Raw genomic sequence first — 56,316 nt, 5'->3', positions numbered from 1 at the left:
GAATCAGCTTGGCGAGCGTGGCGATGCCGGTCTGGTTCGACACGTAGCCGGAGGTGAACAGCAGCGCCGCTTCCTTGCCGTGGAGGTCGGCGAGCTCGGCCTCGAGCTGCACCAGGGGATGATGGGTTCCGGCGATGTTGCGGGTGCCGCCGGCGCCGGTGCCGACGCGGGTTGCGGTCTCGACCATCGCGCCGACCACCTTCGGGTGCTGGCCCATGCCGAGATAGTCGTTGGAGCACCAGATCACGACATTGCGCGGTCCACTCGGCGAGTGCCAGGTCGCGTGCGGGAACCGGCCGGCGATGCGTTCGAGATCGGCGAAGACTCGGTAGCGACGCTCATCATGCAGGCGACCGAGGGCGGCACTGAAGTACTGGCTGTAGTCCATCACGAAACCCGAACTGGCGCGCTGCAGTGCAGCACCTGAAGCGAAAACCTCGCGGCATGCGTGGCGTGAGGTCTTCTTAGAGCGTTTCCAGAGCGGCTGTCGAGCCGGAATCCCAAGGCAGGAATTGGGCGATTTGTCCAAGGGGGGAGTGATCTCGGCCGAACGGCGCCGGGATTGCGGCGACGCGGCGGCGTCGCGGCCCCGCAGCCTCAGGTGGTGCGATAATGCAGCACGCCGTCGATGGTCTGGCTGGTCAGGCGGCCCTCGACCAGCATGTAGTTGACATGGGCGATCAGCTCGCCGGCGGCGAAGCCCATCTGGTGCGGGTCGAGCACGTGCTTGTGGAACACGACCGGCACGAGCTGCGCCGAGGTCTTCGGCTCGTCGCGGCAGGCGTCGGCGATCATCCGGCAGCGCTCCTCGTGGTGGTCGGCGAGCTGCTTGATGCGCGTCTTCAGCCCGTAGAACGGCACGCCATGGCCTGGCAGCACCAGCACGTCATAAGGCAGGGTGGTGGTGAGGCTCGCCAGCGACGCCAGATATTCGCCGAGCGAGTTCTGGTCGGGCTCGACCGCCCAGACGCTGACATTGGGCGAGATCTTGCTCAGCACCTGGTCGGCGGACAGGAACAGCTTGTCGGCGGCGCAGTACAGCATGACCTGGTCGAGTGCGTGCCCGCCGCCGGTGATGACCTTGAAACGTCGGCTGCCAATCTGGATTTCGTCGCCATGGGAGATGCGGCGGTAGGAGGCCGGCAACACCGAGACGCGCTGCAGATATTCCTGGCCGCGGCCGAGCAGCTTGTCGGTCAGGGTCTCGTCCATGCCGTGGCGGCGGAAGAACAGCCGCTGGGCATTGCGGCGCTCCTCGGTGCCGCGGTTCTGGTGATAGACCGACTGCAGGTACTCGACCTGCGACATCACCAGCGGGCAGTTGAAGCGCTCGACGATCCAGCCGGCGAGCCCGACATGGTCGGGATGCGAATGCGTCACGATCAGCCGGCTGATCTTGACGTGTTTGAGCGGGCCATCGAGCAGCCGCGTCCAGGCGGCGATCGACTCCTCGTTGCCGAAGCCGGAGTCCACCGCGACCCAGCCATCGCCATCGGCGAGCAGATAGATGTTCACATGGTTGAGGCGGAACGGCAGCTTCAGGCGCAGCCACAGCACGCCGGGCGCGACCTCGACGACCTGATCCTCACCGGGATGCTGCTCCCAGGGATAGCGCAGGGCTTCGGCGGAGGAGGTGGCGGTGTCGGTCTTGGTCATGCCTCATCGATTAACGGCCGCCGCGGACGAGCGCCAGCCGAAAAACACATGGCTGCTTGGCATTCCGGGGTACGGAAGGTGCTTCGGGTCGCGCCAGCATGACCTGCCTCGACGCCTTCTGCTTCGCCACGCCCCCGTCATTCCGGGGCGAGGCCGCAGGCCTCGAACCCGGAATGACCGGCGAGTAGCAACTACGCCGCTCGGATGTTGGTCAGGAACGCATCGACCTCGGCGCGCAGGGTGTCGGCCTCGCGCCGCAGCGCTTCGGAGGCACTGAGCACCTCGTTGGCGGAGGTGCCGGCCTGGGCCGAGGCGCTGGAGACGCCTGTGATGTTGTTGGAGACCTCGGTGGTGCCGGAGGCCGCCTGCTGGATGTTGCGGGCGATCTCGTGCGTCGCGGTGCCCTGCTGCTCCACGGCGGCGGCAATCGCGGTGGTGACGTTGTCGATCTCGGCGATGGTCTCGCCGATGTTGCGGATCGCCGACACCGCCGACGAGGCGACCTGCTGCATGCCTGCGATCTGGGTGCGGATCTCGTCGGTGGCCTTGGCGGTCTGGCTCGCCAGGCTCTTCACCTCCTGCGCGACCACCGCGAAGCCGCGGCCGGCCTCGCCGGCGCGCGCCGCCTCGATGGTGGCGTTGAGCGCGAGCAGGTTGGTCTGCGAGGCGATCGCCTGGATCAGGTCGACGACGACGCTGACGCGGCTCGCGTTGTCGGCGAGTCCCTGCATCGTCGAGTCGGTGGCGCCGGCTTCCTCGACCGCCTTCTTGGCGATCTGGGCCGAGGTCACGACCTGGCGGCTGATCTCCGCGATCGACGACGACAATTGCTCGGTGCCGGCCGACACGGTCTGGACGTTGACCGAGGTCTCCTCGGCAGCCGCCGCGACCGCATTGACCAGCGAGTTGGACTGGTCGGCGGTCTGTGACATGCTCTGCGCGGTCGCCTGCATGGCCGTGGCGGAGTTCTGCAGCGTGCCGAGGGCGCTGCGCACCGTCGCCTCGAACGTGGCGATCTGGGCCTCCATGCGCGCGGCGCGCTCGGCCTTGGCGGCATTCTCGCGGTCCTGCTCGGCGGCCAGGGTGCGGGCACGGACCATGTTCTCGCGGAACACCTGCAGGGTGTCGACCATCGCGCCGATCTCGTCGCGCTGCTTCGAGGCCGCAATCTCGGTGTCGAGATCGCCGCTCGACAGCGTCTGCATCGCCTGCTGCAGCCGCTTGATCCGGCGCAGGATGTTGCCGCCGACATAGAGCCAGACGAACAGCACCGAGCCGAGCAGCGTGGCTGCGCCGGCACCGGCCATGCCGAGCGTTGCCAACTCGATGTCACGGCCCGCCGTGCCGGTGGTGCTTTCGGTCGACTTGCGCACGCCTTCGACGAGCTGCTGCACGCTGATGTCGAGACCGACATTGAGCTTGCGCGTCTCCTCCAGCACGGTCTGCCCGTAATCGTTGGCGTCGAGCTCCTTCTCGCGCGTCTTGAACACGCGGGCCTTGCCCTCGCCGAGTGCGGCGAGCTTCAGCGCGGCATCGTGGATTGCCTTGGTGCTGCGGCCGGTCGGCAGCAATTCGAGATTGGATTTGAGCTGCGCCAGCGCCTCCTTGAACTGCCGCTCGATCGTCTCCAGCGTGTCGCTGTCGTTGGCCGATAGCGCGGCGGCCATCTGCGCCACCAGCAGGTTGCCGGACGCGATCACGTTGCCGAGCTGCTCGACGAACCGTGCGGCCGCCGTCGCGTCGTCCGCCGACACCTCGGCCGCGCCGAGCACGGCGTTGAGCTGCGTCTGGGCATCCAGCATCGGCTCGTTGGCGGCGGCAGTGAAGTCCGCCTGCGCCTTGCGCAACGCGTCATACTGCTTGTTGTGCAGGGCCGCGACTTCGAGACGCTCGCGTGCGGCGGACACCAGGCTCTGATTGGCCTCGTTGATGTTCTTGATGGTCTCGGCGAGCGGAGCCACCACGCTCTTCGCGGCGCCGAGCGTGCTGATCTCGCTCAGGCGCTCCTGCGTGGTCTTCTGGATCTCCTGCATCTTCTTCAGGCGCTCGTTGAGCGCGTCCTCGCTCTGGGACTGCAGCAGCGCCGGGCCGAGGCTGGCCAGGCCGGAGCTCTGCGCCAGCAGCTGCAGGCTCGAGGTCAGGCGCGGAATCTCGCGGCCCGAGAGTTCGACCATGGTGCCGCCGACGTGTCGCAGCATCAGTCCCGCAGCGACGCTGATCGCGATCGCCATGCCCGCGATCACTGCGAAGGCTGCGAACAGGCTGCCGCGGACGCCCCATCTGGGTCGCAGGACTCCGAGCACCCTGCTGAAGCTGAACCGAATCGCCATCTCTGGTGTCCCCCGATATGCACTACTTGGAGCTGTTGCTTGCAGGCAGTATCGCGGCGGGCGGTTAACAAATCCGGGAAACTACTCGGGCAGTGCTGAGTTTTCTCGCATTTTCGCATTTCACCGTGCGGCATTTAACGGGACGGAAGGGATTGTTGGGCCGCGCTTTCGATAAGCTATGACAGAAAAGGCCGGCATCGCTGCCGGCCTTCCCGTCGTTTGTTGTTATTTGACGCCTGCGGATCAGTAGCGGGCCGCGAGCGGAGCGCCCCAGTTGAAGCGGTAGTTCACGCCAGCCTTGAAGGTGTGGTCGTCGGTGGTGAAGCTGCCGGTCGGCACCAGCGCGGCGGGCGCCGTGAAGGTAGCGCTGCCGAAATTGTAGTACTGATACTCGGCCTTGGCCGACCAGTTCGGCGCGAACATGTATTCGAGTCCGCCGCCGACGGTCCAGCCGTTGCGATGGTCGCCATTGGTCGCGAAGCCGACCGGCGTGCCGGCGAACGTCACCTTCTCGTTGTTGTCGGAATAGGCGTAGCCGCCCTTCACGTAGAGCAGGCCCGGACCCCAGGTATAGCCGAAGCGGCCGGTGATCGAGCCGAGGCCGCGCTGGCTGTTGGTGTAGACGAGGCCGCCGGGGAAGGCGGCGCCGACGCTGCCGCTCAGCCAGCTGTACTGGCCCTCGGCGCCGATCACCCAGGTCGGTGCGAACTGCCAGTCGGCGCCGACCTGCAAGCCGCCCAGGAAGCGGCCGTTGGAGTTGTTGCCGGTGGCGAGGCCGGAGAAGTTGTTGTCGCTGGAGAACGCGCCGCCGAGATGGGCGCCGAGATAGAAGCCGGTCCAGTTGTAGATCGGGGCGGCGTAAGCCGGCGGCGCCTTGGTGGCGTAGGGATAGGTCCGGGCGCCGAGATCGGCGGCGACAGCGGACTGGGCCGAAGCCAGCGCGGCGACGGCAACGGTTGCGAACAGGATCTTCTTCATGGCGGGTCTCCGATACTCAACTAACAAGGCTCGCGCATCGCGCGCCGTCGATGGATCGGAGATAGATCGCTTTTGAATAAAATGCTGTCACTCCCGCAGCACACCGGCCTCCAACCCGACCTTCTCCGGGCAAAGGTTCTAGCGTAGTTAGCAATGCACTAACGAAGGCTGAACCGGGAGTTAACGCCGGACTCCTTTGTGCCGCCGCGGCACAACCGGTTAAGGCGCGTTAAGAGCTCGATGCAGAGCCGCGACTGCGTCGCGCAGCTGCTCGCGATGAACGATGTCGTCCTTGGGCATCGAAGCGATGCCGGCGGCGAGCTCGTGCAGAATCGCGGCGAGCAGTCCGAAGTTCAGATGCATATGGATCGACTTGCGGACGTCCTCTGGGCCGGGCCGCTCCAGGGTCAATGCCAGGCCGGATGATTCGAGATGGGCTTCGAACCGCGAGGAATGCTCGAACGTGCCGGCATAGAACTTGTCGGGATATTCGAGCGCGATCTCGGCCTTGTCCGGGATGGGTTTCGACATGGTGGCTCCTGAAGCGACGATCCGTAAATGTTCGCAGATCCGCCTCCCGCCGCCTTGCGCCAGGTCATAGTGGGAGGAGCGCCTGCATCCTCTGCCGAAGCGGGTTGGACCGCATTTCTACGGGGGCGGAAATTTACCTTCCCTGAGAAAAGGTTGTGCACGCTGATCAAATTAACGACTCGATGCCGGTCGTTCCGGACGGACCAGCTCCATGCAAGCGAGCGGAGAGGGCTCCGGCGGGGCGACGGCGGGTGCAGTCCACCCTCCAGCGAATGTGCCGCCGACATGAAGATGCGTCTCTCCATTTCCACGTTCATTGCGGCTTTTGGCCTTGTGCTCGCACTCGGCTTCGGTGCGGTCGTGCTGACCAGCGCCTATGCGCTGCGCGAGCTCAAGGTCGGCGGGCCCCTCTACGACAAGATCAAGCTCGGCAATGATCTGGTGGCCGACATCCTGCCGCCGCCTGAATATGTGCTCGAGGCCTATCTCGAGGCGACCCTCGCACTCCGGACGCCGAACGATCTCGACACGCACGCCAATAAGCTGGCGCAACTGAAGAAGGACTATGAGGATCGCAAGACGTTCTGGACCGGCTCGGCGCTGCAGTCCGATCTGAAATCGCTGCTGGTCGAACGATCGGACGGCGAGGTCCGGAAATTCTGGCAGGCCCTGGAGGCCGAGTTGATCCCGGCGCTGCGCTCCGGCGACATGGCGAAGGCCGATGCCGCCTATGCCCGGCTGGCCGAAGCCTACGCCGCCCACCGCGCGGTGATCGATACGCTGGTCGACAAGGCGAACAAGCTGAATTCGGACATGGAGGCGACGGCGGCGACCCAGGATCGCAGCATCTCCATCATTGTGTGGACCGTGTCCGGCATCGTTCTGGCTCTGGTCGTCGCCGGCATGTCGGGGCTGGTGATCGGCGTCGTCCGTCCGCTGTCGCGCATGACCGGGCTGATGCGGCGGATCGCCGAGGGCGATCTGTCGGCCGACATTTCCTATTCGGAACGCGGCGATGAGATCGGCGCGATGGCGGGCGCGCTGAGCATCTTCAAGACCAACGCGCTCGAGAACGCGAGCTTGCGCGACAGGCAGGAGCGCGATCGTGCGGCCGCCGAGGAGCATAAGAAGCGCGCCATGCTCGACATGGCCGACGTGATCGAGCGCGAGACCGAGACGTCCGTCGAAGCTGCGGCCGGCGCATCGCGCCAGGTCGAGGCCGTCGCCGCAGGCCTCTCGAAACTGGCCGAGGAACTGTCGACCGATGCGCAATCGGTGGCCGCAGCCTCGGAGAAGTCGCTCTCCAATGCCCAGACGGTCTCGTCGGCAGCCGAGCAACTGAGCTCGGCGATCCGCGAGATCTCGAGCCAGGTGGCGCGCGCCAGCACGATCACCAAATCGGCGGTGACCGAGCGCGAGAAGGCGAAGAACACGATGCTCTCCTTGTCCACGGCCGTGGACAAGATCGCCGAGGTCTCCAACCTGATCGGCGGCATTGCCGAGCAGACCAACCTCTTGGCGCTCAATGCCACCATCGAGGCCGCGCGCGCCGGCGATGCCGGCCGCGGCTTTGCCGTGGTTGCGGCCGAGGTCAAGTCGCTGTCGGATCAGACCGCCAAATCGACCGAGGAGATCTCACGCCTGATCGGCGAGGTGCAGACCACCACGCAGGCGACCGTCGACGTCGTCGAAGGCATCGGCAGCCAGATTTCCGAGATCGACGAGGTCGCAGCCTCGATCGCCGCGGCGATGGAGGAGCAGCACGCGGCGACCCAGGAGATCAGCCGCTCGGTCCAGTCATCGGCCAGCGCGGCGCGCGACGTGTCGTCCAAGATCGGCAATGTCGGCAGGGACGCCGGCATAGTCAATGATCGGGCCGCCGAGGTGCGCAACGCCATCGGCTCCGTGGCAACGGGCCTGACCTCGCTCCGTGCCACGCTGGTGAAGGCCGTCCGGACGGCGACCGCCGAAGCCGATCGCCGTCAGTCGCCGCGGTTGAAGTCGAGCCTGTCGATCAAGGTCGTCGACGATCGCAGGGGCACGGTGAAGGCCGATCTGGTGGACATTTCCGAAGGCGGCGCCTGGTTCCGGTTCGACCCCGAGCCGGGCATCGGCGATCGCGGCGTCATGGAATTCAGCGGCTTCGACGGAAGCGTGCCGTATCGGGTTCGCGCCCGTGAAAAGGACGCGCTGCATGTCGAGTTCGACCCCGGCCAAAATCGCGAGGCGTTCCTGGCATGGTTCAGGCGGACCTTCGCACGGCAGGCGGCCTAGACGGAGCGAGGTAGCTTGCCTCCGCTCTCGGTCAGGAGAACGGAGGCATTGCTTCGAACGGGCTTCGTCAACGCGCCAATGTCATTGGCGCGAGACCAGATCGCTGATCCGCACCGGAAAGCGCCTGATCCGAATGCCGGTCGCGTGCGCCACCGCGTTGGCGACCGCCCCGGCAGAGCCGGTGATGCCGATCTCGCCGACGCCCTTGACGCCGAGCGGGTTGACGAACGGATCGTGCTCCTCGACCGTGAAGGCCTCGATCGCCGGAACGTCGGCATTCACCGGCACATGATACTCGCCGAGATTGGCATTCATGATCCGCCCGGTGCGGCGATCGGTGACCGCCTCCTCGTGCAGCGCCAGCGAGATGCCCCAGATCATGCCGCCGACGAGCTGGCTCTTTACCAGCTTCGGATTGATGATCCGCCCCGCCGCGAATGCGCCGACCATGCGGGTCACCCTGACCTGGCCGAGATCGGGATCGACCTTCACCTCCGCAAAGACAGCGCCATGTGAATGCATCGCATATTGCTCGTTGGCCGCAGGGTCCGGCATGCCGCTGCCGGAGCCCTCGACCTGGTCGAGGCCGGCGCGGGCGAGGATGTCGGCGTAGCTCTCGCCGCGGCCCTCGTCGTCGCGCCGAAGCAGCCGACCGTTGCGCGCGATCACGCCGGCGTTGCCGGCGCCGAACAGCGGCGAGCGCTGGTCTGATGTCGCGAGCTCGGCGAGCCTGGCGATGACGGCGGCGCCCGCATTGTGGATCGCAGTGCCGACCGTCGCCGTATGTGCCGAGCCGCCGGCGATGCCGGCATCCGGCAGGTCGGAGGTGCCGGCCTTGAACGTCACCCGGTCGAGTTCGAGCGCGAGCGAGTCTGCCGCAATCTGTGCGAAGGCGGTCCAGGCGCCCTGGCCCATGTCGTGCGCGCCGCTCTCGACGACGCCGGTGCCGTCGCGCCGGATCACCGCGCGGGCCTGGCCCGCGAACATCAGCGCATGGAACGTCGCCGTGCCCATGCCCCAGCCGACCAGGAAGCCGTCCTTGTCGCGCATCATCCGCGGCTTCAGCGGCCGCTCCCACCAGCCGAACCGCTCGGCGCCTTGCGTGTAGCACTCGCGCAGCGCCTTGGATGAGAACGGTTTGCCCGTGGCCGGCTCGACCTCGGCGTAGTTCTTGACCCGGAAGGCGAGCGGATCGAGGCCGCAGGCTTCCGCCATTTCGTCGACGGCGCTCTCCAGCGCGATCGATCCCGGCGCGATTCCGGGGGCGCGCACGAACAGCGGCGTGCCCGTGTCCATGCGTACCGCGTCATAGGTCGTCGCGATGGCCGGCGCGGCATAGAGCGTGTGCGTCACATGCGCCGCCGCTTCGTAGAAGTCCTCGAAGCTGGAGGTTGCGATCCTCGCGTGGTGACGGATCGCCGACAATTGTCCGGTGCTGCTGGCGCCGAGCTGCAGCGTCTGCCGGGTCGGCGAGCGATGGCCGAACGGGCCGTAGAGCTGCTCGCGCCGCGCCACCAGCTTCACCGGGCGGCCGACCATCCTGGCGGCGAGAATGCCGAGGACCTGCGGCCCGGCCATCAGGCCCTTGCCGCCGAAGCCGCCGCCGAGATAGGGGCTGCGGATCAGGATGTTCTCAGGCGCGATGCCGAACAGCTCGGCAAGGCGGCCGCGCATCATCACCAGGCCCTGGGTCGGCGTGTCGATGATGAGCCTGTCGCCCTGCCACTCGGCGACGATCGCGTGCGGCTCCATTGCGTTGTGATAATGCGGCGGGGTCTCGTAGATCGCGGTGATCTGCTTGTCGCTGCCCGCCAGCGCGGCCTCGACATCGCCGTGATGGCTCTCGGCGGGAAAACCCATGCCGACGACAGGCGGCACATAGGCGTCGGCGGCATCGAGACCGATGCGGGCCGGCTCGGCCTCGTAGCGCGGCGACAGCAGCGCGGCGCCCTCGGTCGCGGCTTCCAGGCTTTCGGCAATGACCAGCGCGATCGGCTGGTTGGCGTAGCGCACACGGTCGTTCTGCAGCGCCTCGAAGCGGAATGCGAACGGGTTCGGCTTGCCGTCGGGATCGGCGTGCAGCGGCGGCCGGTTGGCGGAGGTCATCACCTCGACCACGCCGGGATGCGCCTTGGCGGCTTCGACGTCGAGCGCGACGACGCGGCCGCGCGCGATGCTGGAGACGGCGAGCACGGCATAGAGCAGGCCGGGCGGATTGTTGTCGGCGGCATAGCGCGCCGTGCCGGTGACCTTGGCACGGCCATCGACGCGCGACAGCGGCTGGCCGATGTTGGAGCCGTGTCTGACATGGGCGGGATCGCGGGAGAGATTGAGCTCAGGCGTCATGAAGTGCTCCTGGAACGGCGGAGAAGGGAGAGGCCGGCAGCGCCGGCACGCGCGACGGCGTGCCTTGCGCAGCGGCGGCAAGCGCGCGCATGATCAGGCTGCGCGCGAGAGGGATCTTGTGGGCGTTGTCGCCGGATGGCTTTGCATCGCGCAGCGCGATGTCGGCAGCCTGCTGGAATGTGTGCGGCGTAGCCGGCTGGCCTGCGAGCAGTGCTTCGGCCTGGTGGGCGCGCCACGGCTTGGCAGCGACGCCGCCGAGCGCCAGACGTGCGTGCTTGATTGCGCCGTTCTCGATCACGAGACCGGCCGCGGCGGAGACGACGGCGAACGCATAGGAATTGCGCTCGCGCACCTTCAGATAGCGCGCGTGCCTTGCGAACGCCCGCGCCGCCGCGGGCAGCCGGACCGCGACGATCATCTCGCCCGGCGCGAGCACGGTCTCGCGCTCCGGCGTGGTGCCGGGGAGCAGATGCAGCGCCTCCAGCGCGACCTCGCGCCGGCCGGAGCCGCCTTCGATCTCGACGATCGCATCGAGCGCGGCGAGCGGCACGCAGAAGTCTGAGGGGTTGGTGGCGATGCAGGCCTCGCTCCAGCCGAGCACGGCGTGCTGATGGGTGTCGCCCCCGCGCGCGTCGCAGCCCGCGCCGGGCGTGCGTTTGTTGCAGGCCGAGGCCGGATCATAGAAATACGCGCAGCGTGTCCGCTGCAGCAGATTGCCGCCGACGGTGGCCGCATTGCGCAACTGTGCCGAGGCGCCCGACAGCAGCGCTTCGGCGACCGCCGGGAAATCGCGCGCGAAGGCCGCGTCATGCGCGAGGTCCGCATTGCGCACCAGCGCGCCGATCCGGACGTCGCCATTGCCTGAAGTCTCGATCCGCGTCAGCTCCTTGATCTGCGAGATGTCGACGAGCCGCGCCGGCCTGATGACATTGCCCTTCATCAGATCGAGCAGGTTGGTGCCCGAAGCGAGATAGGCCGCACCGGGCGCGCTGGCCGCTGCGACCGCCTCCGCGACCGTCGACGGCTTCACATAGTCGAACCGGTTCATGCCGCGCGCTCCTTGTCCTCGGCGAGCGTCGCCTGGGCGTCGAGCACCGCCTCGACGATGCCGACATAGGCGCTGCAGCGGCACAGATTGCCGCTCATGCCTTCGCGCACGCGCTCCGGATCGCCGCCGGCGTGACCTTCGTTGATGAGCCCGACCGCGCTCATGATCTGGCCGGGCGTGCAGAAGCCGCATTGCAGGGCATCGTGGGCGATGAAAGCTACCTGCACCGGATGGAACTGGTCGCCTTGAGCGAGTCCTTCGATGGTGGTGATCGCCGCGCCGTCGAGGCTGACGGCCAGCGTCAGGCAGGAGTTGATGCGGCGGCCGTCGACCAGGACGGTGCAGGCGCCGCACTGGCCGCGGTCGCAGCCCTTCTTGGCGCCGGTGAGGTGGAGGCGCTCGCGCAGCAGGTCGAGCAGGGTGACCCTGGGGTCGTCGAGCGCAAGCGTTCGCGGCTCACCGTTGACGGTGAGTCTGACAGTCCAATTCATGCGTTGTTCCGATCGAAGCGATGGCCTAATCGGATCGCAGCGGGCACCGCCTTACGGGCGAATGTCCGTCCAGATCCAGCGACCGCGGGACGACAGCTGAGGAAGGTTGGCTGTCCCGGGTGGCAGGTCTATTTATACGGAGGGTTCCTCCGTTTAGCAAGGGGACATGAACGGTCCGTCATCAAGAGCTGGTGAGATGGAGACGAAACCACAAGACCGCCATCGCAAGCCGCGCGCCGATGCGCAGCGCAATCGCGAGCGCGTGCTCGAGGCGGCCAAGGCGGTGTTCAGCGTCGGCGGCGCCGAGGCCAGCCTGGAGGCGGTGGCGCGCCAGGCCGGCGTCGGCATCGGCACGCTGTATCGCCATTTCCCCACCCGCGAGGATCTGTTCGAAGCGGTGTACCGGCGCGAGGTCGAGCAACTCGCCGAGCTTGCGGAAGAGCTGAAGAGCGAGCAGTCGGCGGTCGAGGCGCTCCGCCGCTGGCTGCGCTCGACGGTGCAGTTCGTCGCCACCAAGAAGGGCATGATGGCCGCGCTCGCGATCGTCATGAACGCGAACTCTGAGCTCGCGGCCTATTCGCACGGCCACCTCACCCGCTCGATCGGCGCGCTGCTGGCGCGTGCCGTCGCGGCCGGCGAGATCCGCAGCGACATCAGCGCCGACGACGTCCTGCGCGCGCTGATCGGCATGTGCTACATGCACGACCAGACCGGCTGGCAGCAGAGCGTGCTGCGGCTGTTGGATGTGTTCGTGGATGGGCTGCGGGTGGGGAAGGGGCGGGCGTGAGATTGCCTCACGCTGCGTATTAGCCGCTCATTGACTTGCCCGGGCCGACACGTCCGACGGCACTCTAGTCCGGGCGATACTCCGTAGATCCGGATGCTCCCTCCATCGTCATTCCGGGGCGCGCGAAGCGCGAGCCCGGAATCCATAACCACGTTCTGTTGCTGAAATTCGCAGTGCCTCTGTACACGGCCCTCTCGCTCCACCACCAAGACCTGTGAGTATGGATTCCGGGCTCATTCGCTGCGCGAATGCCCCGGAATGACGAAGTTGGCGTGGGGTGATGCTATGAAACCGGCGTCCCGCAGGCGGCGCAGAATTTCGCGCGGGGTGTTCTCAACGGCTTTCCACACGACGTGCACGCCGGACCGAAATCACTTCGTCGATGGTGCCAGATCGCAAGGGCATTCGTCTCGTCAAAGCCGGTCAGTTCACGGTAGCGCTGCAGCACGCCCGCTTTGCTATCGACCGCAGCGGCGGCTTGCCCGAGAGTACATTCATTCAACCGCCGGTAGTCTTTGATGTCGTCGATCCGTTTCCTCAGGAGAGGCTCGATCTCCACCCACTCCTTCTCATCGAGCATGGGCACCTCGATGCCACAACGCCAGCAATGTACTGTGATGGCCATCTCACCCCCTCAACCACTCCATCAGCGCCTGCGCCGTTTCCTCCGGCTGCTCGGGTTGCGGCAGGTGGCCGCAATTCTCCAGCACGACGAGCCAGCTGCCGTCGATGCCGTCGGCCATCTCCTTCGACAGGCTGTTCGGGATGGTGTTGTCGGTGTCGCCGGTGAGCACCAGGGTCGGGCAGCGGATCGCGGTCAAGGTCGGCCGCGAGTCCGGACGCGACATAATGGCCGTCAGCTGCCGGATGAAGCCGATGACGCCGACCTCCTCGGCCATGTCGTGCACGAGCTGGCGCAGCCGCGGATCATCCTGGCGCGACGGATGCACGAAGCCTGAGAACAGCTCGTCGACCACGCCGTGATAGTCGCCCTCCTTGGCGCGGGTGATCATGGTGCGGCGGCGGGCGCTCGCCTCCGGCGTGTCGGGCCGCGCCTGGGTGTTGATCAGCGCCAGCCGACCCACGCGTTCCGGCGCTTGGCGCATGATCTCGAGCGCGATGTAGCCGCCCATCGAATGTCCCGCGAGCGCGAAGCGCGGCGGCGCCTCGGCCAGGATGCGGCGCGCGATCGCGGCCATGCTGTCATCGCGGATGTGGTTGGCCACCATCACCGGCCCGAGCCGCCACAGCGCCGGGATCACCGGCGCATAGATGCGGGGCGACGAGATCAGGCCAGGCACCAGCACGAGCGGCAGCGCATCAGTCATGGGTCTTCCCCCCGGAAACGGCATTCACCTGCAGGTCCGGGTGTTGTCCGCCCGGCATGCCATTTACGCGCGAGAAGCGGCCGATGTCCAACGATGTGCTGCGGCTCGCGCCCGCCGCCCCAGGCCGACAACCTCGTCCCCAGCCGAGTCCTGGCTCCTCCTGCGCCTCTTCGCGGCAGCGGGGGGGGGGCCGGTCGGATGATCGCGGTGATCGGGTTGCTCGCGATGCTGCTTGGGCCGCGGCGCCTTCGGCTTTCGTGATTGCGGCGCTATTCGCGGCAATCTGGTGGCGTCGTCCGCAATTCGCGCGTGAGATCGGAGATCGAACTACTTCCGCTCCGGATCATGCCACCATCGCATGCAGCGCGATGATACCTGGACGGACCATCAATCGTGGCAAACAGGGTCGGGCGTCACGATAATATCACGTAATGGGCGTGGGCCGCGGCGTCGCAAGGCCTGCGACCACAACGATTAGTTCGCGCGGCCGGTAACTTCACGTGGCCGGCGATGGCCGGCTCTCTCGTGCTGCTGCGGAGATAAGTTGGTAGCACCGCGCTGTCGGTGATGACATCGGAACGAGTGTCGCGCGAAGTCCGGCTCTCACGAGAACGGCGAGTGCGCCGATCCGCGATGCAGCGAGGGGCGGGACGACGTGCTCGATCAGCGGCGCGACGATGCCTCCCGGCGATGTCGCTGCCGGATGGAGCAGCGGCGCTCGTGGTCGCGAGTTCGATGCGAAGGTTGCGGTGGCGTGACCTGATGCGCGAGCGAGAGCGAGCGCGCCAGCGGCCGAGGCCTCTCCTCGACGATCAGACGAGCAGAGGCTGCGCCGTCGCCGCGAGCTTCTTCAGCAGCGGCAGGAAGCGCTCCTTCATCTCGTCGACGCCGATGCGATCGACGTGGCCGCCGATGTTGGCGGCGGCGATGATGCCGCCGTCATATCGGCGAATCGGCACTGAAATCGAGCGGAAACCCTGCTCCGCCTCACCGTCGACGAGCGAGTAACCGTCGTCGCGGACGGCGATGATCGACGCGAGCAATGCTTCCTTGTCGGTGATCGTCTGCGGCGTCATCTCGGTCAGCGTCATGCGCTCGACGGCCTGGCGCAACTGATCGTCCGGCATCCGGCTCAGCAACACGCGGCCGACCGACGTGCAGAACGCCGGCAGCCGATAGCCGATTTCGAGCCCGGTCGAGAACATCCGCGTCGAGGTAGCGCGCGCGATGAAGACGACCGACTCGCCGTCGAGGACGGCGAGCGAGCAGACCTCGCGCGCCTCGCCGGCCGTGTTGTCCATCAACGGCTGCATCACGCTGTTGATCTGGTTGGAGGCGAGATAGCTGGAGGCCAGCAGCAGCACGCGCGGCGTCAGCGAGAACAGCCGGTCGTCGCCATGGACGAAGCCGGAGGCCTTCAGGGTCAGCAGAATCCGTCGCACCGTGGCGCGGGCGAGGCCGGTGAGTTCCGCGGCCTTGCTCAGCGTCATCGGCCGGCCCTCGCGGCTGAAGGCTTGTATCACCCGCAGGCCGCGATCGAGCGCTTCCACGAACTCGGGACCGTCGCCCCGAGCCTGCTTCTTCTCCTCATCAGTGCGCTTCAGTTTCGGCATCGGCCTGACATGATCCGCTGTTGTTGTTTTCGGCCGCAGTGAAGCTGCAGTCCGTTGGCCCCTTGGCTTCGGTTGTAGCTTTTTCACTTGCGCTTCTCCCCACTTAAAGCGAATCTAATCTGGGCGAACATGTGTTCGTCTAGCGAACATTATTAGATGATCGCGTGACGCTCAACGCCCGACTTGCGACGGAACAGGAGAGACGGCCATCATGATGAGCCAGGAGCAGAACGACCTGATCACGCGCGTCGGACCCGGCGCGCCCGCCGGTAAACTAATGAGGATGTACTGGCAGCCGGCCGCGCTGGTCGATGAGCTCGCGGGCGAGCGGCCAGTGCGAGCGGTGAAGCTGCTCGGCCAGGACTTCGTGCTCTTCAAGGATGCGCAGGGCCGCTACGGACTACTTGATCGCGATTGTCCGCATCGCGGCGCAGATCTCGCCTTCGGACGGCTGGAGAACGGCGGGTTGCGTTGCGCCTTCCATGGCTGGCTGTTCGACGCCGACGGCAATTGTCTGGAGACGCCGGCCGAACCGGCCGGCTCGCCGCTATGCAAGAACGTCAAGCAACGCGCCTATCCCGTGGTCGAGAAGGGCGGCATCCTCTGGGCCTGGCTGGGCGAGGGCGCCGCCCCGGCGTTCCCGGATCTCGACTGCTTCACCGCGCCAGACGCCTACACCTTCGCCTTCAAGGGCCTGATCGAGTGCAACTGGCTGCAGGCGCTGGAGGTCGGCATCGACCCCGCGCATGCCTCGTTCCTGCACCGCTTCTTCGAGGACGAGGATACGTCGACCGCCTATGGCAAGCAGTTCCGCGGCGCCTCCGCCGACAGCGAGCTGCCGATGACCAAGGTGCTGCGCGAATACGATCGTCCGATCATCAATGTCGAGGGGACCGAATACGGCCTGCGCATCATCGCGCTGCGTGAGATCGATGCCGAACGCACCCACGTGCGCGTCACCAATCAGCTGTTCCCGCATGCCTTCGTGATTCCGATGAGCACGGAGATGACGATCACGCAGTGGCACGTGCCGGTCGATGACGAGAGCTGCTATTGGTACGCGATCTTCACCAGCTATGGCGCGCCGGTCGACCGGGCGAAGATGCGGGCGCAGCGGCTCGAGCTCTATGAGCTGCCCGACTATCGCTCGCGCAAGAACAAGAGCAACGACTACGGCTTCGATCCACGGGAGCAGGCGACCGCGACCTACACCGGCATGGGCAACGACATCAACGTGCACGACCAGTGGGCGGTGGAGTCGATGGGCCGGATCCAGGACCGCACCCGCGAGCATCTGGGCCAATCCGACAAGGCGATCATCCAATATCGCCGGCTGCTGCGCGAGCAGATCGAGAAGGTCGCGAGCGGCGAGCCGCCGATGCTGTTCCTCGATGCCGCTGAGGCCCGCAGCGTGCAGGGCCCGGCGACGATGGACGGCATCGGTCCGACGCGCGGCTGGGAGACCTATTGGATGGAAGTCGACGTCCGCCGCCGCCGCAACGCCCCCTGGGCCCCGCCGGTGCCCGCGGATATCGTGCGGCGGGCCCCGCATCTGAGCGCGGCGGAGTAGCTCCTTTGCTCCGAGCTGCCGTAGGGTGGGCAAGGCCGGCGGAACGGCGCAGCGTGCCGTCCGACGGCCCGCCCACCATTCACGCGCACCGTCGCGGCGGTGGGCGCGTCGCGTTCGCAGTGTCCACTGGCGCAACAGCGGAGGCAGCGCCGCGAACGCGCCTTTGCCCGTCCTACGATTCGAGGAGCCATCGTTGAGTTTCGTCGACAAGCATCAGTTGTGGAGCGTCGAGCAGGCCGAGGCCGCAATGCGCATGCGCCGCCTCGCCGAGGAGCACGGCCTCACCACCATCCGCTTCTCGTTCCCGGACCAGCATGGCATCCTGCGCGGCAAGACACTCACTGTCGATGCTGCTTTGTCCTCGCTCGAGGATGGCTGCTCGATCACGACGACCCTGCTCGCCAAGGACACCTCGCATCGCACCGTGTTTCCGGTGTTCACCGCCGGCGGCGGCTTCGGCATGGCCGAGATGCAGGGCGGTAGCGATGCACTGATGGTCGCCGATCCGACCACGTTCCGCGTCCTGCCCTGGGCGTCCGGCACCGGCTGGGTGCTGTGTGATCTGTACTTCGCCAACGGTGCGCCGGTCCCGTTCGCCACGCGCAATCTCTATCGATCGGTATTGGCGACGCTCGAGCAGCGTGGCTATCAGTTCATGGCCGGCCTCGAGGTCGAGTGCCACATCTTCAAGGTCGAGGATCCCAGGCTCGCGCCCGGTGATGCCGGCTCGCCCGGTCAGCCCGGCGTGCCGCCGACGGTCAGCCTGCTGACCCAGGGCTATCAATATCTCACCGAGCAGCGCTTCGATCAGATGGAGCCGGCGCTCGAGATCATCCGTGCGAACCTCGTCGCGCTGGGCCTGCCGTTGCGCTCGATCGAGCTCGAATACGGGCCGAGCCAGTGCGAATTCGTGCTGCAGCCCGGGATCGGCCTGGCGCCTGCAGATACGATGGTGCTGTTCCGCAGTGCCGTGAAGCAGATTTGCCAGCGCCACGGCTATCACGCCACCTTCATGTGCCGGCCGCGCATCCCCAACGTGATGTCGTCGGGCTGGCATCTGCACCAGTCGCTGGTGGCGCGCGACGGCAGCAACGCCTTCATGACGGAGGATGCCGAAGGTCTGTCCGCGCTCGGCCGCCACTACATGGCGGGTCTGCTCGCGCATGCGCGCGCCTCCGCGCTGTTTTCGACGCCGACGATCAACGGCTACCGGCGCTACCGCGCCTATTCGCTGGCGCCGGACCGCGCGATCTGGGGCCGCGACAACAGAGGCGTCATGATCCGCGTGCTCGGCGGCCCCGGCGATCGCGCCACCCGGCTGGAGAACCGCATCGGCGAGCCGGCCGCCAATCCCTATCTCTACATGGCCTCGCAGATATCAGCCGGCCTCGACGGCATCGACCGCAAGCTCGATCCGGGACCGTCGGCGGATGTGCCCTATGAGACCAAGGCGAGCCTGCTGCCGAAATCGTTGCGCGAGGCGGTGGATGCGCTGAAGGACGACGCGTTCTTCCGCGAGGCGTTCGGTTCGACCTTCATCGACTACTACACCTTCATCAAGAACGCCGAGCTCGAGCGCTTCCAGCAGGAGGTCTCCGACTGGGAGCAGCGCGAATATTTCGAGATGTTCTGACGGCGCGGTGGCCCCTCACACGCTGCGCGTCAGCCCGCCGTCGACGCGGATGTTCTGGCCGGTGATGTAGGCGGCACCCTCGGAGGCCAGGAAGGCGATGGTCGCGGCGATCTCCTCGGACTTGCCGTAGCGGCCCATCGGCACCGTCTTACGGCGCTCCTCCGTCGCCGGCAGGCTGTCGATCCAGCCCGGCAGCACGTTGTTCATGCGGATGTTGTCGGCCGCGTAGGTGTCGGTGAAGATCTTGGTGAAGGATGCGAGCCCGGCGCGGAACACCGCCGAGGTCGGGAACATCGAAGACGGTTCGAAGGTCCAGGCGGTCGAGATGTTGATGATCGCGCCGCCCTTATGCGCCTGCATGATCGGTGTCACCAGTCGTGTCGGGCGGATGACGTTCAGCAGATAGGTATCGAGGCCCGTGTGCCACTGCTCGTCGGTCAGCTCCAGGATCGGCGCTCGCGGGCCGTGGCCGGCGCTGTTGACGAGCACATCGATGCGGCCCCAGCGGTCCATCGCGCCGTCGACGAGGCGTTTCAGATCGTCGCTGGACGTGTTGGAGCCGGTGATGCCGAGGCCGCCGAGCTCGGCCGTCAGCGCCTCGCCCTTGCCCGACGACGACAGGATCGCGACGTGGAATCCATCAGCGGCAAGCCGGCGCGCGGCCGCTGCGCCCATGCCGCTGCCGCCCGCGGTGACCAGTGCGACACGTTGTGTGGCCATGACGATGACTCCTGCCTTTCACGGATGACGACGGCGATCATGTAGCGCTGTTCTCCCGGTGGCGTCGAGCAAAACACAGGAACGCGCCGGTCGCCATGACGGCGAGCGACAGATCATCAACAAGCCGTATCGGCACCGATCTGATCCGGCGCGTTGCTTGACCGGCGGCTGCAACGCGCCGAAAATCGGAAACAGGCCGGTGCAACGGGAACGCGCCACCGCGTGGATCCGTTGAGACCGGACAGCAGGGAGGCACGATGCGCCACGTGACGACGCAGACACCGGCCGATACGCCGGCCGTTCAGGTTCGCGGCGCGTCGCGCGAGCCCGGCGTGGTCGCGGCGAGCGTCTATGCCGATGGCCGCCGCGTCGCAGACATCGCCATCGAAGAGGCCGGCGCCTGGAGCAGGCGGCCGGGCCATGTGGTGTGGATCGGGCTGCATGAGCCTGATGCTGCGCTGCTGCAGCGCGTCGCGGATCAGTTCGGGCTGCACGAGCTCGCGATCGAGGATGCGTCGAAGGCGCATCAGCAGCCCAAGGTCGAGCGCTACGGCGACGCGCTGTTCGTCGTCGCCCGCACCGCGCAGCTCGTCAAGGAGCACATCGTGTTCGGCGAGACCCACATCTTTGTCGGCCCCGGCTTCGTGGTCTCGGTGCGCCACGGCGCCTCGACCTCCTATGGCGCGGTGCGCGAGCGCTGCGAGAGCTGTCCGGGCTCGCTCGCCAAGGGCGAGGACTACATCCTCTATGCGATCCTCGATTTCATCGTCGACAACTACCGGCCGGTGACCGAGAGCATCATGGCCGAGGTCGAGACGCTGGAGGAGGTGGTGCTGCAGCGGCCGCTCGCGCGCCACGAGGTCGACCTTCTGTATCGCCTGCGGCGCGACCTGCTGCGGCTGCGCCGCGCCGTCGGCCCCGTGGTCGACGTCTGCAAGCGGCTCGAGCATGTCGACAACGTCGCGATCGACGCCGAGATGGCGCCGCTGTTTCGCGACGTCCTCGACCACGCCAAGCGCGCCGAGGAGGATGCGGATTCCCTGCGCGAGATCCTCGCCTTCGTGTTCGAGGCCAGCATGATGGCCGGCCAGGCGCAGCAGACCGACATCGCCCGTCGGCTCACGGCCTGGGCCGCGATCCTCGCGGTGCCGACGGCCGTCGCCGGCATCTACGGCATGAACTTCGAGCACATGCCGGAGCTGAAATGGCAATACGGCTACTACGCCGTGCTGGGCTTCATCGCCACCGTGTGCAGCGTGCTGTATTGGCAGTTCCACCGGCGCGGATGGCTGTGAGGGGAGGGCCGTCGGTCCCTCCTCGCGAAGCGGGTTCAGCCACTTGCGAGCGGCGCGAAGGCGTTGCTCCAAATCCCCTGCGCCCAAGCGAGGCGCGGTGCCAGGGCGCCGAGTGCCGTGGCGCCGAGACCGCCGGGCACGGCGTGGCGCGTGTGACATCGAGATCGTTTGCCGTTGAGGAGGCAAGGGATGCCATGGCGCAGCGGTCACGCCGCGGCGGATCGCCCCTGGTGCGCGGACCACCACGCGGCGATCGCGTCCGTCAGTTCGTCCCAGATCGCGGTCGGCAGGTCGGGCACGGCGACGCGCACGCTGTAGCGATCCGTGGTGGCGTCGTGAAACCATTCCGTCGCAGCGAAATCGAAGCCGAAGCTGCCGGCGTGGCGGATCGGCAGCCCGGCGCGCCGGAGATCGTCGCTCATGGCGGTTGCGGCTTGCCGCGCGGTGGCCTCGTCGAGCGGCGCGCGGCCGGCGAGCGTGACGTAGAGCCCGTGCGCGAAGTCGAGCTCCGCGGTCAGGCCGTGCAGCGCGGTCGCGAATTGACGCCGCGCGCGCCGGCTGTTGCGCAGGATGGCGGCGACGCGCCGCGCGGTCAGTTCGCGATAGGCGGGCAGGCCGACATAAGGCGGGAAATGCGCCGGCAGCGCCGCGCCGCCGAGCAGCCTGACGGCATTGCGCGTCTCGTCCGGCAGCGTCTGAAGCACAACGCGGCCCGCGGCGGCGGCCTTGCTCCAATCGATGAAGGCGACCGAGCCGAGCCGGCCGTATTCGGCGCCGAGCGAGTCGAGCTTGGTGTGGCTGCGCACCATCACGACCGGCACGTCCCAGCGTCGCGCCCAGGCCAGCACGCGGCGAATGCGGCCGGAGCCATTGGCAAAGCAGGTGGTGTCGAAGATCAGGAGATCGATCACCGGACGGTCGCAACTCAGCACGGCTTCGAAGCGCGGCGCGGTTGCGCTGGAATCGATCAGCAGCAGCCGCGGCACGGACGGGGGCTGCGCCAGCGCGGCGGCAAGGTCACGGGTCAGCGTCACCGAGCGCAGGTGCCGCGCATGCGCCGCGACCAGCTCCTGCGTCTCGCCATAGGAGCCCGGCAGCATCAGCAGGTCCGCCGGACCGAGAACGGGCCGCGTCGCCAGCAGCAGTGCCGCGATCGCCGCCATGCCGGAGATGGTGTAGATGGTGTCATGACGGCTCTCGCCCGCCGCATAGAACGACGGCCCGCGCACGTCGAGATCGGCGCGCTGATAGTCGTAGCCGAAGGCGAACGGTCCGGCGCGATGATCGTCCGCATCCGCCCAGGCCGTCTCGGTCGCGGTCCAGTCGCTGAGTGCGTGCTCGGCCTTCAGCGCGGCCGCGAGCTGAAACTTGCGCCGGATGACCTCCATTACGGAGCGCGGCGCCGGCAGCGCATGCGGTCGCCGCAGGCAGCAATTCAGGAGCTGCAGCTCCTGATGCTTGCGGGCGAGATAGGCTTCGATCGTCTCCATCGGGCTCTTCACGGGTGATGCTGGCGGCCGGGATGCAACGCGCAGGGATTGCGATGGGTCCGACGGAGTGCGGCAATGCCGCGCGGTTTGCTGTAGTCTGGCCGGACAAGGAGGAGATGAATGGGCAGGGAACTCGAAGGCAAGGTGGCGGCGGTCACCGGGGCGGCGTCGGGCATCGGCCTCGCCAGCAGCGCGGCGATGCTGGCCGCCGGCGCGCGCGTCGTCATGATCGATCGCGACGCCGCGGCGCTGGCGAGCCTGCGCGAGCGGCACGGCGAGGCCGCGATCCCCGTGGTGATCGACCTGCTCGATCCCACGGATTGCGCCACCCTGCTGCCGCGCGTCCTCGATGCGGCCGGCCGGCTCGACATCCTTCACGCCAATGCCGGCAGCTATCTCGGCGGCGATCTCGTCGACGCCAGGACGGACGCGATCGACCGCATGCTGAACCTCAACGTCAACGTCGTGATGAAGAACGTGCGCGACGTGCTTCCGCACATGATCGCGCGGGGCTCGGGCGACATCATCGTCACCAGCTCGCTCGCCGCCCATTACCCGACGCCGTGGGAGCCGGTCTATGCGTCGTCGAAATGGGCGATCGACTGCTTCGTGCAGACGGTGCGCCGCCAGGTCTTCAAGCACGGCATCCGCGTCGGCGCGATCTCGCCAGGCCCGGTGGTCACCGCGCTGATCGCGGACTGGCCGGCCGAGAAGCTGAAGGAGGCGCGCGAGTCCGGCAGCCTGCTGGAGCCCTCGGAGGTCGCCGAGGTGATCATGTTCATGCTGACCCGTCCGCGCGGCATGACCATCCGCGACGTCGTGATGCTGCCGACGAATTTTGATCTGTAGGGCAGCCGGGTTTTCCTGAGCTGGAATCGGTCCCAAGTCATCGCCGCGCTTCTGGACATTCTTCAAGCGGCACGGGACGTCCTGTCCGGTGCCGTGTCTCCGATCGAGGGCGCGCGACGACCCCGTGGAACTACGGGGGTCGAATTAAGCGCAACCTTAATCATAAGGAACCTAGCGTGAGCCCGCGCAATCCGGGGGCAATAATGAAGATCGGCCGACTTTTCGCAATTTCCATGCTGTCGGTGACGGCTTTGGCCGTCCTGCCTGCTGCTCAAGTCGTGATCGAGCAGGTCAGGGCTGTCAGCCACAAGGCCGAGGCGATCAAGACGGTCGAGGCGTTCGGCGCCGTGCTGCTCTACGCGCAGGACGTGGTCGGCCATCGCGCCCCCTACATCACGCCGATATTCCAGGATACTCCCGCCACGCCCGCGCAGCTCGAAGGCGTGCGCAAGATCAGGCAGTCCGCCGACGCATCCTTCGCCAGGGCGCGCGCGCAGCTGGCGAACGTCTCCAACGGCGAGGCGATCACGCGCAGCCTGGACCAGGCCTCTTCCAAGCTGAACGAGATCCTCGCCAAGGTGGACCCCGCGCTGACCGCGCCGCTGACCGCGCGCGATCCGGCCGTCATCAAGAGCTTTCTCCCCGGGGTCACCCAGGTCGCCCTGGCAATCGAGCCGATCCTGAACCAGCTGCAGAACCGCATCGCCAATGCCGACGCGTCGCTGACGACGCTGCTCGACGTCGCCCGCACCGCGCAGGACCTGCGCGTGACCGCCGGCGGCCGGGCTGCCGCGCTGTCGCCGGCGCTCAGCGCCCGCCGCGCCGTGGCACCGGCCGAGAAGGCGGCGATGGACCGCGCCCAGGGCCGTACCGAGGCCGACCGCGAGCGCCTGGACGCCGGCATCGACCAGCTCGGCAATCCGGAGCGGCTGCTCACGGCGTTCAAGGAGGCCCGTGACGCCTATTTCGGGCGCGCTGTTCCGATCGTCGACAAGGACATCGCAGCCGGGCTCGGCGATCTCAACTACACACTCACCGCCGACAGCCTGGCCGAGGCGGTCGTCCCGGCCGTGCAGAAGTTCTTCGTCGTGCGCGACGCCGCGATCGCCGAGGCCCGCGAACGCGCCGTCGCGGCGCGCGATGCAGCCTATCTGATGCTCGCGCTGGCGACGGCGGTGGTCGCGGCCCTCGCCGGCATTCTCGTGTTCGTCACCATGCTGCTGCGCCGCCGCGTGATCAACCCGATCGTGAACCTGACCGGCCTGATCGGCGAGATGGCGGCCGGCCACGACGACGTGGCGATCCCGACGATCAATCGCGACGACGAGATCGCCGCGATGACCGGCTCGCTGCAGACCTTCAAGGAGGCGCTGCTGGAGAAGAAGCGCGCCGAGCAGGCGGCCGCGGCCGACGCGCAGGCCAAGATCGAGCGCGGCCAGCGTGTCGAGCGCTTCACGCGCGAGTTCGAGATGGCGATCGGCGAGGTCGTCGGCGTCGTGTCATCAGCGTCGGCCGATCTGGAGCGCTCCGCCGCCACGCTGACGACGACCGCCGGCCGCTCGCTGGAGCTCGCCACCGTAGTGACCTCGGCCTCCGAGGAGGCCTCGACCAACGTGCATTCGGTCGCCGCGGCCGCCGAGGAGATGAGCTCGTCGGTCAACGAGATCAGCCGCCAGGTGCAGGACTCCGCGCGCATCGCCAACGAGGCGCTGGCGCAGGCGCGCAAGACCAACGACAACGTCGCGGAGCTCGCCAAGGCGGCGGCGCGGATCGGCGACGTCGTCGAGCTGATCAACGCGATCGCCGGCCAGACCAATCTGCTCGCGCTCAACGCCACCATCGAGGCCGCCCGCGCCGGCGAGGCCGGCCGCGGCTTCGCGGTGGTCGCCTCCGAGGTCAAGGCGCTGGCCGAGCAGACCGCAAAGGCCACCGGCGAGATCGGCCAGCAGATCGGCGGCATCCAGGCGGCGACCCAGGAGTCGGTCGGCTCGATCAAGGAGATCGGCGAGACCATCGCCCGGATGTCGGAGATCGCGTCCGCCATCGCTTCCGCCGTCGAGGAGCAGAGTTCGGCGACGCGCGAAATCTCGCGCAACGTCCAGCAGGCGGCGCACGGCACCCAGCAGGTGTCGGCGAACATCGCCAGCGTCCGGCATGGCGCCGACGAGACCGGCTCGGCCTCCTCGCAGGTGCTGTCCGCCGCGAAGTCGCTGTCCGGCCAGAGCAGCCGCCTCCGCGACGAGGTCAGCCGCTTCCTCGACTCGGTGCGCGCGGCGTGAGGGTGCATTATGCGTGGCCTCGACGAGGGCCGCGCATCGCCACCCGATCGCAGCAGCTATAGCCCGCATGAGCGCAAGCGACATGCGGGGCCAGCCCCCTCAGATATCGGTGCCGCTCATCCGGGCTACAGCTACTCAGATCTGCGCTGCTGCCGATGCTCCGCGATCGGACCGATCGCGCCCTTTGTTCTTCTCGGCTGCCCCGTTCTCCCGCGAACGCGGGAATCCATAACCCCAGGCGGATGTTAGCTTGCGAGACACGTTCAACTGAAGTGGACCCCACGCACGGGACCATGGATCGCCGAAAATTAAGGTGTGATCGCGCCTGCCCTGTCGTTCAAATCAAGCAGCTTCCTGCTGCTGCGTCTGGGCCTGCTGTGGGTATGTGGGCAACGCGTTTGCGTTGTCCAAGCGAAGCGGCATATCCACAGTCTGGGCCGCCTCGATCACATCTATGCCGGCGCGCCATGCCGCCATGGGAAACTGATTGTTCATCGCCTGGTGCGGGCGGCGATGATTATAAAAGGTCATCCATGAGCCGATGCCGTCTCGCGCTTCGCGCCCGTCAGCATAGGCTTTCAGATGCACTTCCTCATACTTGATCGAGCGCCACAATCGTTCGATGAAGATGTTGTCCATGAAACGGCCGCGTCCGTCCATCGAAATCGCAATGCCTGCAGCCTCCAGCCTGCCGGTGAAGGCTGAGCTGGTGAACTGCGCGCCCTGATCGGTGTTGAAGATCTTAGGCCGGCCGTGACGCGCCATCGCCTCGTCGAGCGCAGCGATGCAAAAGCCCGTATTCATCGTGTTCGACAAGCGCCACGCCAGCACCGCCCGGGTGGCCCAGTCGATGATCGCCACCAGATACAGGAACCCCTGCGCCACGGAATGTAGGTGATGTCGGCCGCCCAGACGTGATTGGGCATCGGTGATGCTGACGCCGCGCAGCAGATAGGGATGGATCTTGTGGCCGGAGGCGGCCTTGCTGGTGCCGGGGCGCGGGACCAGCGCCAGTACCGTTAACGGACCGCCGGACAATGGTTGAAGTTTCCGATACAGGTGCTCTTTGAGTTTTGCTTCCAACCCTCTCCCTTTGAGGGGTTTCCAAGACATGTCTTGCAAGAAGTGGTCGACGTAGCGCCCTTGCAACCTAAGTTTTTGTAGCAAGTGCCCGCATGGACGGTCCAAGGAATGAAAACAATCGCGACTATTGCGGCGGCGGTGCAGATATTTCTCATCGTTTTTTCCCATTTGAAGCGGTGATGGTCTCGATCGAGCCGATAAGCGAAGGGCTCGACCAGCATTTCAGTCGTCAAAGCGGGCACGGCATTGGTAGGTACCAATGCTAACGCTGGAGACTTAAACTGACATCGGGGTCGCACCCCGTTTTCGCATTGGGAGAATCCCCCATGGGCCGCCCAGCTTCGCACGCGTCAACTTGCCGGACGCAGACGGGCATGGATCAAGGCGCCGGTGCGCCGTAAGGGTCGCCGAGCAGCACGCTGCGGATCGCCACCAGAAGGTCTTCTGTCATCTCCTGCTTGGCGACGTAGTCGTCGGTGCCGGATTCGAAAGCGCGGCGGACGTATTGCGGCGAATCATGCCTGCTCAATCCAGGTAGCGGCAGACGAACAAAGCGCGCGCGAACGTCTCTCACCAGATCCAAACCATTGCTATCGCCAAGGAACAGATCGACGATCCCTAGATCGGGTTTCGTGGCCGCGATGGCCACGAGCGCATCCCGTTGGGTGGCCGCCAAGGCACATACGACAAGACCGGGCTCAGCATTGATCAGCGCGGTCAGCCTGCGCCGCATCAGGGGTGACTGTCCACAATGAGCAGACGCCGCGTGCGCCGTGCTGATTGCGCAGTCCGCTTTAGCACCATGGCCCAGACCGCGTGTTCGGCCGTCGCGCTTGCCGGAGAGGGGCTGTGCCTGCTTGGTCGAGAAGTCATCGGCGGCATGGCAGACGTGTATGACACTAGCCGCGCACTTGGGCGAACTTTATGACTCAACCCAATCGGCCGATTGTAACCCATTGAGCCGCGCGTTGGGCGAGTTCAGCAGCCGATTCGATCGCCAGCTTATTCTTGATGTGCTCAAGATGGGATTCTACCGTTTTGACGCTGCGGTTCAGTAGACCAGCGATCTGCCGCGTGGTTCGGCCCTGACCAACGAGCCGAAATACCTGCAATTCCCGATCGCTCAGCGTGCGCACCGGCGAGGCGGTCTCGAGCGGTCGCGCGCCGACGCATCGTTCAGCCAGCCGCCGCTGCAGAGCCTCGCTCATGTAGGTCTCGCCTGCAAGCACCCGACGAATGGCAGCGATCACGGTCGATTCGAGCTGTTGTTTGGTGACATAGCCGAGGGCGCCGGCGCAAAGCGCGCGCTCGGCGAACACCTCTTCGTCGTACATCGAAAGCACCAGCGAGCGAACGCCGGGATGACGCGCTTTGATTTCCTTGACGAGATCTAGGCCGTCCTCGTCGCCGAGAGCAAGGTCTACGATCACCAGATCAGGGCGACTGATCGCGATGGTCTTGAGCGCGGCCACGCGCGTACCGACCGCGCCGTGAACGGCGAGGCCGTTTTCCGCCTCGATGAGGGCGATCAACCCGCGGCACAGCACGGGATGATCGTCGACGACAAGCAGCCTCTTCCGCACCGCGTCCGCGGCTTCAGCCAGGCAAGTGGGCATCGCCGATACTTTCCTGCCGTTCGTAATTCGATAACAGCGGAAACGCGCACGCAACCATGACGCCGCGACGGGCCTGCGGCTCCACAGTAAGAGAACCGCCGATCGCCCGCGCGCGGTAGTCCATGGTATAAAGCCCGATGCCGTCATGATCGCGCCATTTTTCGGGAAGCCCGACACCGTTGTCCCGGATGCTCAATAGTCCCGAGCCTGCAGTGCACGCCAGACGGATCTCGATTTCGTCGGCTCGGCCGTGGCTGACGCGCATTGCGGACGGCTTCTTGGGCGATACGCACGAGGTGGCTCGTGGTTTCGCGGCCAAGATCGGGACAAGGGTTATCTTCCACAAACGCACAAAAGGCGCCATGAGCGGCGCTGACGTTGCGGGCGAGGCTCTCAAGGGAGCCGACAAGATCCGCGCTATTCAGACCGATCGAGCTGAGCCCACGAGCGAGGTCACGCGCCTCGCCGATGGTCTCGTTCAGCAATCGTACGAGTTCGGCCGCGGCCGCGGCGGGACCCGGTTGGCCGCTCGCCGCCAAACTTCGCCACAGCGCCGCAGCTAGCGCCGCTAAGCCGGCGAGCGATTGGCAGAGCCCGTCGTGGAGTTCACGCCCAATGCGCTGTCTCTCGCGAGAGGCAATCGCAAGAATTTCACGTTCAAGAATTTCTTGTTGCCCAATATCGCGAGTTATGGCTTCGATCTGCTCCCGTTGCATCGAAGACCAGCCAGGTTTTCTCGTGACTAAGATACACCCTTAGGATGTATCAGTAGTATGATCGAGTCAACTTCAAAGATCGATTTAAACCGCATAACTTTATGTACATTAAAGCTACGCGCCGCACCGTTGTAATTGTCGATCGGCAGGGCGTCGATGAAGCTCATCGCGTCGACGGAGAACACCGCGCCGCCATTCGCCGTCTTTCCCGACGCTAGCATGAGTCAGTGGACGCTGAGCCTTGCAGCTTCCATACGCATGAAATGTGGACGTGAGGTGAAGGTCTCACAGGCGTTGAATAGCGGGCAGCGGGTTTATCCTCATTCATGATTGATCGCCTCGGCAACTCTGTTGAGGCAATCTCATGACAGGCAAGATCAAACCAATCTCGATCTGTCTCGCGGGCGCCCGACCGCAAGGTACGACCGCCGTGCTTCCACGTCAGTTGCGCGAAACGGAAATGCAACGCCAGCGGTCGCCACGCCTCCATTAGACGTCCGTGTAGCAGCCAGTCCCCCGGCTTCCGTCGGGTTTGGTGAAGTGCGTGCGTGCATTCACGACACCGATGTCTCCAAGGACCCTGATCTGGATGTCGCTGCCGGAAATCTCGGTGACCGGCGACTTCCGGGCGACTTGCCGCAGGAAGCCGGCGCGGTCGAGGACGGTCCCGTCCGGGGATTACGGTGACGCTGGGATTACGGTGACGCTGCACCAAACAAAGCCCCCTCCGCCGCCCGTATCCCAGCTCTGCTGAAACTGCCCGTCGTGCCACTCTGCCGCACCCATTCCCCTTGTGCCGTCGGGCAAATCACCTGCACATTTCCGGCCGTCCCGTGCTCATCGAAGAGGGGCGTTCGCGAGTCGTCACGAGCGTTGGGTGTGGGATGCGATGGCCGGGTCGGAGTTGCAGCGCGCATTCGCGAGCGGACGAACAACTTCGATACGGACGGTGAAGTCGCGTGGTCCTGGCCTCCCGATGCTGAGGTCAAGCTCGCTGATGTGCGTCAGTGCATCGCGGGTGATGGGGGCAACAAAGCCCGGTCCCCAGGGAGAGCGCGTATAAATCGTAAGCCCATTGCGCAGGGAGGGCCGGGTGTGTTCGGCCAGACCTGTGGTACCTGCCGCCTGCATTTTTTTCCGCAGGCGGGCCACGGGCGCGGCCAGCGCCCGGCCTTCCCTGCGCCATCGATTTCCGGAGAGGGCGGTGCTGCAGCAGAGCTCGGACGCAAATTGCGCCGCGAGGCCGATGACGCGCATCTGCGCGTGGCAAGTGGTCCCGAGGCGTCGCCGAAGATCATGTAGGGGGAAGAATGCCCTGGTGCTGCCGGACAGGATTGAACTGTCGACCTCTCCCTTACCAAGGGAGTGCTCTACCACTGAGCTACGGCAGCAAAGGGACTGGCGGGGACCGGCCCGAAAGCCGCGACCGAACGCGGGCGGTTCTTGCCACAAGGTCCCCGCCTGCGCAAGCGCGGCTCGCCTGGTTTTCCGGGAAAGACGTCCGCGTGATGCATCGAAAGGGAGCGAAAGACCTTCGAATCGGAGTGAAATCGCCCGTTCGCGGCGGATTCTCGCGGTTTGCCGCTCGAGGTGCCCAACTGGCCGCAGCCGCGGCGGCAACTCCCCATCCGGGCAGGCGACGGCCGGCCGGGCGGAACCTAGCGTCTGCGTCGCCAACGCCTCTTGGCTTTCGCACCTGCGGCCCCAATTGTGCCTCTGGTATGGGGTGACCGGGGGAAGGGATGACGGATAAGACCGGGAAGGCGGCGCCGAAGGGCGCGCGCGAGGAGCGGCTGAAGCAGGCGCTGCGCGAGAACCTGAAGCGGCGCAAGGCGCAGAGCCGCGAGCGCAGCCAGGCGGTGACGGTCGAGAAGGACGGCTTGGACGAGGCCGCTGCCGACGGCCGGGACGATTCGAAGCATTGAGCAGATGGCAGGCGGGGTGGGCGTGATGGCAGCGGATGAAGGGATGACGGCGGATGCGGCGGCACAACGGGCGGAGCTCGCGAAGACGCTGCCGCGCTTCGACCAGACTTTTCCGGAGCTGACGCCCCAGGAGATCGCGCGCCTGCGCGGCTTCGGCGAGATCCAGACCTATCGTGACGGCGAGCTGCTGTTCGAGACCGGCAAGCCCGGCCCCGGCATGTTCGTCATCCTCAAAGGCCATGTCGCGATCACCCAGCGTGACGGCCTCGGTCACGTCACCCCGGTGATCGACCAGGGGCCAGGGCAGTTTCTGGCCGAGATCGCCCAGCTCTCCGGCCGCGTCGCGCTGGTCGATGGCCATGCCGAGGGCGACGTCGAGGTCATCCTGATTCGCCCCGAACGGTTGCGCGCGCTGTTGATCGCCGAGGCCGAGCTCGGTGAGCGCATCATGCGGGCGCTGATCCTGCGCCGTGTGAATCTCATTCAGGGCGGCGCCGGCGGCCCGGTCATGATCGGGCCGCCGCAATCGGCGGCGATCGCGCGGCTGCAGAGCTTCCTCACCCGCAACGGCTTTCCGCACCATCTGCTCGATCCCGCCGTCGATCACGACGCCGCCGACCTGATCGCGCGCTATTCGCCGACCCCGGCCGAGCTGCCGCTGGTGGTGGTGTCCGACGGCAGCGTGCTGCGCAATCCCAGCGAGACCGAGCTGGCGCGTGCCGTCGGGATGATCGGCGGGCCGCGCGGCGAGAAGATCTACGATGTCGCGGTCGTCGGCTGCGGGCCGGCGGGCCTTGCCACGGCGGTGTATGGCGCCTCCGAAGGTCTTTCCGTCGCGGTGCTGGACTCGCGTGCGTTCGGCGGCCAGGCCGGCGCCAGCGCGCGCATCGAGAACTATTTCGGCTTCCCGACCGGCATCACCGGCCTCGCGCTGACCGCGCGCGCCTTCAACCAGGCGCAGAAGTTCGGCGCCGAGATCATGATCCCGGTGTCGGTCAATGCGCTCGACTGCGAGCGCAAGGCCGGCGCCTTCGTGCTGGCGCTCGAGGGCGGCGACGAGGTGCGGGCGCGCTCGGTGGTGGTCGCCAGCGGCGCGCGCTATCGCCGGCCTGATCTTGCCCGGCTCAAGGAGTTCGAGGGGCGCGGCGTGTGGTACTGGGCCTCGCCGATCGAGGCGCGGCTGTGCGCGGGGCAGGAGGTCGCCCTCGTCGGCGGCGGCAATTCCGCGGGGCAGGCCGCGGTGTTTCTGTCGGGGCACGTCAAGAAGGTGCGGATGATCATCCGTGGCGGCGGGTTGGCCGCGTCGATGTCGCGCTATCTCATCGAGCGCATCGAGGCGACGCCGAACATCGACCTGTTGTTCAACACCGAGGTCGTCGCGCTCGATGGCGGGGCCGACACCGGCCTCGAACGCATCACCTTGAAGAGCCGGCTGTCCGGCGAAGAGACGCCGGCCGACATCAGCAATCTGTTTCTGTTCGTCGGCGCCGATCCCGCCACCGGCTGGCTCGACGGCTGCGGCATCACGCTCGACCGTGCCGGCTTCGTCGTCACCGGCGCGCAGTCGGAGCAGAATGCCGGGCGGATGGTGTCGCCGCTCGAGACCTCGGTGCCCGGCGTCTATGCGGTCGGCGACGTCCGCTCCGGCTCGGTCAAGCGCGTCGGCGGTGCGATCGGCGAGGGGGCCCAGGTCGTCGCCGCGCTGCACGGGTTTCTGGCCGATGCGCTGGTCCCGCCGGTCTGATTCGCGCCTTTCCGCCGCGGGGCCGTACCGTCAGGGGATGAATTCCCGGCGGCTGCGACCTGCCGTTGCGAACTCATCAAATCGCCGTAATGTCGGTCCTGTTGCGCCGACCTTAGCCCAATTTCCCGGCCAGCCCAGCAGGACCAGCATGGATCGCATTCGCATCGTCGGCGGCAACCCGCTTCACGGCATCATCCCGATTTCGGGCGCGAAGAACGCCGCCCTGCCGCTGATGATCGCGGGTCTTTTGACGCCGGAGACGCTGATCCTGGACAACGTCCCCCGCCTGGCCGACGTCGCGCAGCTGCAGCGCATCCTCGGCAATCACGGCGTGGACATCATGTCGGTCGGCAAGCGTCCCGGCGATGGCCAATACCAGGGTCAGACCTTGCAGATCTCGGCGGCCAACATCATCGACACCACGGCGCCCTATGAACTGGTGTCGCGGATGCGCGCCAGCTTCTGGGTGATCGCGCCGCTGCTGGCGCGCATGCACGAGGCGCGGGTGTCCCTACCCGGCGGCTGCGCCATCGGCACGCGGCCGGTCGATCTCCTGATCATGGCGCTGGAGAAGCTCGGCGCCAGCATCGAGATCGATGCCGGCTATGTCGTCGCCAAGGCGCCGGGCGGCCTGCGCGGCGGCACGATCGATTTCCCCAAGGTCACCGTCGGCGGCACCCATGTCGCGGTCATGGCCGCGGCGCTCGCCAAGGGCACGACCGTCATCAATAACGCCGCCTGCGAGCCGGAGATTTCTGATCTCGCCGACTGTCTCAACAAGATGGGCGCGCGCATCTCTGGCGCCGGCACGCCACGCATCGAGATCGAGGGCGTGGCGTCTCTGCACGGCGCGCGTCACACCGTGCTGCCCGACCGCATCGAGGCCGGCACCTATGCGATCGCCGCGGCGATGACCGGCGGCGATGTCCGGCTCGCCGGCGCGCGGCCGGAGCTGTTGCAGTCCGCGCTCGACGTGCTGACCGAGGCCGGCGCCGAGATCTCGAGCGACGCCGAGGGCATCCGTGTCGTCAGAAACGGCCACGGCATCCGCCCGGTGCAGGTGACGACCGCGCCGTTCCCCGGTTTTCCGACCGACCTGCAGGCCCAGCTGATGGCGCTGATGGTCTGCGCGCAGGGCGCCTCGGCAATCACCGAGACCATCTTCGAGAACCGATTCATGCATGTGCAGGAACTCGCACGGTTCGGCGCGCGTATCAGTCTCGACGGCGAGACCGCGCGGATCGAGGGCACCTCTCATTTGCGCGGCGCGCCCGTGATGGCGACCGATCTGCGCGCCTCGGTGTCGCTGGTCATTGCCGGGCTTGCTGCGGAAGGCGAAACCATGATCAATCGCGTCTACCATCTCGATCGCGGCTTCGAGCGGCTGGAGGACAAGCTGAAGGCCTGCGGCGCCACGATCGAGCGCATCCGCGAGTGAAGGCGCTGCCAAGAGGATGAGACCGTGACCGACCGGCTCAAACTGATCGCGCTCGATGCCGACGATCTCGCCGTCATCTCCGCCCATGTACAGGACGCGCGGGTGCACGCGGCCGACATCATCTGGCGCCAGGCCGAGAAGCGGCTGGTGATCGGCATGAACCGGCTCGACTGGGATCAGGCGCTGCATGGTGAGAGCGAGCCGCGCCGGCTGCTCGCGGCGTTGCGGTTCGACCGGGTGCTGGCCTGCAAGTCGCGCCGCATCGACCTCGCCGCGCCCGCGGCCGTGCTGGAGCTGATCGGCATCGAATTCCATGCCGGCGCCGAGCCGCCCGCCGGCAGCGCGCTGCTGCTGTTCTCCCACGGCGGCGCATTGCGGCTCGACGTCGAATGTCTGGAATGCGAGCTGACCGATCTTGGCGAGGACGATCTCGGCACCAGCGATATCGAAGGCGTCCCGCCGCTGACCGGGTAGGCGCCGGTTCAAAGGGTTGACGGCCCCGCGCTGCCGCGCCATTGAGCAGGAGGTCGGGGGCAGCCACCCCTTCGGAAAGTGCCAGAGATGCCCATTCGCCTGTCCCGCGCCAGCACCGATTTCGACACCCAGTTTCGGCGGTTTCTCGCCGCCAAGCGCGAGACCTCCGCCGACGTCGAAGCCGCCGCCCGCGCCATCGTCGACGACGTCGCCCGGCGTGGCGATGCGGCGCTGCTCGAGGCAACGCGCAAGTTCGACCGGCTGGAGCTCGATGCCTCCTCGCTGCGCGTGACGGCCGCCGAGATCGAGGCCGCCTTCAAGGCCTGTGACGCCGCGACCTTGGATGCGCTGAAATTCGCCCGCGACCGCATCGAGGCGTTTCATCTCAAGCAGCTGCCGGCCGACCAGCGTTTCACCGACGAAGCCGGCGTCGAGCTCGGCTGGCGCTGGAGCGCGATCGAATCCGCCGGTCTCTACGTCCCCGGCGGCACCGCGGCCTATCCGTCCTCGGTGCTGATGAATGCCATTCCCGCCACGGTCGCCGGCGTCGGCCGGCTCGTGATGGTGGTGCCGGCGCCGGACGGCAAGCTCAATCCGCTGGTGCTGGCGGCCGCCCATCTCGGCGGCGTCTCCGAGATCTACCGCGTCGGCGGCGCCCAGGCGGTGGCGGCGCTGGCACATGGCACCGCGACGATCGCCCCGGTCGCCAAGATCGTCGGCCCGGGCAATGCTTATGTCGCCGCCGCCAAGCGGCTGGTGTTCGGCAAGGTCGGCATCGACATGATCGCCGGCCCCTCCGAGGTGCTTGTCATCGCCGACGACAGCGGCAATGCCGACTGGATCGCCGCCGATCTGCTCGCCCAGGCCGAGCATGACGCCAGCGCGCAATCGATCCTGATCACCGACAGCCGCCGCCTGGCCGATGATGTCGCCCGCGCCGTCGAGGGCCAGCTCAAGACCCTGCCGCGTGCCGCGATCGCCGGCGCGTCGTGGGCCGATTTCGGTGCCATCATCGAGGTCGAGCATCTCGACCAGGCCGTGCCGCTGGCGGACGCCATCGCCGCCGAGCATCTGGAGATCATGACGGCCGATCCCGACGCGTTCGCGGCCCGTGTCCGCAATGCCGGCGCCATCTTCCTTGGTGCGCACACGCCCGAGGCGATCGGCGACTATGTCGGCGGCTCCAATCACGTGCTGCCGACCGCGCGCTCGGCGCGGTTCTCCTCCGGTCTCGGTGTGCTCGACTTCATGAAGCGCACGTCGCTGTTGAAATGCGGCCCCGAGCAGTTGCGCGCGCTGGGGCCAGCGGCGATGACTCTGGGCAAGGCCGAGGGTCTCGACGCCCATTCACGCTCCGTGGGAATACGCCTCAATCTGCCATGACCCAGCACCCGCCAGGCGACGACCGGACCAATCGCATCGTGGCGGTGACGCTCGACGAGGAGTCGATCGGCCGCTCCGGTCCGGACATCGAGCATGAGCGGGCGATCGCGATCTACGACCTCGTCGAGGAGAACCTGTTCGCGCCCGAGGGCGCCGACGGCGCCGGTCCCTTCACCCTGCATCTCGGCATCACCGCCAACCGGCTGATGTTCGACATCCGCAAGGAGGATGGCACGCCTGTCGTGACGCATCTGTTGTCGCTGTCGCCGTTCCGGCGGATCGTGAAGGACTACTTCATGATCTGCGACAGCTACTACCAGGCGATCCGCACCGCGACCCCCGACAAGATCGAGGCCATCGACATGGGCCGCCGCGGCATCCATGACGAGGGCTCGCGCACCTTGCAGGAGCGGCTGAAGGGCAAGGTGCGGGTCGATTTCGAGACCTCGCGCCGGCTGTTCACTTTGATCACGGTGCTGCACTGGAAGGGCGAGGGCCAGTGATGCCGCGGGCCGCCACGCGCGCGTCCCAGCTTTCGGCCAAGGGCGCCTAGGCGCATGGCCGAGGGGCCGCCGCGCGCGCGCCAGCCGCAGGCGGTGCTGTTCGCCTGCGGCCAGAACAGCGTCCGCTCGCCGATGGCCGAGAGCCTGCTGCGCCAGATGTATCCGCAGGCGCTCTATGTCCGCTCCGCCGGCGTCAAGAAGGGTGAGCTCGATCCGTTCGCGGTGTCTGTCATGGCCGAGCTCGGCCAGGACATCTCGCAGCACAAGCCGACCACCTTCGAGGAGCTCGAGGACTGGGAGGGGCTGAATTTCGACCTCATCATCACCCTCTCGCCCGAGGCCCATCACAGGGCCCTGGAGCTGACCCGCACCATCGCCGCCGACGTCGAATACTGGCCGACGCCCGACCCGACCGGCACCGACGGCAATCGCGAGCAGAAGCTCGCGGCCTATCGCGAGGTCTGCGACGGGCTGTTCACGCGGATCCGCAAGCGTTTCGGCAAGCCCGGTCCGGCGGGCTTGTAGGTTCCCGGTTCCACCGCAGGTGTCATCGAACCGAAATACCAACGTCGTCCCCCGCTCAAATTCGCGCCGTAGAGCAGGCTCGTCGCAGCCTTGTCGCAGCCTTCGGGTTGTGGAATGGCAGCCCTTCCGATAGGTTCCGCGCGCACGCCCCGCCGCTTCCGAATCCCCCAGCGAAATCAGCATGCTCGGCCGTCCCAAAATCGTTCTTGCATCCGGCTCGCCGCGGCGTCTGGCGCTGCTCAATCAGGCCGGCATCGAGCCCGACGCGCTGCGCCCGGCCGACGTCGATGAGACGCCGAAGCGTGGCGAGCTGCCGCGCGCCTGCGCCAATCGGCTGGCCCGCGCCAAGGCCGATGCCGCGCTCAAATCCGTCCAGCTCGACGACGAGCTGCGCGGCGCCTTCATCATCTCCGCCGACACGGTGGTCGCGGTCGGCCGCCGCATCCTGCCGAAGGCCAATCTGGTCGACGAGGCCTCGCAGTGCCTGCGGCTGCTGTCCGGCCGCAACCATCGCGTCTACACCGCAATCACCCTGGTGACGCCGAAGGAGGCGTTCCGCCAGCGCCTGGTCGAGACCCGCGTCCGCTTCAAGCGGCTCAGCGAGGACGACATCCAGGCCTATATCGGCTCCGGCGAATGGCGGGGGAAGGCCGGCGGCTACGCCGTGCAGGGCATCGCCGGCTCGTTCGTGGTCAAGATGGTCGGCTCCTACACTAACGTCGTCGGCCTGCCGCTCTACGAGACCACGACCCTGCTCGCCGGCGAGGGTTTTCCGATCCGCTTCGGCTGGCTCAACACCGTCGGCGTCTGACGCCATCCTTGAGGAGGTGCATCGCGCGTCGCGGGCGCCTAGATAGCGGCCATGTCCCAAGAATCGACCCGTTCGACCAGCTCCCCATCCGCCGCCTCCGCCAAGCCCGCCGGCCGCTGTCCGATCTGCCGCCGGCCCGCAGCCGCGGCCGTCCGCCCATTCTGCTCGCCGCGCTGCCGCGACGTCGACCTGCATCGCTGGCTCAGCGGCTCCTATGTCATCCCGGCCACCGAGGGCGACGAGGACGACGTCGAATAGGGCCGTGTTTTCATGGCTTTGCCCCAGCGGAGCCGGCCGTCCGGCGGCGGCCCCGGGGCCTTCCGCGCAACTGCGAAAGGAATGTGAAAACTTCGCCTCAGGGCGGTAGACAGCGCCGCCTGCTCTGACTATAACCCGCCGGCTCGCCGGGCTTTTTTGCCCTTCACGAGACCTGCCCAGGTAGCTCAGTTGGTAGAGCATGCGACTGAAAATCGCAGTGTCGGTGGTTCGATTCCGCCCCTGGGCACCACGCTTCGCCCGTTGGGCTACGCGTGGCGCAGCCGCGCTGTAGCCCAACGGGCGAAGCGTGCCCGGCGAAGCCTCTTGGCGAAGCCGGGCGTTTGAGCCCCCAAGTCTCGCTTGAGACCCGCTCTCTGATCTCCGATCAACCTTGTCAAACAGCCTGCCGCTCGTCGCCGTAGCTCGCGCCCATGCGCTCGCAACCTCGCGGCTGGATTGGCCCGAGCTCCGCTGCATGTGAGCGTCCTCATCAATTGAGAGGGCGCAGGGAAGGCCGAGTGCCGACTGGCACCCATGGCCCCCGTGCGAAAGAAGTGCACGGGGCAGGAACCACAGGCTCAGCCGGAAACAACCCGGCCTTCCCTGCGCGATGGTTTGAACGGCTGCTCCGCGCTCTCCCAGGGGACCGGGCTTGCTTGCCCCCGTCATCGGGATGTCGCCGACCAAGACACCAGCATCGGGGTGTCGGGACCACACGGCTTGACCGTCCACGGAACGACGTTCGTCCGCACCCCAAAGGAGATGCTGCGTCGCCCCGCGGCCACCGCTCCCCGCCGCAACGTCTCGTGACGATCGCGATGCGCCCCTCTCAGTGCGGGCGGGATGGCGGGAAATGTGCAGGTGATTTGCCCGACGACCCAAGGGGAATCAGCACGACGGGCAGTTTGTACAGGGCTGGGATACGCTGGCCGACATACGAGTTGGCAGAAACAGCGCGAGCAGCTCAGAGACATCGCCATTGCTTGACGTATGTATCATTAAATGATACATACGTTGGCACATGATCAGAAGCTTCCGCGACAAGATCACCGAGGCTGTCTTCGACGGCGAGAACCCGAAGGGCTTTCCGTCGGATCTGTCAAAAGTGGCCCGCCGGAAGCTGCGTTACCTCAACGCTGCAGCCGATCTCCGCGACTTGCGATCGCCTCCGGGCAATCGGCTGGAGGCGCTGACGGGGGATCGTCAGGGGCAGCATTCGATTCGCATCAATGATCAATTTCGGGTGTGCTTCGTTTGGACGGCGGAAGGTCCGGCGGACGTCGAGGTCGTGGACTATCACTAAGAGGCACTGCAATGACCAAGAAGCTGAAACCCATGCATCCCGGTGAGGTTCTGCGGGAGGAGTTCCTCGATCCTCTCGGGATCTCCGCGGGCGCTCTCGCCAAGGTGTGTGGCCTGCCGCGGACACGAATCGAGCGGATCGCGAGCGAGCAGAACGGCATCACCGCCGACACCGCGCTTCGGCTCGCCAAGGCGCTCGACACGACGCCCGAGCTTTGGCTCAACCTGCAGACGGACTATGACGTCCAGATCGCGAAGCGCGACCTCGGCAAGACTCTCGACCGGATCGAGACGGTGAACAAGCCGCGAGCGGCGTGACCGGGCCACGGCCGCCGAGCGGTCGCGCACTGCGGCCCGGAGTTTCATGCAGCGTCACCGCAATGCGCAGCTTGAAACTCGCGAGAGCGCGGGTGCTATCAAAACGAAAATCAAAGACGCAATCTCACCCGAGCATCACGACACGCGAACTGACGAAGATGATTGAGGGAGTTTCGACCGTCACGATGTCAGCAATCAGGTCCAAGTTCAGGGCGGACCTCAAACGACCAAGAGAACGAGGCGTGCCGGTGTGCATGTAACGTCGAATTCGTTACCAAGTGTGCACTCCGGAATCACGGTGATTTCCTGAATGCCCTTCTTTTTTGTTGCATGCACGGCCACACTTTGGACACGGCTCTCCGCACCTTATCTCAGGAAACTCCTTCTTGGTTTGTTTCTTTGCAGTGGAGGCCTTCTTGGTAGCGGAGGTCTTCTTTGTAGCGAGGCCGCGTTTGACGCTCCTTTTGGTTGAATTCTTCATTTCAAATACTCTTCATTATTATCGTTGCAACTTTAAGTTCAATTTTGCATTCGCGTATTGATGTAGGTCAATATTTGTCGGGGCAGGGCTAGACGTCGATGTGATCTTTCTCACAGCCCGCCACGCGATGGCGCGTCAATGTCGTCCCATGTGGTCCTGGCACGCCGAACACGCGAGGTGATGACATGCGCTGGAGTGACTCAGCCAAGGGATTTGCGGTCGTTCTGGTGGTGACCGTCGCGGGGTACGTGTCCACGACCTATGTCGACCACCGGTTTGCCGCGCTTGACGCATCCGCGGATGCGACAACGAACCCGCCTCCGACATCCTCCGCTTGCGTCGGCGAAGATGGGCGCTGGCACAATTGGCCGTGGGCGAACGTGCCGATGCTCTCGCCGGCGTGTCGGCAGAATCGATAGCACGTGGCGGATGAGCGGAGCGTCATCCGCTATGCGGGATCATCGATGTCGGCCTGGACCGTCGGCCGCAAGCTCGATGAGCAACCCCTCGCCGATCAAGCTGGTTCACGGCAGGAACGAGCTTCCGCCAGGAATGAGCGCCGACGACTGTTGGCAAGCAGCGTAAGCTGGCGGATGACGCTTCGCTCATCCGCCCTACGAACTACGAACGGTCGGACTCTTTCTGACTCAAAGTCTCAGGCATCCCACGGCCGACCGCGAATCCGCCTTTGACTCCAGGTTGTCGAAGTGATCATCTTCTCCATTGACGGGAGAGGCAGGCTCCAGCCAATCACACGCACCCAGGGAGGCGATGATGAACGGCAACAACAACAAGCTCGTGGCGGAGGCGATCGGGACGTTCTGGCTGACGTTCGGCGGTTGCGGCAGTGCGGTGATCGCGGCCGGCGTGCCGGATGTCGGGATCGGCATGCTCGGCGTGGCGCTGGCGTTCGGGCTCACCGTGGTGACCATGGCCTATGCGATCGGGCACATCTCGGGCTGCCATCTCAACCCGGCCGTGACGGTGGGGCTGGCGTGCGGCGGGCGGTTCCCGACCAGCTTGATCGTGCCCTACATCATCGCGCAGGTGGTCGGCGCCATCGTTGGCGCGGCCGTGCTGTATGCGATCGCCAGCGGGGCGCCGGACTTCAGCACGGCGAGCGGCTTTGCCGCCAATGGCTATGCGGAGCATTCGCCCGGCAAATATGGGCTCGGGGCCTGCCTGCTCAGCGAGTTCGTGCTGACGATGATGTTCCTGTTCGTCATCATGGGCGCGACCCATGGCAAGGCGCCGGCCGGGTTTGCGCCGCTGGCGATAGGGCTGGCGCTGACGCTCATTCACCTGATCAGCATCCACGTCACCAACACCTCGGTGAACCCGGCGCGCAGCACCGGGCCGGCGCTGTTCGTCGGCGGCTGGGCGCTGGCGCAGCTCTGGCTGTTCTGGGTGGCGCCGCTGCTCGGCGGCGCGGCCGGCGGCTTCATCTATCGCTGGCTGAGCCCGGAGCCGGCCGGCGAGGTGACCGGCGAGCGGACGGGGCAGGGCGCGGTCGCGAAAAGCGCCTAGGAGATCTCCCCACGCAGTTGGATCGGGCCGCGTCACGGCGTGGCCGATGCCGTGGTCGCGCCGCTCTTGATCGCGGTCGGCTCTGCTGGATAATGCGCGCCTTGTCAGCGTGCACGATTTTGCAGGTGTCGTGATGAGCCGGAGGAACAACGAGCCGCTGTCCGATCGGGTCGCCAGGGTGGCCGAGGCGCTGCTGGCCGACCAGCATTACGTCAGCGTCGCCGACCTGTTCTGTGGCCTCGGCTGGCTCGATGCGTCGCTGCTGGAGCAGTGGCGGCGTGGGCAGGTTGGGTCGCTGGAGGAGGTCACACGCTCCGGTCTCCCGCGCATCCAAGGGGCCGAGCCCGAGCGAGACCGCCTATGTCGCACAGACGCCAAGCCGGCAGCCGCTGCGGTTCAGCCGCAGCAATGATCCGCAACTTGAAGAGCTGTTCCGGACGCATTGGGTCTCGCCGGCGCTCTCCGAGAAGAAGCGCGAGCGCGTGGCAGTGAAGGCGAGCCGGGCGCCGGAGCTGGTGGCGATCGCGCCGGCGCGGGACGGCTGGAGCTGTCATCGCTGCGGCGGGACCGGCGATGTCCTCATGATGGAGGATGGCGGTCCGGCGTGTCTCTCATGCGTCGGTCTCGGCGATCTCGTGTTTCTGCCCGCCGGCAACGCGCTGCTGTCGCGGAGGGCCAAGGCGAAGAGCAAACGCCATGCGGTCGTGGTGCGCTTCAGCCGGACGCGCGGGCGCTATGAGCGGCAGGGGCTGCTGGTGGAGCCAGGGGTGCTGGCCGAGCTGGGTCAGGACACCGCGTGAGCACGGCGCAGGACGCGCTGTCGGTCGTCTCCATGATCTCGCCGTGCTACGATGCTCGTCGTCCGCAGGGGCATCCGGTCCGCCCGCTCCGGCGTTCTGCAGCGACAGGTGAGGGCCGCAATGTTCGTCGACTTGCCCGGCCACTGGCCGCATGATCCGAAGCCGGAGCCGCCGAAGCGACGGCTGTCGCCGCGGCGTGAAAAGCTGCTGCTCGTGCTGATCGGCTTCAACATGATGCTGCTTATGGTCGCGCCTATTGGCGGTGCCACGCTGATCCACTGGCTAGTCGCCGTATTCTCGCGCTGACGCGGGAGACGCCGGGCTATCGAGGCCGGCCTACACCTTCATGTCGATCACGGTGCGGCTCATCTCGTCGCTCGCCTTCAGCACTTTCGCGTTCGCGGCGAAGCTGTATTTGGCGACGAGCTGGCTGATCATCTCCTGCGCGAGATCGACATTGGGCGCGGCGACGAGGCCATCCTTGTTGGCGAACGGCGCGGTGGGATCGTAGCTCGCGGACGTACCCGAGCTCGAACGCGTGATGGTCGTCTGCGTGCCGCCGCCGGCGACGTCGCTCTGCACCAGCTCGAGCGGGTCGTAGGCCTTCGGCGCGCCGGCCGGCAGCGTGCCGTCGGCATTGGGCAGCGCGCCCGTGCTCCTGGCATTGGCGACGTTCGAGGCGGACACCTCGAGCCGGCGCGAGGCGGCTTGCATGCCGGAGACTGCGATGGTGGCGGTGGGACTCATGGCGGCGCTTGCTGATGACGTGATGCGCCAGCTAAGCCCGCGGCGCACCAAGCAAGTGTCAAGACCGCCGATGAGACTCGAGCGTCCGGCTCAAGGTTTTGTTCACCATCACGAACTCAACGCGGCCCGTTTGGATCGTCGCGCAGCAGCGCCAAGGCGGTGGGCACATCCATGGCTGCGGAGACGAGCACATATTCGCCGCGTGCCGCGTGGACGCCCCCGGTGACCACGACCGCCCGCTTCGGGCAGAGGCCGAAGCAGCTCGTCGCGATGACGCGGGCGGGCTTCTCGCCTGCGCGGTTGCCGGGGCTGCCGCGGGATTCCAGCGCGTGCTTGAGGGCCTTCTTCAAGGCCTTGTTCAATGCTTTGGGGTCATCGCTGCGCTTCAGGCAATTGCGGCAGACGAACACCGGAGCGGCGCGGTGGGGGCGGACGAGAGAGGGGAGGGCCATGCCCCCGAGCTAAGCGGCCGGCCGAGCCGCCGCATCCCGCGGGGATGCGCAGCCGTCGTGCGCCGAGCGAGGATCCGCGACGCTGGGCGCAACCTGCCGAGATTGGGCTATTGCCCACGATCAGAGCATATGATCTGGTCTGGATGACCCTGCCGCGTTCCTCCTGGGGATGGTGGCGCGCCTCGGTCCCCGGCGCCGTGAGCGCCATGGCATAGTGCAGGCCGATCAGCGTCGGGCCGCGCTCGGCCGGGAAGACGTGTTCTGAAAGGGAGGCCGGCTCGGCGTCATGGCGGGCGACAGCGACAAATCACGGCTCGACGATGCCGCTCGCGCCGGCTGGCTGTACTTCATCGCGGGCCATACCCAGGACGAGATCGCCCGGATGCTGCAGGTGTCGCGCGCCTCGGCGCAGCGGCTGGTGTCGCTGTGCCTTGCCGAGCGGCTGATCACGTTCCGGCTCGAGCATCCGATCGCCTCGTGCATGGCGCTGGCCGCGCAGCTCAAGGCGCGCTTCGCGCTGGTGCACTGCGAGGTGGTCCCGACCGATCCGGCCGCGCCGGCCGGCGCGGCGGGGATCGCCGAACGCTGCGCCAACCTGCTGGAGACGACGCTGCGCGCCGAGACGCCGGTCATCATCGCGCTCGGCACGGGCCGGGCGGTGCGCGCCGCGGTCGAGCGCGTCTCGCCGGTCGACCGGCCCGAGCACCAGATCGTCTCGCTGGTCGGCAACATCCTGGCCGACGGCTCCGCCAGCTTCTTCGACACCGTCGGCCGGCTCGCCGACCGCACCGGCGCGCGGCATTATCCGATGCCGCTGCCGTTCCTGATGGGCACCGAGGACGAGCGCGACCGCATGGTCCGGCTCGATGCCATCGCCAAGGTCAAGGCGGTCGCCGACAAGGCCGACCTCAAGCTGGTCGGCATCGGCCAGATGGACCAGAAGGCGCAGATGCATGTCGACGGCTTCGTCACCCGCGACGAGCTCACCGAGATGATGCGGCTCGGGGCCATCGGCGAGATCACCGGGTGGGCCTATGACGCCAACGGCAGGGTGATCGCCGGCGGCACCAACCGCAGGCTCACCAGCATTCCGCCCGAGGTGCCGGCCCGCGCGATGACGATCGCGGCGGCGCTGGGACCGGCGAAGATCCCGGCCATCCGCGCCGCGCTGACCGGGCGGCTCATCAACGGCCTGATCACCGACGAGGCCACGGCGCGCGCCATCCTGGCGTGAAGGCCCGCGGCGCTGCTGCGCATTGTTCTATCAAAGATCGGATTCCTGTCGCGCCGCACAACCTGTGGGCGCCGGCGCATGCTTGACAAAGCCCGATCAGTGTTGTGAACATCAGCCCAGCCCGTGAGCATATATTCAATAACCGCGGGAATGGGAGGAGACCGTGAAGACCATCTTCACTCGGACGAGCACGCTTGCCGCCCTGCTGGGCGCCGCCACGCTGCTGACACATGCGCCCGCACTGGCGGAGACGAGTCTGACGATCGCCACCGTCAACAACGGTGACATGATCCGGATGCAGGGCCTCACCAGCGAGTTCACCAAGGCCAATCCCGACATCTCCGTGAAATGGGTGACGCTGGAAGAGAACGTGCTGCGCCAGCGCGTGACGACGGACATCGCCACCAAGGGCGGCCAGTTCGACATCCTCACCATCGGCACCTATGAGGTGCCGATCTGGGCCAAGAAGAACTGGCTGGTGCCGCTCGACAAGCTCGGTGCCGACTATGATGCGGGCGACATCCTGCCCAAGATCAAGGACGCCGTGTCGGTCGACGGCAAGCTCTATGCAGCGCCGTTCTACGGCGAGAGCTCGTTCGTGATGTACCGCACCGACCTGTTCGACAAGGCCGGGCTGAAGATGCCGGAGAGCCCGACCTGGGACTTCGTCGTCGACGCCGCCAAGAAGCTCACCGACAAGCAGGGCGGCGTGTACGGCATCTGCCTGCGCGGCAAGGCCGGCTGGGGCGAGAACATGGCGTTCCTGACCGCGATGTCGAATTCGTTCGGCGCGCGCTGGTTCGACGAGAAATGGCAGCCGCAGTTCAACACGCCGGAATGGAAGAAGACGCTGACGACGTATGTCGAGCTGATGAAGGAGGCCGGCCCTCCCGGCGCCAGTTCGAACGGCTTCAACGAGAACCTCGCGCTGTTCAACTCCGGCAAATGCGCGATGTGGATCGACGCGACCGTGGCGGCCTCGTTCGTGACCAACCCGAAGGAGTCGAAGGTCGCCGACAAGGTCGGCTTCGCGCTGGCGCCGAACACCGGCCTCGGCAAGAACGCCAACTGGCTGTGGGCGTGGAGCCTCGCGGTGCCCGCCGGCTCGCAGAAGGTCGAGGCGGCGGAGAAGTTCATCGCCTGGGCGACCAGCAAGGACTATCTGAAGCTCGTCGCGTCGAAGGACGGCTGGGCCAACGTGCCGCCGGGCACGCGCACCTCGCTCTACAAGAACGAGGAGTACCTGAAGGTCGCGCCGTTCGCCAAGCTGACCCTGGCCTCGATCGATGCCGCCGATCCGAACAAGCCGACGGTCAAGCCGGTGCCTTACGTCGGCGTGCAATACGCCGCGATTCCTGAATTCCAGGGCATCGGCACCGCGGTGGGGCAGCAGTTCTCCGCTGCGCTGGCCGGCTCGATGACCGTCGATGCGGCGCTCGCGGCGGCACAGTCCTCCACCGAACGCGAGATGAAGCGCGCCGGCTACATCAAATAGGCGCGCAAAGTTATCAGCTCGACACGAAACTCCTCCCGAGCTGATCACTGGCGGCCATCCCTCCCCACAGGGATGGCCGCATTTTCTCTCCAACGTTGTTCGAGCTCTCGCCCGGACGACGGTGCGCTCCCTCTCCCCGCTTGCGGGGAGAGGGTTGGGGTGAGGGGGACTCTCCACGAATACCGCGCTCGCGGAGAGTCCCCCTCACCCGGATTGCATCTGCCGATGCAATCCTCTCCCCGCGGGCGGGGCGAGGTGCACCGAGCCCGAGGCTTTATTCTCACGGCGGCGTGGTCATTGCGAGGAGCCGAAGGCGACGAAGCAATCCAAAGTCCCCCCGTGATTGTGGATTGCTTCGCTTCGCTCGCAATGACGGCAGTGTTCATCGAGCAAATGGACAGCGGCAATGGCCACCAGACAGACGCAACTCCTCGCCCGCGCGCTGATGTCGCCAGCGGTCATCCTGCTGTTCATCTGGATGATCGTGCCGCTGGCGCTGACGATCTATTTCTCGACCCTGCATTACAGCCTGCTCGATCCCGGCTCGGAGAGCTTCGTCGGCTTCGAGAACTTCACCTACTTCCTCACCGATCCCGCCTTCCTCGCCTCGCTGCAGAATACGCTGGTGCTGGTCGGTTCGGTGCTGCTGCTGACCATCGGTCTCGGCATTCCCCTCGCGATCCTGCTCGACCAGCCCGTGATCGGCCGCAACATCATCCGTCTGATGGTGATCGCGCCGTTCTTCGTGATGCCGACGGTCAGCGCGCTGGTCTGGAAGAACCTGCTGATGCACCCGGTGTCCGGCCTGTTCGCCTGGATCGCGACCTCGCTGGGGCTGACGCCGATCGACTGGTTCACCGACGCGCCGCTGCTCGCGGTCATCTTCATCGTCGCCTGGCAGTGGCTGCCGTTCGCGACCCTGATCCTGCTGACCGCGCTGCAGTCGCTCGACGAGGAGCAGAAGGAGGCCGCCGAAATGGATGGCGCCGGCGCGGTGTCGCGCTTCATCTATCTGACCGTGCCGCATCTGGCGCGCCCGATCACGGTGGTGATCCTGATCGAGACCATCTTCCTGCTCACGGTGTTCGCCGAGATCTTCGTCACCACCGGCGGCGGGCCGGGGTTGCAGACCACCAATATCGCCTTCCTGGTCTATTCTCAGGCGCTGATCCAGTTCGACGTCGGCACCGCCTCGGCCGGCGGCCTCGTCGCGGTGGTCATCGCCAACATCGTCGCCTTCTTCCTGGTCCGCATCGTCGGCCGCAATCTGGAGGCCTGACCATGGCGCGCAAGGTCACCGGACGTCATGTCGCGATCGCGACGCTAGCCGCCTGGCTCGCCGGCTTCGTGATCTTCTTCCCGATCCTGTGGATGGTGCTGGCGAGCTTCAAGACCGAGCTGGAGGCGTTCGCGACGCCGCCGTCGTTCCTGTTCTTCCACTGGACCACCGAGAACTACGTCACCGTGCAGGAGCGCAGCGACTATCTGCACCACGCGCTGAACTCGCTGATCGTCGCCGGCGGTTCGACCCTGATCGCGATGCTGATCGCGATCCCTGCGGCGTGGTCGATGGCGTTTGCGCCGACCAAGCGCACCAAGGACATCCTGCTCTGGATGCTCTCGACCAAGATGATGCCGCCGGTCGGCGTGCTCGTGCCGATCTATCTCATCTACAAGAACTTCGGTCTGCTCGACACCCGCACCGGGCTGGTCTTCATCCTGTGCCTCGGCAATTTGCCGATCGTGATCTGGATGCTGTTCACCTACTTCAAGGAGATCCCGAAGGACATCCTGGAAGCAGCGCGGATGGACGGCGCCACGATCGGGCGCGAGCTGATCTACGTGCTGACGCCGATGGCGATCCCGGGGCTGGCCTCGACCCTTCTCCTGAACCTGATCCTGGCCTGGAACGAGGCGTTCTGGACCTTGAACCTGTCGACCCTGAATGCGGCGCCGCTGACGACCTTCATCGCGTCCTATTCGAGCCCGGAAGGCCTGTTCTGGGCGCGGCTGTCGGCGGCCTCCACGCTCGCGATCGCGCCGATCCTGATCATCGGCTGGTTCAGCCAGAAGCAGCTCGTGCGCGGGCTGACCTTCGGCGCAGTGAAGTAACGAAAGGGCTGACCATGGGACGGATCACGCTGGAAGGTGTGCAGAAATCGTTCGGGCCGGTCCACATCATCAAGGGCGCCGATCTCGACATTCCCGACGGCGCCTTCGTGGTGTTCGTCGGCCCCTCCGGTTGCGGCAAGACCACGCTGCTGCGGCTGATCGCGGGGCTCGAGGACGTCTCCGGCGGACGGATCCTGATCGACGGCAACAATGTCGTCGATGTGCCGCCGGCCAAGCGCGGCCTGTCGATGGTGTTCCAGTCCTACGCGCTGTATCCGCATATGAGCGTGCGCGGCAACATCGCCTTCGGCCTGAAGATGGCCGGGCTGCCCAAGGCCGAGATCAACCAGAAGGTCGAGGCGGCCGCGGCCACCTTGAACCTCACGCCCTATCTCGATCGAAAGCCGCGCGAGCTGTCCGGCGGCCAGCGCCAGCGTGTCGCGATCGGCCGCGCCATCGTGCGCGAGCCCAAAGCGTTCCTGTTCGACGAACCGCTGTCCAATCTCGATGCCGCGCTGCGCGTGCAGATGCGGCTCGAGGTGACGCGGCTGCAGAAGCAGCTCGGCACCACCGCGATCTACGTGACGCACGACCAGGTCGAGGCCATGACCATGGCCGACAAGATCGTGGTGCTGAACGCCGGCCGCATCGAGCAATATGGCTCGCCGATCGAGCTCTATCAGCGCCCCGCCAATCTGTTCGTCGCCAGCTTCATCGGCTCGCCGAAGATGAACCTCATCACCGGCGCGGAAGCGGACAAACACCATGCGACCACGATCGGCGTGCGGCCCGAGCATGTCGCGGTCGTCGACGACGGCGGCGAGGGCTGGACCGGCAAGGTGGTGATCGCCGAGCATCTCGGCAGCGACACCTTTCTCTACGTCGATGCCGGCGCGCTCGGGACGCTCACCGTGCGCGTCGTCGGCGAGAAACGACTCGGTGCCGGCGACACTGTGACGCTGCGGCCCGAGCCCAGCCGCATCTACCGCTTCGACGAGAGCGGCAATTCGATCTTCGCATGAGAGGTGACGTCCCCTCCGGGCGTCAACGACAACAACGGACCACGACGATGTATCTCGAAAAATTCAAACTGAACGGCAAGACCGCGTTGGTCACCGGCGGCGGGCAGGGCATTGGCCTGGCTTGCGTCGAGGCGCTGGCGGAGGCGGGCGCGCATGTCGTGATCGCCGATCGCGACGCCAAGGCGGCGGCGGACGGGCAGGCGGCGATGAAGGCCAAGGGCTATGACACCGAGACCGCGCTGATGGACGTCACCAACTCGGCTCAGGTCAACGAGGTGGCCGACGATCTGGTCGCGCGCTACGGCGGCATCGACATCCTCGTCAACAATGCCGGCATCGCGCGCAGCGAGACGCCGGCCGAGACCGTCACCGACGAGCACTGGCTGAACGTGCTGGACGTCAATCTCAACGGCACCTTCTGGTGCTGCCGCGCCTTCGGCAAGCACATGCTGGCGGCCAACAGTGGCGCCATCGTCAACATCGGCTCGATGTCCGGCTTCATCGTCAACAAGCCGCAGGAGCAGTGCTTCTACAACGCGTCCAAGGCTGCGGTGCACCATCTGACCAAGTCGCTGGCTGCCGAATGGGGCGCGCGCGGCATCCGCGTCAACGCGGTCGCGCCGACCTATATCGAGACGCCGCTGAACGCCTTCGTGAAGAGCAATCCGCGGATGTACGACGCCTGGATCGGTGGAACCCCGATGGCACGGATGGGGCAGGTCGAGGAGATCGCCTCGGTGGTGCTGTTCCTGGCCTCGGAAGCCGCAAGTTTGATGACCGGCAGCGTCGTCGTTGTCGATGGCGGCTACACTTGCTGGTAAGCTCGCGTCAGAATTGACGGGAGCGAAACATGCGGCAGGCGTTCATCGGTGTCGATGTCGGCACAACCAGCACGCGCGCCGGGATTTTTGACGGCAACGGCCGGCTGCTTGCCGCGGCGCGGCATCCGATCCAGACTTGGCACGAGGCCGGTGATGTCGTCGAGCAGTCGTCCGACGACATCTGGCGTGCGTGCTGCGCGTCGGTCAAAGCCGCGCTAGCGGAGGCCGCGATCGCGCCGGAGCTGATCAAGGGGGTCGGCTTCGATGCCACCTGCTCGCTGGTGGTGCTGGACCGCCAGGGCGCGCCGGTCACCGTCAGCGGCTCCGGCGACGCCAGCCGCAATGTCATCGTGTGGATGGATCATCGCGCGCTGACGGAGGCGCGCGACATCAATGCGACCCAAGACGAGGTGCTGTGCTATGTCGGCGGCTCGATCTCGCCGGAGATGGAGATGCCGAAGCTGCTGTGGCTGAAGCGGCATCTGCGCAAGAGTTTCGATGCGGCCGGCCATTTCTTCGATCTCGCCGACTTCCTCACCTGGCGTGCGTCAGGCTCTCTGGCGCGCTCGATGTGCACCGTCACCTGCAAATGGAATTATCTGGCGCACGAGACGCGCTGGAGTGCGGCCTTCTTTCGCCGTATCGGGCTGGAGGATTTCGTCAGCGAGGATTATGCGCGGATCGGCACCGAGATCGTCGCGCCCGGTACGCCGCTCGGCCGTGGGCTGTCGCAGGACGCGGCCGAACAACTCGGGCTCGTCGCGGGTACGCCGGTCGGAGCCGCGCTGATCGATGCCCATGCCGGCGGCATCGGCGCCATCGGTGGCCGCGCGGCTGACGGCGGGGAGGTCGATGTCTGCGACCGGCTCGCCTACATCATGGGGACTTCGGCCTGCATCATGGCGACGACGCGGGTGCCGTCCTTCGTGTCCGGCGTGTGGGGACCGTATTATCAGGGCATGGTGCCTGGGTTCTGGCTCAACGAGGGTGGCCAGTCTGCCGCGGGGGCGGCGATCGATCATCTGCTGCGCTCGCACCCGGCCGCGGCCGAGGCGACCGCTGCGGCGCGCGCGGAAGGGCTCGACCTGATCACCCTGCTCGAAAAACGGATCATGGCGCGGGTGCCGAATGCCGGCAGCGCGGCGCTGCTGGCGCGTGATCTTCACATTCTCCCGGAATTCCTCGGCAACCGCTCGCCCTATGCCGATCCGGACTCGCGCGCCGTCATAGCGGGCCTCGATCTCGACGCTGATATCGGCGCGATGGAGCGGCTGTTCGTGGCCGGGCTGTGCGGGCTCGCCTATGGCTTGGCGGATGTGATCGACGCCTTCGCCGCCAATGGCGTTACCAGCCGGACGCTGGTCATGGCTGGCGGCGCCTCGCGCAGTCCGCTGGTACGCCAGATCATGGCTGATACGACCGGGTTGACCGTGGCGCTTCCCGGCACCCAGGAGCCCGTGCTGCTCGGTGCGGCCATGCTCGGCGCAGTCGCCAGCGGCGCCTTCCGCTCGATCGGCGACACGATGGCCTCGATGTCCACGCTCGGCCGCCTCAGCGACCCGACCGATCCGAACATCGCGGCCTTCCATCGCCGCAAGCGGCGCATCCACGGCCTGCTGCGGACGCTTGATCGCGAGAGCCGTTCCGTGATGCATGGTGCCGATGGGGAGGCACGCTGATGATCCTGAGCTGTGGTGATGCGTTGATCGATTTCGTCCCCGCCCGATTGGCTGACGGACGTGACGCCTTGAGGCCGGTGGTCGGCGGCTCCTGCCTGAACGTCGCCGTCGGCGTGGCGCGGCTCGGCGCGCCCACGGGCTTCGTCGGTGGCATCTCGACCGACCTGTTCGGCACCATGATCGCGGCGCATGCCCAAGGCTCGCACGTCGACCTCGGCTACGCTACGCGCAGCCCGGACCAGACCACGCTCGCTTTCGTGCGCCATGTCGGCAGCGAGGCGCAGTATGCCTTCTACGACGCCGAGACCGCCGCGCGGAAGTGGACGTTCCGGCCGGGCAGTATTGCCTTTGCAGACATCGACGCCATCCATGTCGGATCGACCACGCTGATCCACGATCTCGGTGCCGCGGAGACCCGTGCGCTGATCGCCGCCACGCAGGGCGCGGTGACGATCTCCTTCGACCCGAACTGCCGTCCGAATCTGGTGACTGATAAGGCCGGCTACCGCGCTGACATGGATGGGTTCGCCGCGAGCGCCGACCTGATCAAGATGTCGGATGTCGATTTCGACTATCTGCATGGCCACGACGACTACGCTGCGCGGGCGGACGCGCTGCTGGCGCGCGGCACCAGCCTGGTCGTCGTCACGCGGGGTCCCAAGGGGGCGCTCGGCTGGCATGCGCAGGCCGGCGCGGTCGAGGTCGCGGTCCCCGCGATCGAGGTGGTCGATACGATCGGCGCCGGCGACTCCTTCCAGGCGGGGCTGTTGTTCGCGCTGCGCAAGCTCGGCCGCATTGACCGGGAGGCCCTGAGAGGATTGAGCCAGACCGAAATGCGCAAGGCGCTCGCCTTTGCCGCAGCCTGTGCGGCCGTCACCTGCACCCGCGAGGGCGCCGACCCGCCGCGCTGGGACGACGTGGCTGCAACCTGGGATCGCCTGGGCTGAAGCTCCCCATTGCACTCGTCATTGGGAACTGGTTGGCTGTTCCCCCGTCATATGTGAGTACCGGACGAGGAAGCGCGATCGCGAGACTCCTCTGCCCGGGCCGCGGAAATCTTGACGCGACAAAGAGTTGCAGGGAGGAGAACCATGGCACCCGCCGCACGGACCGAGCCGCTGTCCCGTCACGCGCTGGCCTTCGTGTTGGCTGGCGGACGCGGCAGCCGGCTGCTGGAGCTGACCGACCGGCGCGCCAAGCCCGCCGTCTATTTCGGCGGCAAGTCGCGCATCATCGATTTCGCGCTGTCGAACGCCGTCAATTCCGGCATCCGGCGCATCGCCGTGGCGACACAGTACAAGGCGCACAGCCTGATCCGCCATCTGCAGATGGGCTGGAACTTCTTCCGCCCCGAGCGCAACGAGAGCTTCGACATCCTGCCGGCGAGCCAGCGCGTCTCCGAGACGATGTGGTACGTCGGCACGGCCGACGCCGTGTACCAGAACATCGACATTCTCGAGACCTACAACACGAAATACATCGTCGTGCTGGCCGGCGACCACATCTACAAGATGGACTACGAGCTGATGCTGCAGCAGCATGTCGACCAGCGCGCCGACGTCACCGTCGGCTGCCTGGAGATGCCGCGCGAGGAATCCTCAGGCTTCGGCGTCATGCACATCAATGAGGACGACACGATCCGCGACTTCATCGAGAAGCCGGCCGATCCGCCGCCGATGCCGGGCAAGCCCGACAAGTCGCTCGCGAGCATGGGCATCTACGTGTTCGACGCCAAATTCCTGTTCGAGGAGCTGAAGCGCGACGCAGCGGAACCGAATTCCAACCACGATTTCGGCCGCGACATCATTCCCTACATCGTCAGGAACGGCCGCGCCGTGGCGCACCAGTTCTCGCGCTCCTGTGTCCGCGCCGCCCACGATCAGGGCAGCTACTGGCGCGACGTTGGAACGGTGGACGCCTATTGGGCGGCCAATCTGGATCTGACGGACGTCGTGCCCGAGCTCGATCTCTACGATCGCTCCTGGCCGCTCTGGACCTATTCTGAGATCACGCCGCCGGCCAAGTTCGTCCATGACACGGACGGACGCCGCGGCGAGGCGACCTGCTCGCTGGTGTCCGGGGGCTGCATCGTCTCCGGCGCCCAGGTGCAGCGCTCGCTGCTGTTCACGGGAGCGCATCTGCATTCCTACGCCAAGCTGCAGAACGCGGTGCTGTTGCCCTACGTCAACGTCGCGCGCCATGCGCGCCTGACCAACGTGGTGGTCGACCGTGGCGTGCAGATTCCGGAGGGGCTGGTGGTCGGCGAAGATCCGGAGTTCGACGCCAAGCGGTTCAGGACCACGGAGAACGGCGTGACCTTGATTACCCAGCCGATGATCGACGGGCTCAATTCATGACGCCACTGCGCGTTCTGTCGGTTGCCTCCGAGGTCTATCCCATCGTCAAGACGGGCGGCCTCGCCGATGTCGTCGGCGCCCTGCCGTGGGCGCTGATGGCGGAGGACGTCGAGGTCCGCACGCTGATTCCCGGCTATCCCGCGGTCATGAAGGCGCTGGAGCAGGCCAGCGAGATCAGCTCGCTGCCGAACTTCTTCGGCGGCAACGCCCGGCTGCTCGGCGGCAGCCATGGCGCGCTCGATCTGTTCGTGCTCGACGCGCCGCATCTCTACGACCGCGAGGGCAACCCCTATCTGGGGCCCGACGGCAAGGACTGGCCGGACAATGCGTTCCGCTTCGCGGCACTGGCCCGCGCGGCGTCCTATATCGGGCTCGGCGCGGTGCCGGCTTTCGTGCCCGATGTCGTCCACGGCCACGACTGGCAGGCTGGGCTGGTGCCGGCCTATCTGCTGTACAGCCACCGGCCGCATCCCGGCACGGTCGTGACCGTGCACAATCTGGCGTTCCAGGGCCGCTTTCCGCGCCACTTCCTGCCGCCGCTCGGCCTGCCGCCGGAATCCTTCTCGATCTACGGCCTCGAATATTACGGCGACATCAGCTTCCTCAAGGCGGGTCTGCAGTTCGCCGACAAGATCACGACGGTGTCGCCGACCTATGCGCGGGAAATCCAGAGCGACGAGCAGGGCATGGGCCTCGGCGGCCTGCTGCGTCAGCGTGCGTCGGACCTCGTCGGCATCCTCAACGGCATCGACACGGCGGTGTGGGATCCCGGCAGCGATCCGGCGATCGCCTCGCATTTCGGCATCGACCGGATCGAGGCGCGGGCGCCCAACAAGGCCGCGCTGCAGACGCGCATGGGCCTGCAGGTGGCGCCGGAGACGTTCCTGCTCGGCGTCGTCAGCCGGTTGACCTCGCAGAAGGGGCTCGACCTGCTGCTGTCCTGCCTGCCGACCTTGACCAGTAGCGGCATCCAGCTGGCGCTGCTCGGCGACGGCGAGGCCGAGCTGCGCGACGCGTTCCGTGCCGCGGCCGCGAACGATCCCGGAAAGATCGGCGTCGTCATCGGCTACGACGAGGGCTTGGCGCATCTCATCCAGGCCGGCTGCGATGCGCTGGTCGTGCCGTCGCGGTTCGAGCCGTGCGGGCTGACGCAGCTCTGCGCCCTGCGCTACGGCGCGCTGCCGATCGTCACTGCGGTGGGCGGGCTCGCCGACACCGTCATTGACGAGACCGAGGCCGGCGTCGCCGCAACCGGGTTCAAGTGCGCGTCCGTGACAGCGGAGGCGCTCGATCAGACCCTGCGCCGCGCCGCTGCGGCCTTCTACGCCGCGCGCAGCAACGCCTCGAACTGGACCCGCATGCAGCTCAATGCGATGCTGACCGACGTCTCCTGGCGCCACCGCGCCGGCCGTTACGCCGAACTCTACCGGCAGATCGTCGCGCAGCGGCGTCCGGCAGGCTGAGCGCCGCGGCGTACGGGTCGGGAGGCCTATGCCTCGATGAGAACCTTCAACGCATGGGTCTTGGCCGCGGCGCCGAACGTCTCGTAGGCATCGAGGATCTGATCAAGCCTGAAGCGATGGGTGATCAGCCGCTTCGGTTCGAGCTTGCGCGACTGCACCGTCTTCAGCAGCATCGGCGTCGTCACCGTATCGACCAGCCGCGTCGTGATCGCGATGTTGCGGTCCCACAGCTTCTCCAGATGCAGGTCGGCCTTGACCCCATGCACGCCGACATTGGCAATGGTGCCGCCGGGGGCGATGATGTCCCCGCAGGTCACGAACGTGGCGGGCATCCCGACTGCCTCGATCGCCGTGTCGACGCCGCGGCCATTCGTCAGCGCCAGGACCTTCTCGACGGCCTTGCCGTCGGCGTTGTTGACGACGCTGGTGGCGCCGAAGCGGGTGGCGACCTCGAGCCGGTTGTCGTCGAGGTCGATCATGATGATCTCGGCCGGCGAATAGAACTGTGCCGTCAGCAGCGCCGCCAATCCGATCGGGCCGGCGCCGACGATCGCCACCGCCGATCCCGGCTCGACCTTGCCGTTGAGCACGCCGCATTCGAAACCGGTCGGCAGGATGTCGCTCAACATCACCAGCGCATCCTCCTCAGTCCCAGGAGGCACGTGGTAGAGGCTGGTGTCGGCGTGAGGCGTGCGAACATACTCCGCCTGCGTGCCGTCGATCTTGTTGCCGAGGATCCAGCCGCCATGGCGGCAATGCGAATACATGCCGCGCCGGCAATAGTCGCAGGTTCCGCAGGCCGAGATGCAGGA

52 protein-coding genes, 2 tRNA genes and 3 pseudogenes (2 of these 57 running past the window's edge) are annotated in these 56,316 nt (G+C 66.6%); 34 read left to right on the top strand and 23 right to left on the bottom strand.

Features of this window, described 5'->3' with window-relative positions; translation table 11 throughout:
- From hemA to QX041_RS12960, 5 genes are all read right to left on the bottom strand, one after another.
- Nucleotides 1-388 carry the 5' end (the start) of a 5-aminolevulinate synthase gene (gene hemA / locus QX041_RS12980; protein ID WP_315717898.1) on the bottom strand. The gene continues 842 nt to the left of window position 1, outside the view, so 388 of the gene's 1,230 nt are visible here — the first part of the coding sequence; it begins with the start codon at nt 386-388; its stop codon lies off the left edge, out of view.
- A gap of 209 nt (nt 389-597) precedes the next feature.
- Nucleotides 598-1,656 carry an MBL fold metallo-hydrolase gene (locus tag QX041_RS12975; RefSeq protein WP_316165573.1) on the bottom strand — a complete coding sequence of 353 codons (1,059 nt, stop codon included), beginning with the start codon at nt 1,654-1,656 and terminating at the stop codon, nt 598-600.
- A gap of 191 nt (nt 1,657-1,847) precedes the next feature.
- Nucleotides 1,848-3,986, bottom strand: a complete 2,139-nt coding sequence (locus QX041_RS12970) for a methyl-accepting chemotaxis protein (protein WP_316165572.1) — start codon at nt 3,984-3,986, stop codon at nt 1,848-1,850.
- 243 nt (nt 3,987-4,229) lie between these two features.
- Entirely contained in the window at nt 4,230-4,964 is a 735-nt protein-coding gene (locus QX041_RS12965) for a porin family protein (protein WP_315717895.1), read from the bottom strand.
- A 219-nt stretch (nt 4,965-5,183) separates the two neighbouring features.
- Entirely contained in the window at nt 5,184-5,495 is a 312-nt protein-coding gene (locus tag QX041_RS12960) for a hypothetical protein (protein WP_315717894.1), read from the bottom strand.
- 285 nt (nt 5,496-5,780) lie between these two features.
- On the opposite strand from QX041_RS12960, the gene QX041_RS12955 reads away from it, so the two are divergent.
- A complete protein-coding gene (locus QX041_RS12955; RefSeq protein ID WP_316165571.1) occupies nt 5,781-7,769 on the top strand; it encodes a methyl-accepting chemotaxis protein in 1,989 nt (662 codons plus the stop codon).
- A gap of 81 nt (nt 7,770-7,850) precedes the next feature.
- Here QX041_RS12955 and QX041_RS12950 read toward each other — a convergent pair whose 3' ends face one another.
- The 3 genes from QX041_RS12950 to QX041_RS12940 are packed head-to-tail and all read right to left on the bottom strand — an operon-like array spanning nt 7,851 to nt 11,654.
- Nucleotides 7,851-10,115, bottom strand: coding sequence for a xanthine dehydrogenase family protein molybdopterin-binding subunit (locus QX041_RS12950; protein WP_316165570.1), 2,265 nt, complete (start codon nt 10,113-10,115; stop codon nt 7,851-7,853).
- On the bottom strand, nt 10,105-11,163 hold the full coding sequence (locus QX041_RS12945; protein ID WP_316165569.1) for a xanthine dehydrogenase family protein subunit M: 1,059 nt from the start codon (nt 11,161-11,163) through the stop codon (nt 10,105-10,107). Before QX041_RS12945 ends, QX041_RS12950 begins: the two co-directional genes overlap by 11 nt.
- Complete coding sequence (locus tag QX041_RS12940; protein ID WP_316165568.1) at nt 11,160-11,654, bottom strand: (2Fe-2S)-binding protein; 495 nt, start codon at nt 11,652-11,654, stop codon at nt 11,160-11,162. Before QX041_RS12940 ends, QX041_RS12945 begins: the two co-directional genes overlap by 4 nt.
- A 196-nt stretch (nt 11,655-11,850) precedes the next feature.
- Here QX041_RS12940 and QX041_RS12935 point away from each other — a divergent pair, with 196 nt between their 5' ends.
- Entirely contained in the window at nt 11,851-12,441 is a 591-nt protein-coding gene (locus QX041_RS12935) for a TetR/AcrR family transcriptional regulator (RefSeq protein ID WP_315751324.1), read from the top strand.
- A 283-nt stretch (nt 12,442-12,724) separates the two neighbouring features.
- On the opposite strand, the gene QX041_RS12930 is transcribed toward QX041_RS12935, so the two are convergent.
- The 3 genes from QX041_RS12930 to QX041_RS12920 all read right to left on the bottom strand — a co-directional run bounded on the left by QX041_RS12930 (nt 12,725) and on the right by QX041_RS12920 (nt 15,382).
- A complete protein-coding gene (locus tag QX041_RS12930; RefSeq protein WP_315827999.1) occupies nt 12,725-13,021 on the bottom strand; it encodes a zinc-ribbon domain-containing protein in 297 nt (98 codons plus the stop codon).
- Nucleotides 13,022-13,067: 46 nt separating this feature from the next.
- Entirely contained in the window at nt 13,068-13,769 is a 702-nt protein-coding gene (locus tag QX041_RS12925) for an alpha/beta hydrolase (RefSeq protein WP_315751328.1), read from the bottom strand.
- A gap of 812 nt (nt 13,770-14,581) precedes the next feature.
- On the bottom strand, nt 14,582-15,382 hold the full coding sequence (locus tag QX041_RS12920) for an IclR family transcriptional regulator C-terminal domain-containing protein (protein WP_315717886.1): 801 nt from the start codon (nt 15,380-15,382) through the stop codon (nt 14,582-14,584).
- Nucleotides 15,383-15,593: 211 nt separating this feature from the next.
- Between QX041_RS12920 and QX041_RS12915 the strand changes: the two genes are divergently transcribed.
- Together QX041_RS12915 and QX041_RS12910 are read left to right on the top strand one after the other, a co-directional pair.
- Nucleotides 15,594-16,952: an aromatic ring-hydroxylating dioxygenase subunit alpha gene (locus tag QX041_RS12915; RefSeq protein ID WP_316165567.1), complete on the top strand. Its 1,359-nt coding sequence runs from the start codon at nt 15,594-15,596 to the stop codon at nt 16,950-16,952.
- 193 nt (nt 16,953-17,145) lie between these two features.
- On the top strand, nt 17,146-18,585 hold the full coding sequence (locus QX041_RS12910) for a glutamine synthetase family protein (RefSeq protein WP_316165566.1): 1,440 nt from the start codon (nt 17,146-17,148) through the stop codon (nt 18,583-18,585).
- Nucleotides 18,586-18,600: 15 nt separating this feature from the next.
- Here the strand turns inward: QX041_RS12910 and QX041_RS12905 are convergent, their stop codons facing one another.
- Nucleotides 18,601-19,305, bottom strand: a complete 705-nt coding sequence (locus QX041_RS12905; RefSeq protein WP_316165565.1) for an SDR family oxidoreductase — start codon at nt 19,303-19,305, stop codon at nt 18,601-18,603.
- A 257-nt stretch (nt 19,306-19,562) separates the two neighbouring features.
- On the opposite strand from QX041_RS12905, the gene QX041_RS12900 reads away from it, so the two are divergent.
- The gene (locus QX041_RS12900; RefSeq protein ID WP_315828005.1) at nt 19,563-20,600 is read left to right on the top strand and encodes a magnesium and cobalt transport protein CorA; all 1,038 of its coding nucleotides are present in this window, start codon (nt 19,563-19,565) and stop codon (nt 20,598-20,600) included.
- A gap of 206 nt (nt 20,601-20,806) precedes the next feature.
- On the opposite strand, the gene QX041_RS12895 is transcribed toward QX041_RS12900, so the two are convergent.
- A complete protein-coding gene (locus tag QX041_RS12895; protein WP_316165564.1) occupies nt 20,807-22,090 on the bottom strand; it encodes a hypothetical protein in 1,284 nt (427 codons plus the stop codon).
- A 120-nt stretch (nt 22,091-22,210) separates the two neighbouring features.
- Between QX041_RS12895 and QX041_RS12890 the strand changes: the two genes are divergently transcribed.
- Together QX041_RS12890 and QX041_RS12885 are read left to right on the top strand one after the other, a co-directional pair.
- Nucleotides 22,211-22,939, top strand: coding sequence for an SDR family oxidoreductase (locus tag QX041_RS12890; protein WP_316165563.1), 729 nt, complete (start codon nt 22,211-22,213; stop codon nt 22,937-22,939).
- Nucleotides 22,940-23,142: 203 nt separating this feature from the next.
- Nucleotides 23,143-25,218 (top strand): HAMP domain-containing methyl-accepting chemotaxis protein, encoded by a 2,076-nt coding sequence (locus QX041_RS12885; RefSeq protein ID WP_315828007.1) that lies wholly within the window; start codon nt 23,143-23,145, stop codon nt 25,216-25,218.
- A gap of 342 nt (nt 25,219-25,560) precedes the next feature.
- Here QX041_RS12885 and QX041_RS12880 read toward each other — a convergent pair.
- The 6 genes and pseudogenes from QX041_RS12880 to QX041_RS34390 all read right to left on the bottom strand — a co-directional run.
- Nucleotides 25,561-26,229, bottom strand: a pseudogene (locus tag QX041_RS12880) (IS3 family transposase); the annotation flags it as partial.
- Nucleotides 26,230-26,680: 451 nt separating this feature from the next.
- Entirely contained in the window at nt 26,681-27,034 is a 354-nt protein-coding gene (locus QX041_RS12875; protein WP_315717877.1) for a response regulator transcription factor, read from the bottom strand.
- Nucleotides 27,035-27,230: 196 nt separating this feature from the next.
- The gene (locus tag QX041_RS12870; RefSeq protein WP_315717876.1) at nt 27,231-27,917 is read right to left on the bottom strand and encodes a response regulator transcription factor; all 687 of its coding nucleotides are present in this window, start codon (nt 27,915-27,917) and stop codon (nt 27,231-27,233) included.
- Nucleotides 27,898-28,182, bottom strand: a complete 285-nt coding sequence (locus tag QX041_RS12865) for an ATP-binding protein (RefSeq protein ID WP_316165562.1) — start codon at nt 28,180-28,182, stop codon at nt 27,898-27,900. Before QX041_RS12865 ends, QX041_RS12870 begins: the two co-directional genes overlap by 20 nt.
- A gap of 181 nt (nt 28,183-28,363) precedes the next feature.
- Nucleotides 28,364-28,633: pseudogene (locus QX041_RS34395) on the bottom strand (histidine kinase); the annotation flags it as partial.
- Nucleotides 28,634-29,122: 489 nt separating this feature from the next.
- A pseudogene (locus QX041_RS34390) lies at nt 29,123-29,296 on the bottom strand (nuclear transport factor 2 family protein); the annotation flags it as partial.
- A 432-nt stretch (nt 29,297-29,728) separates the two neighbouring features.
- On the opposite strand from QX041_RS34390, the gene QX041_RS12860 reads away from it, so the two are divergent.
- Nucleotides 29,729-29,935 (top strand): hypothetical protein, encoded by a 207-nt coding sequence (locus QX041_RS12860; protein ID WP_316165561.1) that lies wholly within the window; start codon nt 29,729-29,731, stop codon nt 29,933-29,935.
- A gap of 14 nt (nt 29,936-29,949) precedes the next feature.
- On the opposite strand, the gene QX041_RS12855 is transcribed toward QX041_RS12860, so the two are convergent.
- A tRNA-Thr gene (locus QX041_RS12855) sits at nt 29,950-30,024 on the bottom strand.
- 351 nt (nt 30,025-30,375) lie between these two features.
- Between QX041_RS12855 and QX041_RS12850 the strand changes: the two genes are divergently transcribed.
- The 16 genes from QX041_RS12850 (at nt 30,376) to QX041_RS12775 (ending at nt 42,428) form a co-directional block, all read left to right on the top strand.
- Nucleotides 30,376-30,558, top strand: a complete 183-nt coding sequence (locus QX041_RS12850) for a hypothetical protein (protein ID WP_316165560.1) — start codon at nt 30,376-30,378, stop codon at nt 30,556-30,558.
- Between the two features lie 43 nt (nt 30,559-30,601).
- Nucleotides 30,602-32,302 (top strand): FAD-dependent oxidoreductase, encoded by a 1,701-nt coding sequence (locus QX041_RS12845; protein ID WP_410051867.1) that lies wholly within the window; start codon nt 30,602-30,604, stop codon nt 32,300-32,302.
- A 148-nt stretch (nt 32,303-32,450) separates the two neighbouring features.
- Nucleotides 32,451-33,740 carry a UDP-N-acetylglucosamine 1-carboxyvinyltransferase gene (gene murA / locus QX041_RS12840; RefSeq protein WP_316165558.1) on the top strand — a complete coding sequence of 430 codons (1,290 nt, stop codon included), beginning with the start codon at nt 32,451-32,453 and terminating at the stop codon, nt 33,738-33,740.
- A 24-nt stretch (nt 33,741-33,764) separates the two neighbouring features.
- Nucleotides 33,765-34,214, top strand: coding sequence for a DUF2948 family protein (locus QX041_RS12835; protein WP_316165557.1), 450 nt, complete (start codon nt 33,765-33,767; stop codon nt 34,212-34,214).
- Nucleotides 34,215-34,301: 87 nt separating this feature from the next.
- Nucleotides 34,302-35,597, top strand: coding sequence for a histidinol dehydrogenase (gene hisD / locus QX041_RS12830; protein WP_316165556.1), 1,296 nt, complete (start codon nt 34,302-34,304; stop codon nt 35,595-35,597).
- Nucleotides 35,594-36,100 (top strand): UPF0262 family protein, encoded by a 507-nt coding sequence (locus QX041_RS12825; protein WP_315717869.1) that lies wholly within the window; start codon nt 35,594-35,596, stop codon nt 36,098-36,100. Before hisD ends, QX041_RS12825 begins: the two co-directional genes overlap by 4 nt.
- 54 nt (nt 36,101-36,154) lie before the next feature.
- The gene (locus QX041_RS12820; RefSeq protein WP_316165555.1) at nt 36,155-36,625 is read left to right on the top strand and encodes an arsenate reductase ArsC; all 471 of its coding nucleotides are present in this window, start codon (nt 36,155-36,157) and stop codon (nt 36,623-36,625) included.
- A gap of 181 nt (nt 36,626-36,806) precedes the next feature.
- Entirely contained in the window at nt 36,807-37,436 is a 630-nt protein-coding gene (locus tag QX041_RS12815; protein ID WP_006613056.1) for a Maf-like protein, read from the top strand.
- Nucleotides 37,437-37,487: 51 nt separating this feature from the next.
- Complete coding sequence (yacG, locus tag QX041_RS12810) at nt 37,488-37,694, top strand: DNA gyrase inhibitor YacG (protein ID WP_315828013.1); 207 nt, start codon at nt 37,488-37,490, stop codon at nt 37,692-37,694.
- Between the two features lie 174 nt (nt 37,695-37,868).
- Nucleotides 37,869-37,944, top strand: a tRNA-Phe gene (locus QX041_RS12805).
- 771 nt (nt 37,945-38,715) lie between these two features.
- Complete coding sequence (locus QX041_RS12800) at nt 38,716-38,997, top strand: type II toxin-antitoxin system RelE/ParE family toxin (RefSeq protein ID WP_315751358.1); 282 nt, start codon at nt 38,716-38,718, stop codon at nt 38,995-38,997.
- An 11-nt stretch (nt 38,998-39,008) separates the two neighbouring features.
- Nucleotides 39,009-39,314, top strand: a complete 306-nt coding sequence (locus QX041_RS12795; RefSeq protein WP_315751360.1) for a HigA family addiction module antitoxin — start codon at nt 39,009-39,011, stop codon at nt 39,312-39,314.
- Between the two features lie 1,255 nt (nt 39,315-40,569).
- The gene (gene aqpZ, locus QX041_RS12790; RefSeq protein WP_316165554.1) at nt 40,570-41,322 is read left to right on the top strand and encodes an aquaporin Z; all 753 of its coding nucleotides are present in this window, start codon (nt 40,570-40,572) and stop codon (nt 41,320-41,322) included.
- 133 nt (nt 41,323-41,455) lie between these two features.
- Nucleotides 41,456-41,734: a hypothetical protein gene (locus tag QX041_RS12785; RefSeq protein ID WP_315826529.1), complete on the top strand. Its 279-nt coding sequence runs from the start codon at nt 41,456-41,458 to the stop codon at nt 41,732-41,734.
- 70 nt (nt 41,735-41,804) lie between these two features.
- A complete protein-coding gene (locus tag QX041_RS12780) occupies nt 41,805-42,122 on the top strand; it encodes a hypothetical protein (RefSeq protein ID WP_315826530.1) in 318 nt (105 codons plus the stop codon).
- 120 nt (nt 42,123-42,242) lie between these two features.
- Complete coding sequence (locus QX041_RS12775) at nt 42,243-42,428, top strand: hypothetical protein (RefSeq protein WP_315751364.1); 186 nt, start codon at nt 42,243-42,245, stop codon at nt 42,426-42,428.
- A gap of 30 nt (nt 42,429-42,458) precedes the next feature.
- Here the strand turns inward: QX041_RS12775 and QX041_RS12770 are convergent, their stop codons facing one another.
- Together QX041_RS12770 and QX041_RS12765 are read right to left on the bottom strand one after the other, a co-directional pair.
- Complete coding sequence (locus QX041_RS12770; protein ID WP_315716344.1) at nt 42,459-42,869, bottom strand: flagellar basal body rod protein FlgC; 411 nt, start codon at nt 42,867-42,869, stop codon at nt 42,459-42,461.
- Nucleotides 42,870-42,985: 116 nt separating this feature from the next.
- A complete protein-coding gene (locus tag QX041_RS12765) occupies nt 42,986-43,279 on the bottom strand; it encodes a hypothetical protein (RefSeq protein WP_316165553.1) in 294 nt (97 codons plus the stop codon).
- 328 nt (nt 43,280-43,607) lie between these two features.
- Here QX041_RS12765 and QX041_RS12760 point away from each other — a divergent pair, with 328 nt between their 5' ends.
- The 10 genes from QX041_RS12760 (at nt 43,608) to glgA (ending at nt 55,504) form a co-directional block, all read left to right on the top strand.
- Nucleotides 43,608-44,555, top strand: a complete 948-nt coding sequence (locus QX041_RS12760) for a sugar-binding transcriptional regulator (RefSeq protein WP_315826532.1) — start codon at nt 43,608-43,610, stop codon at nt 44,553-44,555.
- 163 nt (nt 44,556-44,718) lie between these two features.
- Complete coding sequence (locus QX041_RS12755) at nt 44,719-46,050, top strand: sugar ABC transporter substrate-binding protein (RefSeq protein WP_315716341.1); 1,332 nt, start codon at nt 44,719-44,721, stop codon at nt 46,048-46,050.
- 406 nt (nt 46,051-46,456) lie between these two features.
- Entirely contained in the window at nt 46,457-47,329 is an 873-nt protein-coding gene (locus tag QX041_RS12750) for a sugar ABC transporter permease (protein WP_315826533.1), read from the top strand.
- A 2-nt stretch (nt 47,330-47,331) separates the two neighbouring features.
- On the top strand, nt 47,332-48,162 hold the full coding sequence (locus tag QX041_RS12745) for a carbohydrate ABC transporter permease (RefSeq protein WP_315716339.1): 831 nt from the start codon (nt 47,332-47,334) through the stop codon (nt 48,160-48,162).
- A gap of 14 nt (nt 48,163-48,176) precedes the next feature.
- Nucleotides 48,177-49,184 carry an ABC transporter ATP-binding protein gene (locus QX041_RS12740; RefSeq protein WP_316165552.1) on the top strand — a complete coding sequence of 336 codons (1,008 nt, stop codon included), beginning with the start codon at nt 48,177-48,179 and terminating at the stop codon, nt 49,182-49,184.
- Between the two features lie 47 nt (nt 49,185-49,231).
- Nucleotides 49,232-50,005, top strand: coding sequence for an SDR family NAD(P)-dependent oxidoreductase (locus tag QX041_RS12735; RefSeq protein WP_315716337.1), 774 nt, complete (start codon nt 49,232-49,234; stop codon nt 50,003-50,005).
- Nucleotides 50,006-50,034: 29 nt separating this feature from the next.
- On the top strand, nt 50,035-51,684 hold the full coding sequence (locus QX041_RS12730) for an FGGY-family carbohydrate kinase (RefSeq protein WP_316165551.1): 1,650 nt from the start codon (nt 50,035-50,037) through the stop codon (nt 51,682-51,684).
- Nucleotides 51,684-52,631 carry a carbohydrate kinase gene (locus QX041_RS12725; RefSeq protein WP_316165550.1) on the top strand — a complete coding sequence of 316 codons (948 nt, stop codon included), beginning with the start codon at nt 51,684-51,686 and terminating at the stop codon, nt 52,629-52,631. Before QX041_RS12730 ends, QX041_RS12725 begins: the two co-directional genes overlap by 1 nt.
- 144 nt (nt 52,632-52,775) lie before the next feature.
- Nucleotides 52,776-54,041: a glucose-1-phosphate adenylyltransferase gene (gene glgC, locus QX041_RS12720; RefSeq protein ID WP_315751380.1), complete on the top strand. Its 1,266-nt coding sequence runs from the start codon at nt 52,776-52,778 to the stop codon at nt 54,039-54,041.
- On the top strand, nt 54,038-55,504 hold the full coding sequence (gene glgA, locus QX041_RS12715) for a glycogen synthase GlgA (RefSeq protein WP_316165549.1): 1,467 nt from the start codon (nt 54,038-54,040) through the stop codon (nt 55,502-55,504). Before glgC ends, glgA begins: the two co-directional genes overlap by 4 nt.
- A gap of 26 nt (nt 55,505-55,530) precedes the next feature.
- On the opposite strand, the gene QX041_RS12710 is transcribed toward glgA, so the two are convergent.
- On the bottom strand, nt 55,531-56,316 hold the 3' portion of the coding sequence (locus QX041_RS12710) for a zinc-dependent alcohol dehydrogenase family protein (protein ID WP_316165548.1). 252 nt of this gene lie beyond the right edge of the window; the window shows 786 of its 1,038 coding nt (coding positions 253-1,038); its start codon lies off the right edge, out of view; its stop codon occupies nt 55,531-55,533.

The organism is Bradyrhizobium sp. SZCCHNRI2009 (genome assembly GCF_032485115.1).
In the GTDB taxonomy this organism is placed as follows: domain Bacteria; phylum Pseudomonadota; class Alphaproteobacteria; order Rhizobiales; family Xanthobacteraceae; genus Bradyrhizobium.
The sequence above is the reverse complement of the archived record's forward strand: the minus strand, read 5'-3'. Positions and strand labels throughout refer to the sequence as shown.

Excerpts from the sequence above, each read along its gene's own strand:
- QX041_RS12975 (WP_316165573.1), bottom strand. The coding sequence starts at position 1,656 with ATGACCAAGACCGACACCGCCACCTCCTCCGCCGAAGCCCTGCGCTAT.
- QX041_RS12970 (WP_316165572.1), bottom strand. The coding sequence starts at position 3,986 with ATGGCGATTCGGTTCAGCTTCAGCAGGGTGCTCGGAGTCCTGCGACCC.
- QX041_RS12965 (WP_315717895.1), bottom strand. The coding sequence starts at position 4,964 with ATGAAGAAGATCCTGTTCGCAACCGTTGCCGTCGCCGCGCTGGCTTCG.
- QX041_RS12960 (WP_315717894.1), bottom strand. The coding sequence starts at position 5,495 with ATGTCGAAACCCATCCCGGACAAGGCCGAGATCGCGCTCGAATATCCC.
- QX041_RS12955 (WP_316165571.1), top strand. The coding sequence starts at position 5,781 with ATGAAGATGCGTCTCTCCATTTCCACGTTCATTGCGGCTTTTGGCCTT.
- QX041_RS12950 (WP_316165570.1), bottom strand. The coding sequence starts at position 10,115 with ATGACGCCTGAGCTCAATCTCTCCCGCGATCCCGCCCATGTCAGACAC.
- QX041_RS12945 (WP_316165569.1), bottom strand. The coding sequence starts at position 11,163 with ATGAACCGGTTCGACTATGTGAAGCCGTCGACGGTCGCGGAGGCGGTC.
- QX041_RS12940 (WP_316165568.1), bottom strand. The coding sequence starts at position 11,654 with ATGAATTGGACTGTCAGACTCACCGTCAACGGTGAGCCGCGAACGCTT.
- QX041_RS12935 (WP_315751324.1), top strand. The coding sequence starts at position 11,851 with ATGGAGACGAAACCACAAGACCGCCATCGCAAGCCGCGCGCCGATGCG.
- QX041_RS12930 (WP_315827999.1), bottom strand. The coding sequence starts at position 13,021 with ATGCTCGATGAGAAGGAGTGGGTGGAGATCGAGCCTCTCCTGAGGAAA.
- QX041_RS12925 (WP_315751328.1), bottom strand. The coding sequence starts at position 13,769 with ATGACTGATGCGCTGCCGCTCGTGCTGGTGCCTGGCCTGATCTCGTCG.
- QX041_RS12920 (WP_315717886.1), bottom strand. The coding sequence starts at position 15,382 with ATGCCGAAACTGAAGCGCACTGATGAGGAGAAGAAGCAGGCTCGGGGC.
- QX041_RS12915 (WP_316165567.1), top strand. The coding sequence starts at position 15,594 with ATGATGAGCCAGGAGCAGAACGACCTGATCACGCGCGTCGGACCCGGC.
- QX041_RS12905 (WP_316165565.1), bottom strand. The coding sequence starts at position 19,305 with ATGGCCACACAACGTGTCGCACTGGTCACCGCGGGCGGCAGCGGCATG.
- QX041_RS12900 (WP_315828005.1), top strand. The coding sequence starts at position 19,563 with ATGCGCCACGTGACGACGCAGACACCGGCCGATACGCCGGCCGTTCAG.
- QX041_RS12895 (WP_316165564.1), bottom strand. The coding sequence starts at position 22,090 with ATGGAGACGATCGAAGCCTATCTCGCCCGCAAGCATCAGGAGCTGCAG.
- QX041_RS12890 (WP_316165563.1), top strand. The coding sequence starts at position 22,211 with ATGGGCAGGGAACTCGAAGGCAAGGTGGCGGCGGTCACCGGGGCGGCG.
- QX041_RS12885 (WP_315828007.1), top strand. The coding sequence starts at position 23,143 with ATGAAGATCGGCCGACTTTTCGCAATTTCCATGCTGTCGGTGACGGCT.
- QX041_RS12875 (WP_315717877.1), bottom strand. The coding sequence starts at position 27,034 with ATGCGGCGCAGGCTGACCGCGCTGATCAATGCTGAGCCCGGTCTTGTC.
- QX041_RS12870 (WP_315717876.1), bottom strand. The coding sequence starts at position 27,917 with ATGCCCACTTGCCTGGCTGAAGCCGCGGACGCGGTGCGGAAGAGGCTG.
- QX041_RS12865 (WP_316165562.1), bottom strand. The coding sequence starts at position 28,182 with ATGCGCGTCAGCCACGGCCGAGCCGACGAAATCGAGATCCGTCTGGCG.
- QX041_RS12850 (WP_316165560.1), top strand. The coding sequence starts at position 30,376 with ATGACGGATAAGACCGGGAAGGCGGCGCCGAAGGGCGCGCGCGAGGAG.
- QX041_RS12845 (WP_410051867.1), top strand. The coding sequence starts at position 30,602 with ATGACGGCGGATGCGGCGGCACAACGGGCGGAGCTCGCGAAGACGCTG.
- murA (WP_316165558.1), top strand. The coding sequence starts at position 32,451 with ATGGATCGCATTCGCATCGTCGGCGGCAACCCGCTTCACGGCATCATC.
- hisD (WP_316165556.1), top strand. The coding sequence starts at position 34,302 with ATGCCCATTCGCCTGTCCCGCGCCAGCACCGATTTCGACACCCAGTTT.
- QX041_RS12825 (WP_315717869.1), top strand. The coding sequence starts at position 35,594 with ATGACCCAGCACCCGCCAGGCGACGACCGGACCAATCGCATCGTGGCG.
- QX041_RS12820 (WP_316165555.1), top strand. The coding sequence starts at position 36,155 with ATGGCCGAGGGGCCGCCGCGCGCGCGCCAGCCGCAGGCGGTGCTGTTC.
- QX041_RS12815 (WP_006613056.1), top strand. The coding sequence starts at position 36,807 with ATGCTCGGCCGTCCCAAAATCGTTCTTGCATCCGGCTCGCCGCGGCGT.
- yacG (WP_315828013.1), top strand. The coding sequence starts at position 37,488 with ATGTCCCAAGAATCGACCCGTTCGACCAGCTCCCCATCCGCCGCCTCC.
- QX041_RS12800 (WP_315751358.1), top strand. The coding sequence starts at position 38,716 with ATGATCAGAAGCTTCCGCGACAAGATCACCGAGGCTGTCTTCGACGGC.
- QX041_RS12795 (WP_315751360.1), top strand. The coding sequence starts at position 39,009 with ATGACCAAGAAGCTGAAACCCATGCATCCCGGTGAGGTTCTGCGGGAG.
- aqpZ (WP_316165554.1), top strand. The coding sequence starts at position 40,570 with ATGAACGGCAACAACAACAAGCTCGTGGCGGAGGCGATCGGGACGTTC.
- QX041_RS12785 (WP_315826529.1), top strand. The coding sequence starts at position 41,456 with ATGAGCCGGAGGAACAACGAGCCGCTGTCCGATCGGGTCGCCAGGGTG.
- QX041_RS12775 (WP_315751364.1), top strand. The coding sequence starts at position 42,243 with ATGTTCGTCGACTTGCCCGGCCACTGGCCGCATGATCCGAAGCCGGAG.
- QX041_RS12770 (WP_315716344.1), bottom strand. The coding sequence starts at position 42,869 with ATGAGTCCCACCGCCACCATCGCAGTCTCCGGCATGCAAGCCGCCTCG.
- QX041_RS12760 (WP_315826532.1), top strand. The coding sequence starts at position 43,608 with ATGGCGGGCGACAGCGACAAATCACGGCTCGACGATGCCGCTCGCGCC.
- QX041_RS12750 (WP_315826533.1), top strand. The coding sequence starts at position 46,457 with ATGGCCACCAGACAGACGCAACTCCTCGCCCGCGCGCTGATGTCGCCA.
- QX041_RS12745 (WP_315716339.1), top strand. The coding sequence starts at position 47,332 with ATGGCGCGCAAGGTCACCGGACGTCATGTCGCGATCGCGACGCTAGCC.
- QX041_RS12740 (WP_316165552.1), top strand. The coding sequence starts at position 48,177 with ATGGGACGGATCACGCTGGAAGGTGTGCAGAAATCGTTCGGGCCGGTC.
- QX041_RS12735 (WP_315716337.1), top strand. The coding sequence starts at position 49,232 with ATGTATCTCGAAAAATTCAAACTGAACGGCAAGACCGCGTTGGTCACC.
- QX041_RS12730 (WP_316165551.1), top strand. The coding sequence starts at position 50,035 with ATGCGGCAGGCGTTCATCGGTGTCGATGTCGGCACAACCAGCACGCGC.
- QX041_RS12725 (WP_316165550.1), top strand. The coding sequence starts at position 51,684 with ATGATCCTGAGCTGTGGTGATGCGTTGATCGATTTCGTCCCCGCCCGA.
- glgC (WP_315751380.1), top strand. The coding sequence starts at position 52,776 with ATGGCACCCGCCGCACGGACCGAGCCGCTGTCCCGTCACGCGCTGGCC.
- glgA (WP_316165549.1), top strand. The coding sequence starts at position 54,038 with ATGACGCCACTGCGCGTTCTGTCGGTTGCCTCCGAGGTCTATCCCATC.